This window comes from Agrobacterium sp. 6Ca8, assembly GCF_055382765.1.
The window spans coordinates 624,442-682,112 of sequence record NZ_AP026435.1 but is presented as its reverse complement, the minus strand read 5'-3'; the positions used below and the strand labels follow the sequence as shown (position 1 = coordinate 682,112).

General features: G+C 56.8%; 46 protein-coding genes and 1 pseudogene (2 of these 47 only partly in view). 30 read left to right on the top strand and 17 right to left on the bottom strand.

Annotation, left to right across the window (positions count from 1 at the left end):
* The 3 genes from ACZ5A6_RS26850 to ACZ5A6_RS26840 form a co-directional block, all read left to right on the top strand.
* Positions 1-1,222, top strand: the 3' portion of a protein-coding gene (locus ACZ5A6_RS26850) for an SfnB family sulfur acquisition oxidoreductase (protein ID WP_464111531.1). It extends 26 nt beyond the left edge of the window; 1,222 of the gene's 1,248 nt are visible here — the last part of the coding sequence; its start codon lies off the left edge, out of view; the stop codon is at positions 1,220-1,222.
* Positions 1,223-1,492: 270 nt separating this feature from the next.
* Positions 1,493-2,941 (top strand): FAD/NAD(P)-binding protein, encoded by a 1,449-nt coding sequence (locus ACZ5A6_RS26845; RefSeq protein WP_113090502.1) that lies wholly within the window; start codon positions 1,493-1,495, stop codon positions 2,939-2,941.
* 187 nt (positions 2,942-3,128) lie between these two features.
* The gene (locus ACZ5A6_RS26840) at positions 3,129-3,503 is read left to right on the top strand and encodes a VOC family protein (RefSeq protein WP_112291687.1); all 375 of its coding nucleotides are present in this window, start codon (positions 3,129-3,131) and stop codon (positions 3,501-3,503) included.
* A gap of 99 nt (positions 3,504-3,602) precedes the next feature.
* On the opposite strand, the gene ACZ5A6_RS26835 is transcribed toward ACZ5A6_RS26840, so the two are convergent.
* The gene (locus ACZ5A6_RS26835; RefSeq protein ID WP_464111530.1) at positions 3,603-4,658 is read right to left on the bottom strand and encodes an aldo/keto reductase; all 1,056 of its coding nucleotides are present in this window, start codon (positions 4,656-4,658) and stop codon (positions 3,603-3,605) included.
* Positions 4,659-4,779: 121 nt separating this feature from the next.
* Between ACZ5A6_RS26835 and ACZ5A6_RS26830 the strand changes: the two genes are divergently transcribed.
* The 9 genes from ACZ5A6_RS26830 to ACZ5A6_RS26790 all read left to right on the top strand — a co-directional run bounded on the left by ACZ5A6_RS26830 (position 4,780) and on the right by ACZ5A6_RS26790 (position 13,073).
* Positions 4,780-5,685 (top strand): LysR family transcriptional regulator, encoded by a 906-nt coding sequence (locus ACZ5A6_RS26830; protein ID WP_112752971.1) that lies wholly within the window; start codon positions 4,780-4,782, stop codon positions 5,683-5,685.
* Positions 5,686-6,209: 524 nt separating this feature from the next.
* Entirely contained in the window at positions 6,210-6,869 is a 660-nt protein-coding gene (locus ACZ5A6_RS26825; RefSeq protein ID WP_060641948.1) for a TetR/AcrR family transcriptional regulator, read from the top strand.
* A complete protein-coding gene (locus ACZ5A6_RS26820) occupies positions 6,866-7,630 on the top strand; it encodes an ABC transporter ATP-binding protein (RefSeq protein WP_025591729.1) in 765 nt (254 codons plus the stop codon). The genes ACZ5A6_RS26825 and ACZ5A6_RS26820 overlap by 4 nt, the downstream gene beginning before the upstream one ends.
* Positions 7,631-7,632: 2 nt before the next feature.
* Positions 7,633-8,334, top strand: a complete 702-nt coding sequence (locus tag ACZ5A6_RS26815; protein ID WP_003519309.1) for an ABC transporter ATP-binding protein — start codon at positions 7,633-7,635, stop codon at positions 8,332-8,334.
* Positions 8,335-8,379: 45 nt separating this feature from the next.
* A complete protein-coding gene (locus tag ACZ5A6_RS26810; RefSeq protein ID WP_112403050.1) occupies positions 8,380-9,585 on the top strand; it encodes an ABC transporter substrate-binding protein in 1,206 nt (401 codons plus the stop codon).
* 7 nt (positions 9,586-9,592) lie between these two features.
* Positions 9,593-10,456, top strand: coding sequence for a branched-chain amino acid ABC transporter permease (locus ACZ5A6_RS26805; protein ID WP_019567206.1), 864 nt, complete (start codon positions 9,593-9,595; stop codon positions 10,454-10,456).
* The gene (locus ACZ5A6_RS26800) at positions 10,456-11,367 is read left to right on the top strand and encodes a branched-chain amino acid ABC transporter permease (protein WP_003519306.1); all 912 of its coding nucleotides are present in this window, start codon (positions 10,456-10,458) and stop codon (positions 11,365-11,367) included. The genes ACZ5A6_RS26805 and ACZ5A6_RS26800 overlap by 1 nt, the downstream gene beginning before the upstream one ends.
* Positions 11,364-11,828 (top strand): GAF domain-containing protein, encoded by a 465-nt coding sequence (locus tag ACZ5A6_RS26795; protein ID WP_003519305.1) that lies wholly within the window; start codon positions 11,364-11,366, stop codon positions 11,826-11,828. The genes ACZ5A6_RS26800 and ACZ5A6_RS26795 overlap by 4 nt, the downstream gene beginning before the upstream one ends.
* 21 nt (positions 11,829-11,849) lie before the next feature.
* Complete coding sequence (locus ACZ5A6_RS26790) at positions 11,850-13,073, top strand: metal-dependent hydrolase family protein (protein ID WP_111783995.1); 1,224 nt, start codon at positions 11,850-11,852, stop codon at positions 13,071-13,073.
* Positions 13,074-13,360: 287 nt separating this feature from the next.
* Here ACZ5A6_RS26790 and ACZ5A6_RS26785 read toward each other — a convergent pair whose 3' ends face one another.
* Positions 13,361-14,203, bottom strand: a complete 843-nt coding sequence (locus tag ACZ5A6_RS26785; RefSeq protein ID WP_464111529.1) for an NADPH-dependent oxidoreductase — start codon at positions 14,201-14,203, stop codon at positions 13,361-13,363.
* Positions 14,204-14,602: 399 nt separating this feature from the next.
* Here ACZ5A6_RS26785 and ACZ5A6_RS26780 point away from each other — a divergent pair, with 399 nt between their 5' ends.
* The 7 genes from ACZ5A6_RS26780 (at position 14,603) to ACZ5A6_RS26750 (ending at position 24,006) form a co-directional block, all read left to right on the top strand.
* Positions 14,603-16,210, top strand: coding sequence for an ABC transporter substrate-binding protein (locus ACZ5A6_RS26780; RefSeq protein ID WP_464111528.1), 1,608 nt, complete (start codon positions 14,603-14,605; stop codon positions 16,208-16,210).
* Positions 16,211-16,251: 41 nt separating this feature from the next.
* A complete protein-coding gene (locus tag ACZ5A6_RS26775) occupies positions 16,252-17,343 on the top strand; it encodes a rhodanese-like domain-containing protein (RefSeq protein ID WP_464111527.1) in 1,092 nt (363 codons plus the stop codon).
* Positions 17,344-18,339: 996 nt separating this feature from the next.
* Positions 18,340-19,767, top strand: a complete 1,428-nt coding sequence (locus ACZ5A6_RS26770; protein WP_141194535.1) for an ISNCY family transposase — start codon at positions 18,340-18,342, stop codon at positions 19,765-19,767.
* Positions 19,768-19,830: 63 nt separating this feature from the next.
* Positions 19,831-20,118 (top strand): hypothetical protein, encoded by a 288-nt coding sequence (locus tag ACZ5A6_RS26765; RefSeq protein ID WP_111796279.1) that lies wholly within the window; start codon positions 19,831-19,833, stop codon positions 20,116-20,118.
* A gap of 291 nt (positions 20,119-20,409) precedes the next feature.
* The gene (locus ACZ5A6_RS26760) at positions 20,410-21,831 is read left to right on the top strand and encodes an ISNCY family transposase (RefSeq protein WP_464111526.1); all 1,422 of its coding nucleotides are present in this window, start codon (positions 20,410-20,412) and stop codon (positions 21,829-21,831) included.
* 575 nt (positions 21,832-22,406) lie between these two features.
* The gene (locus ACZ5A6_RS26755; RefSeq protein ID WP_464111525.1) at positions 22,407-22,910 is read left to right on the top strand and encodes a hypothetical protein; all 504 of its coding nucleotides are present in this window, start codon (positions 22,407-22,409) and stop codon (positions 22,908-22,910) included.
* 850 nt (positions 22,911-23,760) lie between these two features.
* Positions 23,761-24,006 (top strand): hypothetical protein, encoded by a 246-nt coding sequence (locus ACZ5A6_RS26750; protein WP_464111524.1) that lies wholly within the window; start codon positions 23,761-23,763, stop codon positions 24,004-24,006.
* Positions 24,007-24,309: 303 nt separating this feature from the next.
* Here ACZ5A6_RS26750 and ACZ5A6_RS26745 read toward each other — a convergent pair whose 3' ends face one another.
* Positions 24,310-26,247, bottom strand: coding sequence for a hybrid sensor histidine kinase/response regulator (locus tag ACZ5A6_RS26745; RefSeq protein ID WP_464111523.1), 1,938 nt, complete (start codon positions 26,245-26,247; stop codon positions 24,310-24,312).
* A gap of 24 nt (positions 26,248-26,271) precedes the next feature.
* Positions 26,272-27,027, bottom strand: a complete 756-nt coding sequence (locus ACZ5A6_RS26740; protein WP_051093869.1) for a helix-turn-helix domain-containing protein — start codon at positions 27,025-27,027, stop codon at positions 26,272-26,274.
* A gap of 111 nt (positions 27,028-27,138) precedes the next feature.
* On the opposite strand from ACZ5A6_RS26740, the gene ACZ5A6_RS26735 reads away from it, so the two are divergent.
* Positions 27,139-27,879 (top strand): response regulator, encoded by a 741-nt coding sequence (locus ACZ5A6_RS26735; protein ID WP_464111522.1) that lies wholly within the window; start codon positions 27,139-27,141, stop codon positions 27,877-27,879.
* Here the strand turns inward: ACZ5A6_RS26735 and ACZ5A6_RS26730 are convergent.
* A complete protein-coding gene (locus ACZ5A6_RS26730) occupies positions 27,822-28,265 on the bottom strand; it encodes a hypothetical protein (RefSeq protein WP_464111521.1) in 444 nt (147 codons plus the stop codon). The genes ACZ5A6_RS26735 and ACZ5A6_RS26730 overlap by 58 nt on opposite strands.
* 283 nt (positions 28,266-28,548) lie before the next feature.
* Here ACZ5A6_RS26730 and ACZ5A6_RS26725 point away from each other — a divergent pair, with 283 nt between their 5' ends.
* The 3 genes from ACZ5A6_RS26725 (at position 28,549) to ACZ5A6_RS26715 (ending at position 34,113) form a co-directional block, all read left to right on the top strand.
* The gene (locus ACZ5A6_RS26725) at positions 28,549-29,733 is read left to right on the top strand and encodes an acetate/propionate family kinase (protein WP_464111520.1); all 1,185 of its coding nucleotides are present in this window, start codon (positions 28,549-28,551) and stop codon (positions 29,731-29,733) included.
* 47 nt (positions 29,734-29,780) lie between these two features.
* Complete coding sequence (locus ACZ5A6_RS26720) at positions 29,781-32,168, top strand: phosphoketolase family protein (RefSeq protein WP_464111519.1); 2,388 nt, start codon at positions 29,781-29,783, stop codon at positions 32,166-32,168.
* Between the two features lie 172 nt (positions 32,169-32,340).
* Positions 32,341-34,113 (top strand): heavy metal translocating P-type ATPase, encoded by a 1,773-nt coding sequence (locus ACZ5A6_RS26715; protein WP_464111594.1) that lies wholly within the window; start codon positions 32,341-32,343, stop codon positions 34,111-34,113.
* Positions 34,114-34,153: 40 nt separating this feature from the next.
* Here the strand turns inward: ACZ5A6_RS26715 and ACZ5A6_RS26710 are convergent, their stop codons facing one another.
* Positions 34,154-34,990 (bottom strand): universal stress protein, encoded by an 837-nt coding sequence (locus ACZ5A6_RS26710; RefSeq protein ID WP_111796271.1) that lies wholly within the window; start codon positions 34,988-34,990, stop codon positions 34,154-34,156.
* A 296-nt stretch (positions 34,991-35,286) separates the two neighbouring features.
* On the opposite strand from ACZ5A6_RS26710, the gene ACZ5A6_RS26705 reads away from it, so the two are divergent.
* Positions 35,287-35,814, top strand: coding sequence for an Hsp20/alpha crystallin family protein (locus tag ACZ5A6_RS26705; RefSeq protein ID WP_065703957.1), 528 nt, complete (start codon positions 35,287-35,289; stop codon positions 35,812-35,814).
* A gap of 396 nt (positions 35,815-36,210) precedes the next feature.
* On the top strand, positions 36,211-37,827 hold the full coding sequence (locus ACZ5A6_RS26700; RefSeq protein ID WP_464111518.1) for an MBL fold metallo-hydrolase: 1,617 nt from the start codon (positions 36,211-36,213) through the stop codon (positions 37,825-37,827).
* Between the two features lie 130 nt (positions 37,828-37,957).
* Here ACZ5A6_RS26700 and ACZ5A6_RS26695 read toward each other — a convergent pair whose 3' ends face one another.
* The 6 genes and pseudogenes from ACZ5A6_RS26695 to ACZ5A6_RS26670 form a co-directional block, all read right to left on the bottom strand.
* Positions 37,958-38,356 (bottom strand): hypothetical protein, encoded by a 399-nt coding sequence (locus tag ACZ5A6_RS26695; protein ID WP_464111517.1) that lies wholly within the window; start codon positions 38,354-38,356, stop codon positions 37,958-37,960.
* Positions 38,357-38,499: 143 nt separating this feature from the next.
* Positions 38,500-39,446, bottom strand: a pseudogene (locus tag ACZ5A6_RS26690) (alcohol dehydrogenase catalytic domain-containing protein); the annotation flags it as partial.
* Positions 39,447-39,522: 76 nt separating this feature from the next.
* Positions 39,523-40,341: a universal stress protein gene (locus ACZ5A6_RS26685; RefSeq protein ID WP_464111516.1), complete on the bottom strand. Its 819-nt coding sequence runs from the start codon at positions 40,339-40,341 to the stop codon at positions 39,523-39,525.
* 670 nt (positions 40,342-41,011) lie between these two features.
* Entirely contained in the window at positions 41,012-41,329 is a 318-nt protein-coding gene (locus ACZ5A6_RS26680; protein ID WP_019565897.1) for an ATPase inhibitor subunit zeta, read from the bottom strand.
* Between the two features lie 166 nt (positions 41,330-41,495).
* Positions 41,496-41,954 carry a pyridoxamine 5'-phosphate oxidase family protein gene (locus ACZ5A6_RS26675; protein WP_272870263.1) on the bottom strand — a complete coding sequence of 153 codons (459 nt, stop codon included), beginning with the start codon at positions 41,952-41,954 and terminating at the stop codon, positions 41,496-41,498.
* Positions 41,955-42,505: 551 nt separating this feature from the next.
* Positions 42,506-44,359 (bottom strand): ABC transporter ATP-binding protein, encoded by a 1,854-nt coding sequence (locus tag ACZ5A6_RS26670; RefSeq protein ID WP_464111515.1) that lies wholly within the window; start codon positions 44,357-44,359, stop codon positions 42,506-42,508.
* Between the two features lie 570 nt (positions 44,360-44,929).
* On the opposite strand from ACZ5A6_RS26670, the gene ACZ5A6_RS26665 reads away from it, so the two are divergent.
* The 3 genes from ACZ5A6_RS26665 (at position 44,930) to ACZ5A6_RS26655 (ending at position 47,371) form a co-directional block, all read left to right on the top strand.
* Positions 44,930-45,823 carry a helix-turn-helix transcriptional regulator gene (locus ACZ5A6_RS26665; RefSeq protein ID WP_464111514.1) on the top strand — a complete coding sequence of 298 codons (894 nt, stop codon included), beginning with the start codon at positions 44,930-44,932 and terminating at the stop codon, positions 45,821-45,823.
* 88 nt (positions 45,824-45,911) lie between these two features.
* Positions 45,912-46,622 carry a YbhB/YbcL family Raf kinase inhibitor-like protein gene (locus tag ACZ5A6_RS26660; protein ID WP_464111513.1) on the top strand — a complete coding sequence of 237 codons (711 nt, stop codon included), beginning with the start codon at positions 45,912-45,914 and terminating at the stop codon, positions 46,620-46,622.
* 29 nt (positions 46,623-46,651) lie between these two features.
* Positions 46,652-47,371 carry a class I SAM-dependent methyltransferase gene (locus tag ACZ5A6_RS26655; protein WP_464111512.1) on the top strand — a complete coding sequence of 240 codons (720 nt, stop codon included), beginning with the start codon at positions 46,652-46,654 and terminating at the stop codon, positions 47,369-47,371.
* Between the two features lie 297 nt (positions 47,372-47,668).
* Here the strand turns inward: ACZ5A6_RS26655 and htpG are convergent, their stop codons facing one another.
* The 3 genes from htpG to rhtA form a co-directional block, all read right to left on the bottom strand.
* Positions 47,669-49,561, bottom strand: a complete 1,893-nt coding sequence (htpG, locus tag ACZ5A6_RS26650; RefSeq protein ID WP_464111511.1) for a molecular chaperone HtpG — start codon at positions 49,559-49,561, stop codon at positions 47,669-47,671.
* Positions 49,562-49,763: 202 nt separating this feature from the next.
* Positions 49,764-49,982: a DUF4172 domain-containing protein gene (locus ACZ5A6_RS26645; protein ID WP_464111510.1), complete on the bottom strand. Its 219-nt coding sequence runs from the start codon at positions 49,980-49,982 to the stop codon at positions 49,764-49,766.
* Positions 49,983-50,398: 416 nt separating this feature from the next.
* Positions 50,399-52,651, bottom strand: coding sequence for a TonB-dependent siderophore receptor RhtA (gene rhtA / locus ACZ5A6_RS26640; RefSeq protein ID WP_464111509.1), 2,253 nt, complete (start codon positions 52,649-52,651; stop codon positions 50,399-50,401).
* A 161-nt stretch (positions 52,652-52,812) separates the two neighbouring features.
* Here rhtA and rhrA point away from each other — a divergent pair, with 161 nt between their 5' ends.
* Complete coding sequence (gene rhrA / locus ACZ5A6_RS26635; RefSeq protein ID WP_173998653.1) at positions 52,813-53,772, top strand: rhizobactin biosynthesis transcriptional regulator RhrA; 960 nt, start codon at positions 52,813-52,815, stop codon at positions 53,770-53,772.
* Positions 53,773-53,826: 54 nt separating this feature from the next.
* On the opposite strand, the gene ACZ5A6_RS26630 is transcribed toward rhrA, so the two are convergent.
* Positions 53,827-55,086 carry a RhtX/FptX family siderophore transporter gene (locus ACZ5A6_RS26630; protein WP_410171820.1) on the bottom strand — a complete coding sequence of 420 codons (1,260 nt, stop codon included), beginning with the start codon at positions 55,084-55,086 and terminating at the stop codon, positions 53,827-53,829.
* Positions 55,087-55,446: 360 nt separating this feature from the next.
* Positions 55,447-56,385, bottom strand: a complete 939-nt coding sequence (locus tag ACZ5A6_RS26625; protein ID WP_013637579.1) for an AraC family transcriptional regulator — start codon at positions 56,383-56,385, stop codon at positions 55,447-55,449.
* 135 nt (positions 56,386-56,520) lie between these two features.
* Between ACZ5A6_RS26625 and ACZ5A6_RS26620 the strand changes: the two genes are divergently transcribed.
* Positions 56,521-57,671 carry the 5' portion of an ABC transporter substrate-binding protein gene (locus ACZ5A6_RS26620; protein WP_013637578.1) on the top strand. The gene runs 100 nt beyond the window's last position, so 1,151 of the gene's 1,251 nt are visible here — the first part of the coding sequence; it begins with the start codon at positions 56,521-56,523; its stop codon lies off the right edge, out of view.

Below are 57,671 nucleotides of genomic sequence, written 5' to 3'. Positions count from 1 at the left end.
AGATGCGGCTCAAGGCGTTCCCGCCGTGCCGCGGCCGAGTGAGCCGGCACACATCATCAAGAGCGATGCCGAAGCGATCGAAGTCGCGAAGAAACTCGCCGCCGAAATTGCCCCCGGAGCAGCCATTCGCGATCGCGATCGCATCTGGCCGGTAAAGGAACTCGATGCCTTCTCGCAAAGCGGGCTCTGGTCGATCAACGTGCCGAAGAAGTTCGGCGGTCCTGAAGTCTCCTATGCGACGCTCGCCAAGGTGATCGAGATCGTCTCCGCGGCCGATTCCTCGATTGGCCAGATCGCGCAGAACCATCTCGGCGTCGTTGCCGCGATCCGCACGGTTTCCGATGAGGCTCAGCAGACGCTGCTTTTCGCAGAAGTGCTGCGCGGCGCACGCTTCGGCAATGCCTTCTCCGAATTCGGTTCCAAGCGGGCGGCGGACTTCGAAACGAAGTTCGTCGATGCGGGCGACCATGTGATCGTCAACGGCCAGAAATTCTACTCCTCCGGCGCACTTCTCGCCCATCTCGTGCCCATCGTTGCGCTCGATGATGAAGGCCGCGCCTGGTATGCAATTGCCGAGCGAGACGCGCCCGGATTGACCGTCATCGACGACTGGTCATCCTTCGGACAGCGCACGACGCTCTCAGGCACTGTCATCCTCAATAACGTCAAGGTGCCGAAAACCCATCTGGTTCCCGGCTACAAGGGTTATGCGGAACCCACTGCGGATGGTGCGATTTTCCAGATTATCCAGGTCGCGGTGGATACGGGTATAGCGCAGGCGGCAATCGATGAAACCATCTCCTTCGTGCGCACCAAGAGCCGTGCATGGGTGGATAGCGGCGTAGATCATGCCTGGGATGACCCCTACACGATCCAGGCTGTCGGCGATCTGACGCTGCGACTGCATGCGGCCCAGGCGCTGCTTGAAAAAGCCGGTTATGCCATTGATCGCGCCATCCGGAACCCGAATGCTGACACGGTCGCCGAAGCACAGATCGTGACGGCCGAGGCGAAAATTCTCTCGACAGAGATAGCCATTACGGCGACCAACAAGCTGTTCGAACTTGCAGGCACCCGCTCCACGCTTGCAGAGCATCACCTCGATCGCCATTGGCGCAATGCCCGTACCCACACGCTGCACGATCCGGTCCGGTGGAAATATTCCATCCTAGGCAAGTACTTCCTCAATGGCGAGAAGCCGCCACTTCACGCCTGGAGCTGAGTAAACTCTGGAGCTCGGGGCGCGCAAGGCGCCCCGGTTGGCAATTGATCTTGCTACATCCGCCAGCAGTAATGAGATATAGTGACGTGATGAGACGGTGCCCCTCAAGCGCGTTTCCAATCAAGCGCCCCGTAACGAGGAGCTTTGCCGGAAACTTCGGGAACATAGAATAGTGGTGATGATGAGCCTTATGTGCAGGAAGCGGAAAACGCTTTTTAGGGCCTTCCAATCGTGCAGGGCACAGATCTCCTTGGGGAGAACGTAGAGGCAATGAATTCTCTTGTTCCCATAGCTTCTGCCCGCCTGACCGTGGCAGTTGTCGGCGGTGGCTTCACCGGCGCGGCAATGGCAATGCATCTGGTAGCGGGTAACGGATACCCGACTGATACATCCGTTGTCGTCATCGAACCTCGATCGGAGTTGGGCCGCGGCTTGGCCTATAGCGCAACCGATCCGGCGCATCGGGTCAACGTTCCCGCTGCAAGAATGACGTTGTTTCCGGATATTCCCGATGATTTCGAGCGTTATGTTGGCGGTATTCCGACCCGAGACGATGCCGAGCTCATAGGACACGATGGCTTGCCTTATCCCAAGCGGTCTGTCTTCGGCGAATACGTCTCGGCACGGATTCAACCGTTTTTGGATGACGGCCGTATCAGACACTGGCGGACCAAAGCGATCTCGGTGTCACAAAAAGGAAACCGCTATGAGATTGCGGGGGCTGACGGTACAGCGCTCATTGCGGATATAGTCGTGCTGGCCGTCAGCCATCCACCACCTTCTTTGCCTCGGGTGCTTCAGCCCTTCAAAGATGATCCCAAGCTGATTGCGGATGTCACCGTGACCGATGCGATCGACGCCGTCGAGACTGGAGATCGTGTTCTCATCGTCGGAAATGGCTTGACCTCCGCCGATGTGGTTGCCTCGCTCAAGAGACGGGGCCATGTCGGCCAGATAACGTCGTTCTCTCGCAGGGGCTTGCGGTCTCGCGGCCATGGCCCCGTCGGGCAGGAGCCTTTCGGCGATTTCCTGTCTGAACCGTTCACCTCTGCAAGCAAGTTGCTCCATAAGGTTCGCCAAACGCTGCGAGAAGCACATGAACAGGGCATGACGTGGCATAGCGTCGTGGATGCGCTGAGGGCGCAGGGGAGGGACATATGGGAAAATCTGCCTGTCATTGAGAGACGGCGCGTTGCCCGACACTTGCGGCCGGTCTGGGATGTGCATCGCTTTCGCATCGCGCCGCAAGTCGAGGCTGCTGTGGAGCAGGCGATCGCGAGCGGCCAAATGGATGTCCGGGCTGCCTCGCTTTCTTCCGTGACACGGATAGACGCCGGCTACAGGGTGACGTTGCGACCCCGGCGCGCCAAGTCTCTCGAAACGCTTGACGTCGATGCGATCGTCGTCACCACGGGCCCGGCGCATGGCGGCATTCTTCAAAGCCAAGCCATGCTTCGAGAACTTGAGCAGGTGGGCCTGTTGCAACCCTGCCCGACCGGGCTTGGCATCTTGGTTGATGCCAAGTCTAATCCCGTATCGGCTTCAGGCGAGAGCATGACTTCACTGTTTATTGCCGGGCCGCTTGCACGCGGCACTTTCGGAGAACTGATGGGGCTGCCGCAGGTTACCGAGCATGCAATCTTCGTCGCAGAGCGTGTTCGCGACCTGATCGATGAATGTAGGATTTCGCATCGCACGGGCCAGGCGGTGGAAGGCTGACGGCCCGCTGTTTCTTGAATACATTTCTTCCACTCTTTGAGAAAGCCTTGGGACGATAATTCCATCAAATTCGCCATGCTTTGCGAGGCCCTCAGGACGGTGTACGGTGAAAGCATACAAACGAGCTCCTGGCTCAGGGGGAGCTCGCCCCCTGCTGCCAGCGCGCTGCCTTACGGGAGATGAGACCATGTTCACGCACATCATGATCGGAAGTAATGATCTGGAGCGGTCAAGAAACTTCTACGACGCCACGTTCGCTGCATTGGGCGGCAGGCCCGGCGAGATGGATGCGAGAGGCAGACTGATTTACGTCCACGAAGGCGGACGACTGATGATCACGAAACCGATCGACGGCAAGGCGGCGACCGTTGCCAATGGCGGGACAATCGGAATCGCCGCCCTGAGCCGCGAGCATGTTCTGGCGTGGCACGACGCCGGTGTTATGCACGGCGGCACATCGATCGAGAGCCCGCCGAATGAGCGACCGAACGGGGCCTTCGTCGCTTATCTTCGTGATCCGGACGGACATAAACTGAGCGTACGGTCTCAGCCGGCAAAGTAACGCAGCGCCAATAGCGCTGGTATTCTCACAGCTGTTGTGGGTTGGTCTTTCTGCATAACTTTTGCAGCCGGATCCACCACATTAATCGCAACATTACGCTCAACATCCACGCATCTTGGAACCTACCATCGGCGGATTAAGACGGGCAAAGCCCTCCTGACGATGATAGGGGAAATGCGGATATGGCGGCGTCAAGACGCTCGCATTGTCCAGGAGAGCAACCTGATCATCGGTGAGATGCCAACCGACCGCTCCGAGGTTCTGCCGGAGCTGCTCTTCGTTTCGCGCTCCCATGATAATGGAAGACACCGCGGGCCGGCCTGTAAGCCAGTTGAGCGCCACCTGCGCAACTGTTTTGTCGACCTGTCTTGCGACGTCTTCAAGGGCATCAACGACGCGGTAGAGATGCTCCTCATCGACCGGAGGACCAAAGCTTGCGGTTTCGTGAAGACGACTGCTCTCCGGCAGGGGAGCGCCGCGCCTAATCTTTCCCGTAAGCCGCCCCCAGCCAAGCGGACTCCAGACGAGTGCTCCAAGGCCTTGATCCATACCCAGTGGCATCAGATCCCACTCGTAGTCTCGGCCGAGAAGGGAATAGTAAACCTGATTGGCAATGTAGCGAGGCCATCCGTACGCGTCGGCAACCGCCAGCGACTTCATGATTTCCCATCCCGAAAAGTTCGAAATGCCGACGTAGCGGACCTTTCCCGCCCGAACGAGCGTATCAAGGGTCGACAAGACTTCTTCGACGGGCGTCCGGGCGTCGTAGGCATGAAGTTGCAGGATGTCTATATAGTCCGTCCGAAGCCGGCGTAGTGCGTCTTCGACCGATCTGATCAAGCGAAACCTGGAGGAACCCGCATCGTTCGGCCCTTCTCCCATAGGCAGGCTGGTCTTCGTCGATATCAGCACGGTCTCGCGACGACCTTCCAGCGCTGCACCCAGCACCTCCTCCGATGCACCGTTCGAGTAGACATCTGCGGTATCGAACAGATTAACGCCTGCTTCAACGCAGATATCGATAAGTCGCCTTGCCTCGGTGACATCGGTCGTGCCCCACGCACTGAAAAGGGGACCTGCCCCTCCAAACGTGCCTGCTCCGAAGCTCAGGACCGAGACTTTGAGGCCTGATCGGCCAAGAGAACGGTATTCCATCTGGTATTCCTTTCTTGAGAAATGGAAGCGACTTGCGCCACCTGATGGGGAAGAGATAGGAGATCCGGCTTTCGTGATATAGATTGCGGGCGGGAACAACATTTGTGAAATCAGGGACCAGATGGCTCGAGCGGAAGTCAATCGATCCGGAGAAATGGAAGTCTTCGTGCAGGTTGTCGAGCGCGGTGGCTTCTCGTCAGCTGCTCGAAGCGTCGGAATGACACCGTCGGCGGTGAGCAAACTGGTCGCGAGACTGGAGGCGCGGTTGGGTACCCGTCTCATCAATCGCTCGACGCGCGTGTTCAAGTTGACTTCGGAAGGCTGCGTCTTTTTCGAGCGCGCTACGCGTATCCTGGCAGACATCGAAGATGCTGAGCGGATCGCCAGTGCGGGTGAGGTGCCCAGTGGCCGCCTCCGCCTGAGCACCAGCGCCTCCTATGCCACCCATGTCCTCTCCGGCATACTCCCGGAATTCCTGGAGCGATATCCTGAAATTACCGTCGATATCGTGCAAAGCGACCTTGTCGTCGATCTGCTTGAGGAGCGAATGGACGTTGCGGTTCGAGCAGGCCCGCTTAAAAGTTCGAGCCTCGTCGCCCGCAGGCTTGGCGATACTGCAATGACGATCGTCGCTGCTCCCTCCTATGTCGACCGGCATGGCCTTCCCCGGACTATCGAGGAACTTGAAAGGCATGACAGGCTGGGCCTTGGTTACACCCGCTCGATGGATGGCTGGCCGTTAATATCGGCAGGCGCGACGATTTTTGCCCCAGTCGTCGCCCGTGTCCAGGCCAATGACGGCGAGGCGCTGCGCCAGCTGGTACTCGCTGGAAATGGAATTGCCCGCCTCGCCAACTTCACGATACGCGATGATTTGAGGGCCGGCCGACTGGTGCCGGTGCTCGACGAGTATAATCCTGGGGACCGGGAGGAGTTTCATGCCATTCATATAGGGCAGGGTGGCCCGCTGCCTTCCAGAGTGCGCGCTCTTCTTGATTTCCTGGCCAAACAAGGCAAAGTTACATAGCAGAGAAACCCGCCTATCGGGGAGGATACCCTCGCCCGAACTCGAGTCGACGTCTCGCGTTAAGTTTCAAGCACCGGCATGTTTGTCCCGCGCAATTGGGCTAAAATGAACTTGATCTGCTCGTCGAGCGCAAAAAATCAGATCTAAAGCGCGTCAAATCCAAAGGAAAAATCCTGGCCGTCCCGCTCCCTTATGCGGCAAAAGCCGAAGGTCTTTTCATGTATACGCGCAGTCGTAACAAGAGATAACTCCTTGCGATCCTGCGTAAAATAGACCGCCTCGTCCCTGCCAACGAGGCAGTCTGTGTTGCGGCGTCAAAACGGACTGGCACTGACGCTACGCAGATTTCAGCCCCACCAGAACTCGACGATCTGTCGCCAATTCCCAATGCCTTCAAATAAGAAATTACGCACTTTAAAAACAGGCTTGATTGTTTGTAAGTTTAGTGCAGATTTGAGTTATGCCCGGAATGCGGCAGCAAAAACAAATGCACAAAAAGTAGTCGGAACGACACGAGGGAACTGATGGTAACTGGGAAGGAGCTGCAGCAGCCGGCTCGGCGTAAGCGCACGCAAAGTGAGCGGTCTGAGGATACGCGCAAGGCCATTTTCGATGCGACGATTAATCTCCTGTACAAAACGGGTTTCAACAAGACGTCCACTCCCGAAATTGCCCGCAGGGCGGGTGTGTCTCGCGGCGCGCTAACCCATCATTTTAGCAGCAAGGAAGACCTTGTCATCGGCGCTGTTGCCGATGACCTGACCAGCGTCAATCGGCGGCTGGCAGACTTTGCTGAGGCGTTCGGATCCGGTAGCGGCTCGACCGACGAGATCGTCGATTATCTCTGGAAGACGATGTTCGACCGACTGTTCTATGTCACGCTCGAATACCTTCCGGAAGCGCGCCACAATACCGGTTTTCGCAACGGACTTATTCCGGTCGTGCAGGAGTTCCATGACAGGCTGGACGATATCTGGACGGCGCTTGCGACTTATCGCAACGTCGATCCGGCCAGCGTGCGCATCGTCATGAACGCAACCATGTGCCTGATCCGCGGCATGATTGCCCAAACGGTCCTGCGACCGGCGGACCCGACCTATTACGAAAACCTTCTGACGTTCTGGAAACAACAGGTGAGGGCTTATTTTGCAACGCTTGCCGATGATGCGGAGCGCCAGCCATGAAGCCACTTCTTCAGGTAAAAAATCTCGAGCGCGCTTTTTACGGAGTGCGGGTTCTGAACGGCGTCGACATCGAGGTGATCGACGGGTCGATTACCGGGCTGATCGGGCCGAATGGTGCTGGGAAATCGACGTTTTTTAATTGCATTTCCGGTCTCTACATGCCTGACAGCGGCTCCGTGACCTTTGCGGGCGTCGACATAACCCGCCTCAGCCCGCAGGAAAGAGTGTCGACGGGCCTGGTGCGCACTTTTCAGCTTGCCCGTGGTTTTCCCAAACTCAGCGTTTTCCAGCACCTGATGCTTTATGGCCAAGACCATCCGGGCGAAGGCCTGTTTGCCAGCATCACCGGCAGCGCGGCCGGCAAGCGGCGCGAGGAGCAGCTTGCCGAGGAAGCCATCTCGATTGCCCGCCGGTTGCGCCTCACCCACGTTCTGGACAATCCAGTCACTGCCCTGTCGGGCGGGCAAAAAAAACTGGTGGAAATAGGCCGTGCGCTGATGGCGAAGCCCCGGCTCGTGCTGCTTGACGAGCCGATGGCGGGCGTCAACCCGACGTTGACGGCGGAGATTGCCGATCACTTGCGCAGCCTCAATGCCGAGGGTGTCACAATCTGCCTCATCGAACATGACATGAAGCTGATTGGCAGCCTTTGCGACCCGGTCATCGTCATGGCGGAAGGGCGCAAATTGACCGAGGGCAGTTTCGATACCGTCGTCGCCGACGAGCGGGTTCAGGAAGCATATCTGGGCGGAAGGCATTGACGATGTTGAAGGCAGAAGGCCTGGTGGCCGGTTACGGGGCCGCCGAGGAAATTCTCAAAGGCGCATCGGTCGAGGTGCATGCGGGCGAGATCGTTACAATCATCGGCCCCAACGGCGCGGGGAAATCAACCCTGCTAAAGGCGATCGCCGGGCTGGTTCCGCTGAAAGGCGGCAGCGTGGTGATGAATGGTGCGGATTTGACCAGAAAAGATGCGTTGGGCAGATCGAAAGCCGGCCTCGCCTTTGTGATGCAGGAAAAAAACGTTTTTGGTACCATGTCGGTAGCGGAAAATCTCGAGATCGCCAGCTTCGGTAATCCTTCCGGCATGTCGCAAAGGCGCGAGAGCGTCTATGGTCGTTATCCCATCCTTGCTGACAAGCGCAAAGCGCTTGCGCGTACACTGTCCGGTGGCCAGCGGCAATTGCTGGCAATGGGAATGGGCCTGATGACCGAGCCGAAGCTTTTGCTGCTGGACGAGCCGACGGCCGGGCTTTCCCCCAAGGCGGCTGAAGAGCTGTTTCAGGCTATCATCGAACTGAACCAGTCCGGGCTGCCCGTGCTGATGGTCGAGCAGCACGCTCTTGAGGCGCTCGAAATATCAACACGCGGCTACGTCATCGTCACCGGTCGCAACGCCGCCACCGGCGGCGGCCCGGAACTCGCCGCCGACCCCGAAATCCGTCGCCTGTTTCTGGGTGGCTGACATCGAATTGCCTGACATTCATTATTAAAAAAAAGGGAACAACGCATGAGCAGCTTTAAAATCAATCGTCGTGGTTTCATGGGCAGCGTCGCTGGTCTGGCCGCAACCGGCCTGTTGCCGCAGGGCGTTCTGGCGCAGACAGGCCCGATCCGGCTTGGCGCGCTAACGCCGTTGACCGGTTCCGGCGGTCCATACGGCCCGGTCATGGTCAAGGCCATCCAGGCTGTTGCCGCCGAGGTCAACAATGCAGGCGGTGTCCTCGGTCGTCAGATCGAAATCATTTCCGAAGACGACCAGACCAACCCCGAGGCGGGGGTGCGCGCCGCCCGCAAACTGGTGGATGTCGACAAGGTTTCGGCGATCCTCGGCACATGGGCATCCTCCGTCACCACAGCCGTTGCGCCGATCTGCTGGGAATCCGGTACATTGCTTGCCACCGTATCGGGTGCCGACGCCATCACCGCGCTGCCGCACCAGGGTTACATCATCCGCACCCAGCCGACGACCATTCTTCAGGGCCGCAAATTCGGCGAATTCGCCGTCGAACAGGGCGTGAAGAAGCTATTCTTCTTCTCGCCACAGACGCCGTTTGCCGAAAGCCAGTTTAACAACATAACCGCCGCCGTGACAGCTGCGGGCGGTGAAACCAAATCGATGATCTATGACGACAAGAAGCCCTCCTATCGCAGTGAGGTCGACGAGATGCTCGCCTATGAGCCTGACGTCATCGTGCTTGGCGGTTACGCAGCCGATACGACCGTTCTGCTGAAGGACATCTACCGCTCCGGCTACGAAGGCAAAAAAATCGCCTTCGCCTATTCGGTGAACCAGAAGCTGATCGACAGTGTCCCGGCGGAAATAGTGGAAGGCATCTACACAATTGCGCCTTCACCCGCGCAGTCGTCCACCGCTTACAAGCGGCTTGTGTCGCTGATCGGCGTCGAAAATCCCGATCCCTACACAACGCAGGTCTATGACCAGACCAATCTCATCATCATGGCGATGGCTAAGGCTGGTGCAGCGGACGGAAAATCCATTCGCGACGCCATCCGTTCGGTCTCCCAGGGCAAGGACGGCGAAATCGTGGATAACGCGCTCGATGGCCTAAAGCTGATCGCCGCCGGCAAGGCCGTCAATTACGAGGGCGCCTCCGGCCCCTGTGACTTTACCGACACCGGCGACATTTCCGACAGCCAGTTCCGCTACGAACAGGTGGAAGACGGCAAGCTCAAGCTGCTGAAAATCGCGTGAGGCATTGATGACAACCCTCGCTCAGGCGATACTCAACGGGATGATGACGGGAATGCTCATCGCTATTCCCGCCCTTGGCCTCACGGCGATCTTTGCCGTGCTGCGTTATGTCAACTTTGCCATAGGGGCCTATGCCACGGTTGGCGCTTTTGCAGCCTGGTATGTCAATACCAGGCTGGGGCTAGGTGTGTTCCCATCGGCGCTCGTCGCCTTCGTGGCGGGCGGGATCGTCGGTCTCGTGGCAGAGCAGACGGCGCTCGCAAGGCTTCGGCCATCGGGCGCACTGGCCGTGGCCATCGCCTCAATTGCCGTCAATCTCATTCTCGAAAATGTCATCCGCTTCATTTTCGGCAATGATCTTCAGGGCTTCGATCTGCCTGTCGCACGCGACTGGCGTTTTTCCGGCCTGCGCCTCGGCCCGCAGCAGCTGCAGACGGCGGCGATCGCCATTGCCATCATGGCGGCGGTGTTTCTCTTCCTGCGGTTCACACGCTTCGGCAAAGCCATGCGGGCAGTGGCAGATAATCCCGATCTCGGCAGATTGCTGGGCATGGATCCCTCGCGCATCGCCATGATCACCGTTGCTCTCGGTGCAGGGCTGGCGGGCGTTGGCGGTGTGCTGCTCGGCCTCGATACGGCCATCGATCCGATGACCGGCTCGCGCCTGCTCTTGTCCATCTTCGCCGCCGCCGTGCTGGGCGGGCTCGGCTCGATCCCCGGCGCCGTCGTCGGCGCGGTGATGATCGGCATCGGCGAGGAACTGGCCGTTCTCGTGCTGCCCGCCACCTATCGTTCCGCCGTCGGTTTCGCGACAATCCTGCTTATCCTGTCGCTGCGGCCTGCGGGAATACTGGGTGAAAGGAACACCTGATGCTGTCATATCTGCTTTTCACGCTCACGCTCGGCGGCATTTACGGTCTGCTGGCGCTCAGCCTCAATCTCATCTGGGGTGGCGTGGGCATGGTCAATCTGGGGCTTGCCGGCTTTTTCGCCGTGGGTGCCTATGTTTCGGCACTGGTGGCGATAGCGGGGGTTCCGCTACCGCTGGCAATGCTGCTCGCCTGCGTCATCGGCGCGCTGGCAGGCGTCATCGCCACCTTTGCAACCATTCGCCTGCGCGGCGACTACCTCGCCATCGTCACGCTCGGCTTTGCGGAAGTGGTGCGCATGGTCGCGCTGAACGAACGCTGGCTTACCCGCGGTTCCGACGGCATTTCCGGCATTCCGGCACCCTTCCGGGCCGAACTCGGCATAGACGGTTTCAACCTGTTCTATCTCGCGCTCGTCAGCGTCATCGTTCTCATCGTCTTCTTCGCCATGCGACGCATCGATGGATCGCCCTTCGGGCGTGTTCTCAAAGCTATTCGCGAGGACCAGGAACTGGCGACATTCGCGGGCAAATATGTGACCCGCTTCAAGATCCAGACCTTCGCGCTTTCCGCGGCGATCGCCGGACTTGCGGGCGCACTCTACGGACATTTCCAGACTTATATCTCGCCCGACCACTTCCAGCCGCTGATTACCATTTACATCTTTCTGGCTGTCACCGCAGGCGGTGTCGGCCGGCCGCTCGGCGCGCTGGCCGGCGCTTACCTCGTCGTATTCTTCCTTGAGGCGACACGCTTCCTTGGAGAAATCTTTCCCGGCCTCCAGCCTGGACAAGTCGCCGCCGTGCGCGAAATTCTCGTCGGACTGGCGCTTCTGGGCGTGCTGCATCTTCGCCCGCAGGGTCTTTTGCCCGAACGTATCGCCCCCGCACCCAAAACGGAGACATCATCTTGACCGACCTTCTCGCGGCTCTTTCAAGCCCCGGACAGCCGCAAACGCTGTATAGGGCGCTGGAAAAACACCTCTCGGAAACCATCGGCTTTGGCCTCTTCACTCTCCTCTACCGGGACGGTCAGGAGGTCGCCCGTGTTTATTCGACCAACGAAGAGGCTTACCCCGTCTTCGGCCGCAAACAGATGGGGCCAACGCCTTGGGGTGAAAAGGTAATAGATCGCCAGGAGGCATTTCTGGGTCCCGACAGAGAAGCCATCATCTGGGCCTTTTACGATCACGACCTGATTTTCAGCCTCGGACTTGGCGCGGTCATCAATATTCCCGTCGTTTACGATGGCGAGACAATCGGCACCATGAACCTGCTCGACAAAAGCGGCGCTTACACGCAGGAGCATCTGCGCCAGGCGCAGGCCGTGGCGCCGCTTCTCATCCCCGCCTATCTGGAAGCGCGTCGTCGCTGATACTTTCCCAGGAATGAACCTATGACTGCTATTATTTTCGAAAATGCCCGCATCGTCGATGGCACCGCCGACCGCCCGTCCGAACCCGTTCAGGTTCTGGTTGAGGGCGGTTCCATCCGCGAGGTGGAAAAGAACATTGCCTCTTCCTCGGCGCAGCGCATCGACCTTTCAGGCAAGACGCTGATGCCAGGCCTGATCGATGCTCACGTTCACGTCGTTGCCTCAACCGCCGATCTTGGCCAGAATGGCATGCTGCCAGATGCGCTGGTGACGGTGCGCGCCTTCAAAATCATGGGCGAGATGCTGGCGCGAGGGTTTACTACCGTTCGCGATGTTGGCGGTGCAACCTCCGGTCTCGTGGCCGCAACCCTTGAGGCCGCGTGGCCCACACCACGCCTGAACATTTCCGGCAAGGCGCTGGCCCAGACGGGCGGCCACTGTGATTATCGCGGTCCCTATAATGACGACCAGACGCGCACACGCGGCTTTGCGCTCGGTGCGTTGGGCCGCATCTGTGACGGCGTGCCGGACGTGCGAAAAGCGGCGCGCGAAGAACTGAAGAGCGGCGCGAACTTCATCAAGATCATGGCCAATGGCGGCGTATCTTCGCCCACGGATCCCATTCATTTCCTCGGTTTTTCCCGCGAAGAAATCCTTGCCGTCGTTGAGGAAGCTGAAAATGCCGGAACCTATGTTTCGGCCCATCTTTATACTGACCAGGCCATTCGCCGTGCGGTGGAGTGCGGTGTTCACTCGCTCGAACATTGCAACCTCATCGGCAGCGAAACGGCAAAATTCGCCGCCGAAAAAGGTGCTTTCGCCGTCCCGACGCTTGTTACCTATGACAAATTGTCCAGCGAAGGCGCCGCCATGGGGCTGCCTGCCGCCTCCATCGCAAAGGTAGATGACGTGCGTCTGGCAGGCATGGAATCGCTGACCATCATGCGTGAGGCCGGGCTTCAAATGGCCTATGGCAGCGATCTGCTTGGCGGCATGCATGTTTATCAGTCGGAAGAATTCGTTATTCGCGGGCGTGTCCTGCCAGCAGTAGAGGTTATCGCATCGGCAACGCATATCGCAGCCCGTCTGTTGCGCATGGAAGGCAAAATCGGCGCAGTTTCGCCGGGGGCTTATGCCGACCTGATTGTGGTCGACGGCAACCCTCTCGAGGATCTCACATTGCTGACCCATCAGGGCGCATATATGCCAATGATCATGAAGGCTGGTGTCTTCATCAAGCGCTGATTGCCTGTTGCCGACTTCAGCTGACATTCTGTACGCCCGACCAAGGCCGGGCGTCTAACAGTCCGGGGTCTTGCGCGCCCGATAAGCCGCGAGGGCTTCGCGTCATTCTGCCGGGCGCTTGCGAGCTCGGCTCGCGATTGCCGCTACGAAATGCGCACTGGCTTCGTCGTCCAGAACCATAACCGCACCTAAGACACGCGCAAAAATCGGCAGGCCGCGTCTTCGACCGCGACGGCTAACAAGGGATCGTGGGGGCGACACCCAGTCGGAAGCAATCTCGTCGGACATTATTTGATGCCGAACCCCAGGCGACGCAATGTCTGGCTCAGTTCCGCGCGACCCTTCAGGGCATCGGTGTCCTTGACGCGCTGTGCAATGGGCGCTGTCCAGCCGTTTTGTGGCAGGCCCTGTTTTTCCTGAAACGTCTTAAGCACCGCGTCATAGGAATCGAGATCATCCCGTGCGGCATCCGAATAGGTTTCATGAAACAGGATGGAAGATTGTGGCAGGCGCGGTTTGACGTCAGTCTTCACGTTCGGGTCGGGATAGCCCACGGTAAGGCCAAAGACAGCAACCGTCTCGGCGGGCAGGTTCAGTTCGCGGGATACGTCTTCCGGTCTGTTGCGAATACCGCCAACGTAGCAGGAACCAAGACCGAGTGAATCGATAGCGGCAACAGCGTTCTGCGCAGCCAATGCCGCATCGATGGCACCGATTAGGAAGCTTTCCAGATAATCCAGCCCTTCTGCGTTGTTGCCATGGTTTGAAGCGACCGTTCGCAGCCGCTTGAGGTCTATTAGCCAGACGAGGAAAACAGGTGCATCCTTAATATGGGCGTTGCCGCCCGTGAAACCTGCCAGTCGTGCCTTGCGCTCCTTGTCCTGCACCGCCACCACACTCCACGCCTGAAGATTGGATGATGTCGGGGCAGATTGCGCGGCTGCGACCAGAAGTTCCAGGCTGCCCTCCGGCAGAGCCTTCGGCAAATAGGCGCGAGCGGTACGGTGGTTCAGCAAGGCGTCGATCGTATCATTCCAGAAAGGCGGAGAAAAATCGGCCTGCGTTCCGTAACGGGCCTCGACGCGTTGCTGTGGGATTTCCGGTTTGGTAGTCGGTCTGGACAGGGTCATCGGGTGAAACTCCATAAAGTTGGGCGCGGGAGGATGGGCTTGAGGTGCGGATTAGAAGAGCTGCGAAATACCCGCCATTTGATATGCCTCGCCAAGGCATCTGCCGAGCAATGTCCTTCTCATTTGCAATTTTTCAATGAAACAACATTTCCACAGGAGGTCTGAAACGACCGTCGGCAAGATTTATTCGCATTTCACCATGGGTTCCAGAGACGCAACGAAGATGCAGATCAATGCCGTCATCCAGCGCAATTTTTGGTGCCCCGTTCCCTATGTATCGGAATAAAATTCCGCAAGTAACGATTTCTTTGGGCGACAGGAAGAATTTTCTTCTTAGTAATGCGCTGCTTTGCCCTGATGCTTTCCTCATCGAAACGACGTTTTCAAATGGGGATTTTCATGACGATAGGACGCCGCCAGTTCAACAAAATGCTTCTTCTGGCAACGGCAGGAACGGCCCTGCCGGGTTCGTTATTCGCCGCAAGTGGCGATGCGAGCCGGCCCGTCTCCGGCGGCACGCTCAAGCTGCTCTATCGTGTCGATCCCGGCAACGCACTTTTCGCCATCAACACATCGTCAGGCACGGGGCAGGCGATCGGCCCGAAGATCGTTGAAGGTCTCCTGACATTCGATTTCGACCTCAATGCACAGCCCTTGCTGGCAACGGAATGGTCCGTTTCCGACGATCATCTGCGCTATACGTTCAAACTCAGGCCCAACGTGAAATGGCATGACGGCAAAGATTTTACATCGGAAGACGTTGCCTTTTCGATTTTCCGCCTCAAGGAGGCGCATCCGCGAGGCCGCATCACGTACCAGAACGTTCAGGCGGTGGAGACGCCGGATCCCCTCACTGCCATTATCGTTCTGTCCAAACCGGCACCGTTTCTGATTGCTGCGCAATCGAGTTCGGAATCGCCTATCGTGCCGAAGCATATTTTCGAAAAGCTGAAGCCGGCCGATGGCCAGACGCTTCAGACCGCTGTCGGCACCGGCCCCTTCAAACTGACTGAATGGACGCCGGGGAGCCATCTGATCTTCGATCGAAATCCCGATTATTGGGATCCCGGCAAACCTTATCTCGACCGTATCATCCTTCGCATCATCACCGACCCGGCCGCACGGGCCGTGGCGCTGGAAACGGGTGAAGTCGATCTTGGCGACAACCCCGTGCCGCTGGCGGATCTCGAACGGCTGAAGCAGAACCCCGATCTCGTTCTGGATACGAACACCTATGCCTATGCGGGTCCGCAGCAACAGTTGTTCTTCAATTACGATAACGAAATCTTCCGCAAGAAAGATGTGCGTCTCGCCATTGCGAAGGCGATCAGCCTCGATGAAATCGTCAATGTGGCGCTCTTCGGTTATGCGCAGATATCACCCAGCCCCGTCAGCACGGCCCTTCCCAACTGGTATGATGCTTCGGTCAAGGCATATGCCTACGACCCGAAAGAAGCGGAAAAGTTACTCGATGCGGCGGGATATCCGCGCAAGAAGGACGGCAAGCGTTTTCCCGTGCGGTTGACCTACAATTCGTATCTGACGCCCGGCTTTGCCGATGTTCTTCGCAGCCAGCTCGAAAAGATCGGGATTGCCGTCGAAATCCGCAAATACGACCTGCCGACCTATCTGAAAACTGTCTACACGGACCGTGCCTTCGATCTGGTGGTGGAATCCCTCTCCAACACCTTCGACCCGTCGCTCGGCATACAGCGTGCGTATTGGAGCAAGAATTTCAAGATCGGACTGCCATTTTCCAATGCGGCAAACTACGCCAATCCGGAGGCGGATGCGCTTCTTGAGGCGGCCGCCATCGAACCGGATCCCAAGAACCGCTGGGTAACCTGGAGCAAGTTCCAGCATCTCATCCATGACGACGTCGCCTCCGTCGATCTCGTAGCGGCGGGAAGCCAGATCGTGGCGCACAAGCGGGTCAGGAACTACGTCACCGGCGCGCAAGGGCTGAACTGGAGTTTCGGCGACCTATGGCTCGATCCGACCGCTTGAAACCAGATGCAAAAAACTAGAATTTGTCAGGAGGATATGCAATGTCCGTACATGCTGTAACCAAAGACCGCCTCATCGAGTGGCTGAGAGATGGCAAGGAACTTGCCGTTCTCGACATTCGCTCCGCAGGGGAGGTGGGGTATGCTTCGCCGCTGTTTGCGACCAACCTTCCGGGTGAAAGCCTGGATACCGAAATCGACCGCTTCATTCCGCGCCCTGCCGTGCGGACGGTTCTTGTTGATGACGGGGAGGGCAGTGCCGAGCGGGCGGCGGAACGGCTTGCCGCCAAAGGATGGAGCGATATTCATTTTCTCCGTGGTGGAATCCCGGCGTGGAACGAGGGCGGCCTTGACGCCCTGCCGACATTCGATATTCCCGGCGTTCCTTTCGCCCAAAAGGTGAGAAGTGAAAAGAAAACGCCAGTGGTTTTCGCCCGTGAACTGAAGGCGTGGCAGGAAGCCGGCGAGGATGTTGTCGTCATCGACACCCGCACAATAGCGGAATATGAAAAGGCGCACGTGCCGGGCGCCATCGGCGTACCCGGTGCCGAACTTCTGCTGCGTTTTTCCGACCTCGTGCCATCACCCGACACAAGGGTTGTCGTTTCCTGCGCGGGCCTTCCGCGCGCAATTCTCGGCGCACAGACATTGATCGACGCCGGTGTCGAAAACGATGTCAGCTATTTGCACGATGGGACGCGCGGCTGGACAGATGACGGGTTTGAACTGGAAAAGGGGCGTTCACGGATCTATGCGCTTGCCAGTGACAACGCGAAAGATGCCGCAAGGGCGCGCCTGGAAACACTCTCCCACAATGACGAACTGCTGTTTATCGATCGGGCAACAGCCGAAACGTGGCGGCGTGACACGACCCGAACGACTTATTTTCTCGACGTTCGAACGCCGGAAGAGTTCGCGGCGTCCCATCTGCAAGGTTCGATTTCGTCGGAAGGCGGGCAGCTTCTTGGTGTTGCCTATCGCACAATTGCCGTGCGCGGAGCGCGGGTCATTCTCGTGGACGACCTGCTTGGTGCACGCGCCAGGGTCGTGGCGCATTGGCTGCAACGTCGCGGTTTCGAAATCGCTCTTCATCTGCACGACTTCGAACAGGGTGTCGAAGCGGCAGCCGCCTAGGCCGACTTGATTTTCGCCAACGTTTATTGAGACAGGAATTCGCCAGGCCGGAAAGATAGCCGGCACGCTGGTCATGGCAGACGAACAGCCTCGATAAAGCTGCCCAGTATTTCTGTCTCCAGACGGATCCAATCATGAAGCGCGATGTTGCAAGCATCCAGCAAACCACATCGCGCTAGGAGTAACGGATGAGCTTCCAACTCTTCGACCTTTCGGGGATGCGGTCGCCTCAGGAGATCGGTTAAGGATGTGATATTGGGTTGTTACTGCCGGGGATGGAAAGCTCCCTTGGCGTTCGCCGTGCAGTCTAGTAGAGCAAGTATCACGATATTGACGAGCCACACCGGGTCAAACATATACGCCAGAACTGGCTAATCGACCTCCAAACAAGTCGCTCTATATTTGGCTGCTGATACTAGCTGTCCCTGTGTCGGTTCTGATAGCAGCTCAAGTCGATACAAGTTCTACACCATCAATCGGCGGCGGAGGCTACGACCTGGGTCCATTTCTGTATTCTTGGTTGTTAGTAATTTTCACAGCACTCTGGTCTCTGTGCGCTTTTGTGGCAGCGCTGCTTAAGAAAGACCGAGCTTCCTCTTTTCGCGCTTTCGGCCTGGCAGGCTTTGGTGTTCTCGTCTTCACTGTAATGATGCTTTTTTACGGAGAGAACCTTTCATAACTGCTCTTCCTGAAAGCGCTTCGATGGTCTGGATCGGGAGAATGCCCCAGGGTGACGCCTTATATAACCAATCACCGTTTGCACCTGCGCGTATCGCTTAGGTCCAGTCAGGATTGAAAGAACATCGTCTTTTCGACAAATTGAGTTCCATAATATATGTTATGCGATTATCGTATGTAGCGGCTATTTAGTAATGCGACAGTTGGGCCAGTTAGAGATGCGACAGTCTCGCCTCTCGATGTTCTGGTCAATGCCAACGTTGGGAGCAAGGATGACGACCTTCAACCTGGTCGAGACCATGTGCGGTCGGAGTCGTCATGTCCTGTTTGATCACCATGTCGCAGAAAGAATTGCATCGCCTCGAAGTTATTCAGAAGATCCGTGATCAGCGCCTGTGCGTCGTCCAGGCCGCTGAACTGCTTGGCCTCAGCCGAAGTCAGGTGCACAGGCTGCTGCAGGCCTATGACCACTCTGGTGCGGCCGGTCTGGTTTCGAAGAAGCGAGCGCGGCCAAGCAATCGGCGCCACAGCGAGGAGTTTCGCAATGCGGCGCTGGATCTGATCCGCGAACGCTATCTGGATTTCGGCCCGACGCTGGCGCGGGAGAAGCTGATCGAATTGCACCGGATCTCTGTCGCCAAGGAGACGCTGCGGCAATGGATGACCGAGGCTGGCATCTGGGTCTCGCGTCGCGAACGCAAGAAACGGGTTTTCCAACCACGCGGCCGGCGCGATTGCTTTGGCGAACTGGTGCAGATCGATGGCTCGCATCACTGGTGGTTCGAGAACCGCGGCCCCAAATGCGCCCTGCTCGTCTACATCGATGACGCCACCGGCAAGCTCTTGCATCTTCGCTTTGCCGGATCGGAGAACACGTTCGACTATCTGCATGCGACGAAGGCTTATCTGCAGCAATGGGGCAAGCCGCTGGCTTTCTACAGCGACAAGCATGGCGTGTTTCGCTCTACGCACGCCTCGCAGAAAGATCGAACCGGTGGCCTGACACAGTTCGGACGCGCGCTTTATGAGCTGAACATCGATATCATCTGCGCCAATACCCCGCAGGCCAAGGGTCGAGTTGAACGTGCGAACCAGACCCTGCAGGATCGATTGGTCAAAGAATTAAGGCTTCGCGGTATCGACACGATAGAAGCTGCTAACCACTACGTTCCGGAATTCATTGCTGATTTCAACGCGCGTTTTGGCAAGCCACCACGAAATCAGAAAGACATGCATCGTCCCCTCGCCGCCCATGAGAACCTTGACGGCGCCATGTGCCGCAAGGAAGTGCGCACGCTGTCGCAGGCACTGACGTTGCGCTACGACAAGGTGTTATTTATCCTCGATCCAACAGAACAGGCCAATGCGCTGGCGGGAAAGAAGGTCGTCGTCTGCGACTATCCGGACGGTCGCCTCGATATCATGCACGAGAGCTTCACCCTACCCTACAGAACCTTTGATAAGTTGCGATCAGTGCACCGATCCGCAGTGGTCGAGAACAAGCGGCTGGACGACATGATGTTGATCGTGGCCGAGATGCAGGCCGGGCGGGAACAGCAGCGCAGCAAGAGCGGCCCTCGCCGCACCGGCCAGACGGATCATATGTTCGGCATTCGCGATGGCAGCCAGAGCAACGGTTATCAGAAGCGCGGCCGCAAGCCCGGCCGGCGGACGGACTTCATGAACGACCAGGAGGTGATTGCCAAAAGGCAGAAGGCGCTGGCGCGGATGGAAGCGGCGGAATGAACTGGCAACGTTGAATGCCAGCGGTCTATTGCAGACGTCAGCGGCGCATGCGAGTTTCGCGTTATGAAAGACGAACAACAAACTTCTTCCGATCATACACAAATCCACCTTGCTCCAGACGAAGCTCTGGTTCTTTTTGAGCTTCTTTCTCGTTGGTGCAAAGAGAGCAGCGCTCCCACGCCAAGCGCGTCCTGTTTCGAGAGCCCTGCCGAATGCGCTGTGCTGCACGGACTGCTTGCCGGTCTCGAAAAGCAGCTGGTTGCACCCTTCAGGGCGGACTACCTTGACTTTGTAAAAGAGGCCCGTCGCCGTTTGCAGTCATCGTGGGATTATCCTGCACTTAGGGTTTGATCTCATACCCGGAATGCCTGTTGATTGCCAAGGCAGATTATGCACCCTGCTGAGGAAGCTAAAGCCGAATAGGCATTCCCTCACCCGCCCCCGCTCCTCCCTTGCAACCCGGCCCAGCCGGTCGGATCGGGGGCTGACCGTCGGTGCCTGTGTCGCGTTTCTAAACAGCTGGCGAAGTCGCGCCTCTAACCAGCTTTGACATCGTATGTAGCCGCAAAGTTAAAGTGTCCTGTTTCTGCAAAGTTGGAATGTCACACTCCCCGGATCTGAATGATACCGGGGAGATTGCGGATGGGATTGATCACGATGAGCGAGCGCGATTTGCAGCGGATCGAGGTTTTGTCGAAAGTCGTTGATGGCCGCATGACCATCGTCGCAGCGGCGCATGTGCTGGCAATCAGCGCCCGGCATGTTCAGAGACTGATTGGTCGTATTGAGGCTACCGGCGCTGCCTCGATCAGACACAAGGCAATTGGTCGCCCGTCGAACAATAAAATCGCCACCGGCGTCCGCGATTACGTTTTGATTCTGGTGCGCGAACGCTACCTTGATTTCGGGCCAACGCTGGCGGCCGAGAAGCTTAAGGAAGAGCATGGCGTCACATTCTCGCGTGAGACGCTGCGTAAGTGGATGCAGGATGCTGGCATATGGCTTTCGAGAAACCAGCGGCGGGCGTTTCATCAGCCGCGGTTGCGGCGCGAGGCTTATGGTGAACTGGTGCAGATCGATGGATCGCATCACTGGTGGTTCGAGAACCGCGGACCAAAATGCGCCCTTCTCGTCTATATCGATGACGCTACCGGCAAGCTGCTACATCTGCGCTTTGCGGGATCCGAGAACACTTTCGATTATCTGCACGCGACAAAGGCCTATTTGCAGCAATGGGGTAAACCGCTGGCTTTTTATAGCGACAAGCACGGCGTGTTTCGCTCTACGCATGCTTCGGAGAAAGATCGAACCAGTGGACTGACGCAGTTTGGACGCGCACTCTATCAGCTGAACATCGACATCATCTGCGCCAACACTCCACAGGCCAAGGGCCGGGTTCAACGTGCCAATCAGACCCTGCAGGATCGATTGGTCAAGGAGCTGCGGCTCCGCGGTATCGATACGATAGACGCTGCCAACGATTACGCGCAGGAATTCATTATCGATTTCAACGCTCGTTTCGGTAAACCACCACGTAATCCCAAAGACATGCACCGTCCCCTCGCCGCCCATGAGAACCTCGGCAGTGCCATGTGCCGCAAGGAGGTCCGCACGCTCTCGCAATCCCTGACGTTGCGCTATGACAAGGTGATATTCATTCTCGATCCGACGGAACGGGCAACGGCGCTCGCGGGTCAAAAAGTCATCGTTTGCGATTATCCAGACGGCCGCCTGGAGATCATGCACGAGAGTTTCAACCTGTCCTACAGAACCTTCGACACGCTTCGCTCCGTTCACCGGTCGCCTGTGGTTGAGAACAAGAGACTGGATGACATGCTGTCACTCGTTGCTCAGATGCAGGAAGATCGCGATCTAAAGCGGAGCAAACATGGTCCGCGCCGAACCGGACAGGTCAACAGCATTTTTGATATCCCGGACGGCAGCCAGAGTAATGGATATCAAAAGCGGGGCCGCGAGCCAGGACGACGGACGGATTTCATGAACGATCCTGAAGTGATTGCGAGACGACAACAGGCACTTGCTCGAATGGAGGCGGCTGAGTGAAGGCCGCTTTAGGCCCTTAACGGACATGAGGTGCCAGTTTAAACAGATAATCGAGTTGTGTTTCTCCGTCCCAGTTTGGTGGCGTATCCGATGGTCGACCGGACCACACCGGCACGCCTTTCCAGAGACCTCGATAATTCCTTAACGCCTCCAGTACGCCTGAGCACGCCTTACCGCTTGCGGCAGGGTCGTCGTCGAACCCCGGCTCCCACAAGCAACACGCGCAAATGGTTGAGCCAATCAGACCACCGGACACATCGTACGTCGGTTCCGCCGCGTACTCCGGGAAGCCGCAGGCAGGGCACAGATAGTGTCCATCGAGATTTACAATGTTGAACTGTCTCGCGTCAGCCATCCACCAACGCTAGCTTACACTTGATATGCGTGCAAGATGACGGCTCTTGGCGGGAAGCGGGAGACCGCAGTCGGCCCTAAGCGGACCTGTGGCTTGTCTCGAACGTGGTTGTTGCTAGGTTTCTGTGGAAGGGGTGGACACAGCGGCTGCGCCATCGAAACAGGCACGGAACAACATGCGCTTAAAACGCCGTACTTTTTTGGCTCTAGGAGGGTGGACAATGGCGGCTTCAGCAGCCTCCGGCCAGAACGGACCCAAATCCCTGTTCAAAGGTGAGCTCTTAGCGGACTACTTCCAAATTTACATCAGAGACCAAAGCTATCCAGATCTGCCTTCCGATTATCGGGAAGAGGCAATTGCCAGCCGCTTGATGACGGGTCCTAACGCCGCCATTGTTCACACAGCTCGCAACATGACCGTGCCGATCATCGTGGAGTGGCATGATGTGCGGCCACAGCCGGAGATCGAGCGATACCAGCATGTAGTAGAAGCGAGCTTCGATTGCCCTTCTGGAGTTCTGGTCTTGGCAGGCATGACAGATTACGAGCCAACAGCTCAAAGGCTTTCCGTAAAAGCTGGACCACTTGGTATCCGCGCGAACATGTCGGGCTTAGATACGATCAGCGAAGACGGCCTTGATGGACGCGACCGGTACCTCATCCAGCTTTGGCCTGGCCAAGAGCTGTCAGGTCCTCTCGTTCTCAAGTCGTGGGCTGAACCGTAGATGCGGTGGGCTGTTCCATATCTAGTCATCATGGCGTCCATCGCGTTCGTCGCAAGCCTTTTCGCTTTCATAATCGCGCTCTTCCCTTGGAGCTTGATTATGCTGGGCATACCCATTCTCATCCTCGTCTGCAGATCGATCACTAGAGACCGTAACCGTTAGCTCGCCGGATGACTGCCGTTGGCGCAACGCAGTCGCCACAACTAAGGAAGCTAAAGCCGAAGAGGGAGTTTCATTACCCGCCCCCTCCCTACCCTTGCAGCCCGGCCCAGCCGGTCGGATCGGGGGCTGACCGTCGGTGCCTGTGTCGCGTTTCTAAACAGCTGGCGAAGTCGCGCCTCTAACCAGCTTTGACACCGTATGTCAAAGGGTACATTCTATTTCCAAGTGCGACATGCCAATGATTTCAATGGCTTCACTTTGGAGATTTTGGCATGTCCCGATGCTATACGCAGATTACCCTTGCCGATCGCCGCCGTCTTCATCATCTGGTGACGGCAAAGGTTCCGGTCAACGAGATGGCGTTAGCTTGGATATCAGATCAACCGCGCAAATGCCTTGGATGCAGGACGCCGGCCGAGGTGTTCATGGCTCATTTGCAAGAAGGAGGGTGATCCCCTGCCCTAAAGCGCAGGCATGGTGCCCTTAGGTTAGCTTTTCCAGGGTAGATGCCAAATAGCTGCGCGACATCCTCGATGCAGAAGAGGCGGAACCCAATGGGCGGACCCGGTTTGCGAATGAGAGCCATACCACATGCTCTTCTCTCATGTTAGCCATTGATCCGCATCAATGTGTTCCTTTGATCAATTTCACTATTTTAGAAACATCTTGAAAAATGGGATAGCTTTTTATGTCCAGAGCCTTCGACAAGCTCATCAAGAAGCTCGAAAAGCTAGAGGCACAAATGAGTATTGTGTGCGATCTGGAGATCCCTTCAGAAGCTCGACAGAAGATATTAAGCGACCTGCTCGAGCAGCACCGCTTGATTGGGAATGAGCTCATGGTAAATGGCTTTAGAGAAAAGCTGGACGGTAGCGAAGAACTTACTGCACGGATCTTTAGCAACGGTTCAGCCCTATCCAAGGGTGATCAGTGACCCTTACCGAAGCCACACCGCCGGTGCTCTGCGCATCCCCGCTGGTCGGAATGACGTCTACGGCCGTCAAGGTTGTGCACTCGATTTCGCTGCCATTACCGCCGATGTGCTTCGGCGCCTGGCTCTCGCTTGCAACTGGACCCGTCCGCTTCTGGGCTACCTTGCTCCTGGCCTCGGCTGGTACGAGCATATAGGGTGGTTTGCCAATCTTGCCGATTTCTTGCCTTGATCAGACCAATACGCGCCGCACCGTCCAACCTTGGAAACGAATGAAGCGGCTTAACGCTTCGGTCCCCCGCCTTTTCAGAACCGATCCTCATCCTGATCCAGGAGTTCGCGCAGGCTTACTGCCAGTTCGCGGGCAGTGTAGGGTTTTTTAAGCCAGCTTCCCTTCGCGGCCAAATGTCGCCCGGCAATGGCCGGCTCCGCATAACCCGACGTAAACAAGACCTTGATGTCCGGCCGCAAAGCACGGGCAAGTTCCGCAAGCTCGTCGCCCGCCATGCCACCTGGCATCACGATGTCGGAAAAAAGAAGTGCAATATCGGAATGATGCTCAAGCAGCTCGAGCGCCTCAACACCGTTGGCCGCTTCCACAACGCCGTAGCCCAGAGCGGCGAGCCTCATGACCGCGACGCGTCGGACGCGAGCATCGTCCTCCACAACGAGAATCCTCTCTCTGTCCCCGGATTCAATTGTGGCTGGGAAGTCCGTGATATCGTTCTCCGGCGGATTGGCGATATCCAGAGCTGCTGGAAGAAAGATCCGGACAGTCGTCCCCTGCCCCGCCTCGCTGTAAATCTGAACGTTGCCACCCGACTGTTTGGCGAAGCCATAAACCATGCTCAATCCCAAACCTGTGCCGGCTCCAACTTCCTTGGTGGTAAAAAAAGGTTCGAATGCCTTCTGTTTAACCTCCGGCGTCATACCCGCTCCCGTATCTGTGACGGATATCTGCACGTAGTTGCCAGGTTTTATACTTGGGTACATCTCTGCATAGTCTATATCAAGTTTGACGCGCGCAACCTCTATTATCAGCATTCCACCCTTTGGCATGGCATCGCGCGCATTGATAGCGAGGTTTAAAAGAGCGCTCTGCAGCTGCGAACTGTCCACCAGAGCCTCGGTCTCTGAACCCGCTATAATCGTTTTGAATTCGATCGCCTCACCAAGTGTTCTCCGCATCAAATCGGAAAACGCGCCTATGAGTTCGGCAATGTCAGACTGTCGCGGGTTGAGCGGCTGCCGACGGCCAAAGGCCAGAAGCTGGCTCGTCAGTCTTGCACCGTCTTCAGCAGCACCCTGCGCTTCCCGAAGGAAATGCCGGATAGTTTTGTCGGTGAGCCTGCTTTCAGCCATTTCGAGGTTACCGCTTATGACGGTGAGAAGGTTGTTAAAGTCATGTGCCAGGCCGCCCGTCAGTTGACCGACCGCTTCCATTTTTTGCGCCTGGCGCAATTCCTCCTCGATTTTCTGTCGGCTGGTCAGATCGCGTATAAAGCCCGTAAAAATACGATCGCCGTTGGCGATTGCCTCCCCCACTGAAAGCTCCATGGGAAAACGTGAGCCATCCTTTCTTTGTCCGGTCACTACACGTCCATAGCCGATGACGCGTCTTTCCCCGGTCGACAAATAGCGTGCGATATATCCGTCATGCGCTGCCCGGTCAGGGTCCGGCATGAGCATCCTGACATTGTGGCCGACAACCTCATTTGTATCATAGCCGAAGAGCCGCTCAGCCGCAGCGCTGAAGGACGAAATGATACCTCCTTCGTCGATGACAACCATCGCGTCGGGAACAGTTTCCAAAATGGAAAGAAGGTGCGCCTCGCGCCGGGCCAGTTCGTCCTGCATTCTTTTCAAATCCGTCACATCATTGTTGGTCTGCACAATGACCGGTGGCTGCTCGCCACCAAACTCTACGAATACCCATCTCGTCGCGATCAGGAGCTTGTGACCGTCCTTATGGTAATGAACGACTTCGCCACTCCATGATCCCTGGTGGGAAACGCGTTGCCGCAGTTCAGGCAGCGGCAAAGGGAACTGGGTGGAAAGAAGATCGTGGACGATCTTTCCAATCGCCTCCATTCTATTCCATCCGTAAAGATGCTCGCAGCCTGTGGTCCAGCCCGTGATCTTTCCGTCCATTCCATGAACTACGATGCTGGCACCATCCAGCAGGGTGATAACGGACTGAAGCTGCAGCTTTCCTCCCTCTTCCGGTCGCAAAATTTCAGGCATCGTTATCTCGTTGAGCGACGCTTGCTAGTGGCGGTGCCGTCCACCATGAACGACCAGTTTCTGCCGCACGTCGGAATAATCATCACCGTCACCGGCTAATTGTGCAAGGAGAAGCGGCTTGTCGATCATGATTGTTTGACGCGCGCCAGCATTTTCAATCCGAAGGACGCCCCTGTTGATAAGCTTCGTGAAGGTGCGTGAAACGGTTTCGATCGTAAGCCCGAGATAATCGGCAACATCCTGACGACACATGGGGAGTTCGATCGTTTTTTCCCACTCTCCCCGCCGCGCTTTACGTTCCAGAAACGTCATAAGAAACGTGCACAGTCTTTCTTCAGCACTTTTGCATGACAGCAGCACCATCTGTTGTTGGGCGACAGCCATTTCGTCTGAAACCAGCGCAAACATTTCCAGTCGCAGGATTTGATTGTTGCCGACGGCTTTTTCGAAATGCCTGCAGGTAACCCTGCGCAGCGTTGCAGAGGACACTGCTTCCGCGCTGTAGATGTAACGGTTTCGGATAGATATGCCGAGAATATTGCCGGCAAAGAGAAAACCGGTGATGATACGGCGACCATCTGCTATAATTTTGAATATTCGCAATACGCCGTCCGTGACTTCGAAGACATGTTCGGCTTCGTCCCCTTCAATGAATAGCGACCGTCCGGCCGCCAGATGCTCTACAGGCTGATTGCGAAAAATATCCCGCAGGCAATGCACCTCATCTGCTGGTGTCAAAATCTGACGGGTAAGAGTGCGATATTCGCCTGTACTGTACATGATGACCTCCATCTCTTTGCGATGGAGTTAAACCAAGTAAAATCACTGGTTGATGCCGCAAGGATGACAATCAGTGTTAATCTGTGACAAATTGTAACGCGAGATCAGAGGATGGCACAGAAGAACGGCCATTTGCTTGTTGTCGATGATGATGCGCGGGTGCGCCAACTGCTTACGCGTTTTTTCGACGGAGAAGGATATCACGTCAGCGCAGCGGCTGACGGTGTCCAGATGAGGGCACATCTGAAACACAATGAAATCGATGCTATCCTCCTTGACCTCAATCTCCCGGGTACTCAGGATGGTCTTGATCTCGCTCGAGAAGTCCGGCTGAATTCGGATGTGCCAATCATCATGCTCTCCGGCCGAGACGACGTGGTGGACCGCATCGTCGGTATTGAGATCGGCGCTGACGACTATATTGCCAAACCGTTCCATCTTCGCGAAGTGCATGCGAGGCTGAAGTCAATCCTGCGGCGCCGTCTGCCGCGCGGTTCGCCGCGCCGCAATGAAATTTTTTACTTCGATGGCTGGACGCTTGACGTGCCCTGCCGAAATCTCCTGTCGCGGGAAGGAACACAAATTGACCTGACGACAGGTGAATTTGACATGCTTGTCACCTTTGCCAAGAATCCTGGGCGTGTTCTGACCCGCGATTTTCTGTTGGAGGAGACGCGAGCACGCCGTCGGGAAGCATTCGACCGGTCCATCGACGCGCAGGTCGCGCGTCTGCGCCGGAAAATAGAAACAAACAGTAAGCATCCAAGCATCATCAAGTCCGTTCGCGGCGTCGGTTACGTCTTTTCCGCGTCGATGGAAGAGGCACCCTCATCGGCAGTACGAAGATCATAAATCAAGCCGTCACCCGAACCTGGTCGTTTGGATGGGTCGCTGACGAGCGACCAGCCTTTAGGTCCTGCAGGCCAGAAATGAATGCGCTGACATTTCAGCTCTCTGGCTTTTTCCTTGACCTCATCAAACAGCATCCGCGAAACACCTTGTTCGTCAAACAGGCTGAAGGAAGCAAAGACCGGAACCTCCATTTGTAGGGATTGCCGGCGATCGGTGACAAATACAAAGCAGACGCCGCGTATCACTCCCGCCCTGTCGGTTACAGTGAGCCAATTGCGCCGTTTCTGATCAGTGTCGGTTTCAGCCTGCCATTCCTGAAACGAAACCGACGAGAAGAGATGCTGGATAACGGCATAAGCGCGAGCGACGTTGGAAAGGGTGAGCAAACCGACCTCGTAGTCTCCTGACATTTCTGATCTCCCAAGTAATCGTTCCGATCTTCCGGTACCGGGGATTTTTCACATTGATGGTGATCAACAGCCTTCGACGCATGCATGCATTTACTGGAACAACCACTTGGCGAAACCACCGTGGATTGCGCTATGTCAAGGCAAAGTGTGTGCGATCACCGATAGATTGGAATGGCTGAAGGATAACCGAGGAAGGCGCCTCGCCATTTTGACAATGCAATGGCTGGCAGAGCTGGCGATATGCCCACGGAGAGTCCGCATGAATGACCCCCTCCTTCTTACCTTCAATACCGGCTCCTCAACAGTGAAGATCGGTATTTTCAAACTGGAGCAGCAAACACCGAAACGTATCGGCAAGGCAGTGGTTGATATTTCCGATCGACCATTGACGCTCGATCTGGCGAAAGGACCGGCGCGTCTTAATCTACCCTTGAAAACCGGCGCTGATGACGATCTTGCCGCGCTGATGAAGGAGGTGTTTTGCACGCTGGCAGCCCACTTCGATCTCGACAATGTGGTGGCCGCCGGTCACCGTATCGTGCACGGCGGCAACCTTTTCGACGGTCCGGCCCGGATCAACGATCAAACCATGGAACGGATGCGATCACTCGTGGACATGGCGCCGCTGCATCAGCCGCAGGCGTTGCGACTGGTTCGGGCAGTGACGCACCTGCGACCGAAACTCTTGCAGACGGCCTCCTTCGACACGACTTTTCATTCAACGCAGACCGACCTTGTCCGACGCTTCGCCATTCCCCGCGCCTTTCACGACCAGGGCATAAAGCGCTACGGCTTTCACGGGCTTTCCTTCCGTTACGTGGCGCGAGCTCTGACCGAAAGGGCGCCCGAGATCGCCGACGGAAAGGTAATAATCGCCCATCTCGGGAGCGGCGCAAGTCTTTGCGCCATCGAGCGCGGCAAAAGCTGTGATACGAGTATGGGCTTTTCCACCCTCGACGGCATTCCCATGGCGAAGCGTCCCGGTGCAATCGATCCAGGGGTGCTGCTTCATTTAATTGGGCCGCTGGGGAAAACGCGAGCAGAACTCGAAGATATACTTTACCACAGGTCCGGTCTTCTCGGCGTTTCGGGCCTTAGCGGCGACACCCGTGAGCTTCTCAAGGACAATAGTAGGCAAGCTCGCGAAGCGATCGAGCTTTTCATACTCAGGGTCGCCGGCGAGATCGGTCGTCTGACTTCAACACTTGGCGGGCTGAACGGGCTGGTCTTCACCGCCGGCATTGGCGAGAACCAGCCGGATATCCGCGCCGGGATCGCAAGCCGGCTGCTCTGGCTGGGCGCCGAGCTTGACGAGCACGCCAATCAGCGCAACGCGCTGGCGATCAGCACTCAGACAAGCCGCATTGCCATCCATGTCATCCCCACAGACGAAGAGCAGATGATTGCCGAGGAGTGCCTCTCCATTTTCTCACCGGGCGGATGACGTCCTCCGCACGTCGCAAACTGAACTGAATTTCAAGGAGCAGTACCATGCAGCCCGAAAATGTTTCGATGACAACGTGCGAGATCACCTCTCAGGAACTCTTGCTTGTGGATCGCTACTGGCGCGCCGCCAATTACCTCTCAATCGGCCAGATATACCTGCTCGACAATCCGCTTCTGCGCGAACCGCTGCGGGCAGAGCACATCAAGCCGCGCCTGCTCGGCCACTGGGGCACGACGCCTGGTCTAAATTTCATTTACACCCATCTCAACCGTGTCATCCGCAACCGCGATCTCGATATGATCTATGTCTGCGGTCCCGGTCATGGGGGCCCTGGCATGGTGGCAAGCACCTATCTCGAAGGAAGCTACAGCGAAATCTACCCGCAGATTTCCGAGGACGCTGCGGGCATGAGGAAACTTTTCAGGCAGTTCTCGTTTCCAGGCGGCATACCAAGCCATGCCGCTCCGGAAACACCCGGCTCAATTCACGAGGGCGGCGAGCTCGGTTATGCTCTGGTGCATGCCTATGGCGCGGCCTTTGACAATCCGGAGCTGATCGTCACCTGTGTTGTGGGTGATGGAGAGGCCGAGACCGGAGCGCTCGCGGCAAGCTGGCATTCCAGCAAATTCCTGAACCCCTCGCGCGACGGGGCGGTGCTGCCCATTCTGCATCTTAACGGCTACAAGATCGCCAGTCCAACCCTGCTCGCCCGCATGAGCGATACGGAACTCGACCATCTCTTCCGGGGTTACGGCTATGAGCCATTCTTTGTCGAAGGACATGAACCGGAAAAGATGCACCGGCAAATGGCGGCCGCTCTCGATCAGGCTATCGACTGCATCCGTGCCATTCAGGCTGATGCCCGTGGCGGGGGACTGGATGGCCTGCCGCGCTGGCCGATGATCTTATTGCGCAGTCCCAAGGGCTGGACAGGACCCAAGGAAGTAGACGGCAAGAAGGTCGAAGACTTCTGGCGTGCCCATCAGGTGCCGGTCGCCAATTGCCGCGAGAATGAAGGCCACCGCAGGATCCTCGAAGATTGGATGCGCAGTTACCATCCCGATGATCTTTTCGACGCGAACGGCCGGCTGAAAGAGGAGCTGCGCGCCCTTTCTCCGGTGGGCACACGGCGCATGGGTGCCAATCCGCATGCAAATGGTGGCATTTTGCGCAAGGAGCTTCGCGTACCGGATATCCGCGATTATGCGGTCCCGGTGGAAAAACGTGGCGCGCTTATGATCCAGACGACAGAAATCCTCGGCAGATATCTGCGCGATATTCTCAAACTTAACCGTACTGACGCCAACTTCCGCATCTTCGGACCGGATGAAACGGAATCGAACCGCCTCGGAGCGGTCTTCGACGCCACAAGCCGGGTCTGGATGCAGGAAATCAAGCCTTACGATGTCCACCTGTCACGCGACGGACGGGTGATGGAGGTGCTTTCCGAACATCTGTGCCAGGGCTGGCTGGAAGGTTATCTCCTCACCGGCCGGCATGGCTTCTTTTCCTGTTACGAAGCCTTTATCCACATTGTCGATTCAATGTTCAACCAGCATGCCAAGTGGCTGAAGGTCGCTCGTGAACTGCCTTGGCGCAAGCCGGTCTCCTCTCTAAACTATCTGCTCACCTCGCATGTCTGGCGGCAGGACCACAATGGCTTTTCCCATCAGGACCCTGGCTTCATCGACCTCGTCGCCAACAAGAAAGCCGATATCGTCCGCATCTATTTGCCGCCGGACGCCAACACCCTGCTCTGGGTCGGCGACCATTGTCTGAGGACATGGAACCGCATCAACGTCATCGTAGCCGGCAAGCAACCGGAACCACAATGGCTGACCATCGATGAGGCGGTGAAGCATTGCGAGGCCGGTATCGGCATATGGGACTGGGCTGGTAATGAGGATGGTGTCATAGCACCCGACGTCGTGATGGCCTGCGCCGGCGACGTGCCGACGATGGAAACGCTGGCCGCCGTGACCCTGCTACGACAGGCGATACCCGAACTGAAGATCCGCGTCGTCAATGTCGTTGACCTGATGACGCTTCAATCGCAGGAACAACACCCGCACGGGCTGTCGGATGAGGAATTTGACCGCCTTTTCACCACAGATCGGCCGGTCATCTTCGCCTATCACGGCTATCCATATCTGATCCATCGGCTCACGTACAAGCGTACCAACCACCAAAATATCCATGTCCGCGGTTTCATCGAAGAGGGGACAACCACGACGCCCTTCGATATGACGGTTCTGAACGAACTCGACCGGTTCCACCTCGCCCTTTCGGCAATCGATCGTGTGCCAGGCCTCAGGAATAAGGCTGCAGGCGTTGTGGGAATGCTCGAGGCAAAACTTGCGGAACATACACGTTACGTCCGGGAATATGGCGAAGACATGCCAGAAATCCGCAACTGGACCTGGCAAGGCTGAGGTTGCGGGCAAGACAACGCCGCCCGCGCGACAGTCGGTATCATAGACAATTCCGTGACATCCATCGTGGAGGGCCATAATGCGCAATCACTCCCTTGCCGATATATTGAAGCGACTACGTCCAGCGCTAGTCGTCACCTCGCTCGGGGGACTTGCAACTGCCCTCATCGGGATGCTTGGTGGTTTCAATGTTGTCTACGATACCGCGCTGACAGCTACGACCATTCTTGTGATCCTTGCGCTTATGGGACAGATTTTCGTCAGCCTTCGGCGAAAGGAATTCGGACTCGATACGATCGCGCTGTTATCAATGAGCTCGGCATTGATTTTCGGCGAACATCTGGCTGCCGCCGTCGTCGCTCTGATGTATTCCGGCGGCCAATATCTGGAAAGCGTTGCCGAAGGTCGTGCGCGGCGGGAGATGACTGCGCTTCTCCAGCGGGCACCGCGATTGGCAACACGGCGTCGGGGCGAAAATCTGGATGAAATCACCATCGAGGCGGTCGAAACCGGCGATCGGCTTGTGGTGCGACAGGGTGACATTGTGCCTGCTGACGGCACGCTTGCAGAAGATGCCGTCCTGGACGAGGCGGCTCTCACCGGCGAAGCATTACCCGTCAACAGAAAACGCGGACAGCCTGTCATGAGCGGGTCTGCCAATGCCGGCAACCTATTCGAAATGATTGTCACCAAACCGGCAAGCGAAAGCACCTACGCCGGAATCATCCGGCTGGTCGAGGCTGCTCACAACAGCAAGGCACATATGTCGCGTCTGGCTGACCGCTACGCCCTTGCCTTTCTCCTGACGACTCTTTCGATAGCGGGTCTTGCATGGCTGCTGACTGGTGATCCGGTTCGTGCGGTCGCCGTGCTGGTCGTGGCGACCCCATGCCCTCTCATCCTGGCCGTACCTATTGCCTGGACGGCAGGCATGTCGCGCTCAGCGAGTGTTGGGCTCATCGTAAAAGGGGCCGATATTCTTGAAAAGCTTGGGCAAGTGCGAACACTCATTCTTGACAAGACTGGAACTCTGACCGACGGTCGGCCGCATCTTGCAGTCATTAATGCATTAGCGGATGAAAACGATCTGCTCCGGCTGACTGCCTCTCTCGATCAGGGCTCCAACCATGCGGCGGCGCGCGCGGTGGTTGCGGTCGCCCTTGACCGCGGCCTTGCATTGACGCCGCCCACGCACGTGTCGGAAAAACCGGGCGAAGGGATTTCAGGTACGATTGGATGCACGCAGGTTTCCATAGGAGGGCTGAACTATATTGCTTCGAAGGTAGCCGATGTGCCAACTCTCGGTCAGGCCGAAGTGATGACCGCCGCGATTGCTGTCGATGGAAAATTTGCCGGCACACTGCTTTTTAGCGACGCGCTACGCGAGGGCGCTGGAGAAGCCCTGGTCGATCTTAAGCGGCTCGGGGTGAACCGAATGATTCTTGCGACTGGCGATCGTGCCGATGTGGCGCGCAGCGTAGCCAAGGATTTACCCCTCGATGAAATCCGGGCCGAACTTACGCCATTGCAAAAGATCGAACTGGTGCAAAAGGAAGTCCGCCAAGCGCCTACCATGATGGTTGGCGACGGGGTAAACGATGCGCCGGCTCTCGCTGCGGCGGATATCGGACTGGCAATGGGCCTGCATGGCTCGGCAGCAGCAGTGGAAGCAGCCGATGCGGTTCTGCTTGCCGAACGGCTGGAACCCATCGGTGACGGCGTAAGGATCGCCAGGGAATGCCGGCGCATAGCGATACAGAGCGTCGTGGCCGGAATCGGACTATCCGTAGTCGCCATGATCGTTGCATCGTTCGGGTATCTCAGACCAGTCGAGGGCGCGCTTGTTCAGGAAGCGATTGACGTTGCGGTCGTCCTTAATGCGTTGCGCGCCCTTCGAATAAAAAGCTGGTTAACCCGAGCAAGGGCGCCCGTAGTCGCTTTATAGTATTACCTGAAAGCGCAACTCTCCGGCAGATACGATAGTTCTATCGGGCGAAAAAGACCGGCAAGTGGCACTCTTCCAATATCGATGCCGTGACGCCCCCGAAAATCCGCTCCCGCAGTCGTGAATGGCCATATGCCCCCATGACGATGACGTCGCAACCGATCTCACGTGCGCGCTGCTGTATAACTGCTTCGGTACTTCTGTCAGCACTCGCCAGTTGTTCGATGACGGTCTTGACATTGTGGCGAGAAAGAAAGGTCGCGATATCTGCTCCCGGTTCTCCGCCATTGAAGAGATAGGATGCGTCCGGATCAACAAGAACGATATGAACCGCATCCGCACGCACCAGCATCGGCAAAGCCTCCTTGGCCGCGCGTGCTGCCTCGGGCCGGGAATTCCAGGCCAGGAGCACTCTTTTCGGCTTCAGGCTTGTTCTGCCTTGGGCTGCCAAAAACACTAGCGGGCTGCGAGCGGCGAATATCGTTGCCGCCATGACCGTTTTGCGAAGCTCGATATCTCTACGTATACCATTCCCGGCGATGACGATATCGGCACACATGGCCCGCATGCAGAGATTGCTTTCAAGGATAAAACGGTCTTCATAAAGTTGATTGACGTCGTAGGTGACACCATTTTTATTACAAAGATTCTCCGCTTCCTTCCTGATCTTCATCAGTTCGTCAATTTCGTTTTGCCGCTCCTCCAGCCAGACCGTTGTAACGGGATAGTCGGCGGTAACAGGCGAGAGCGCCGCGCCGAGGGCCAGAATGGAAAGATGGCTGTCTAGCTCGCGGGCAAGTTCGATCGCCTGACTGATATCTGCCGCGGCATCATGTGCACCGATGACAGAAAGTATTGTTTTGACGGACATGGACATGGCTCCTTCCCATTGATGATCAACTCAATGAGCAGAGTGTGTGTAAAGCATTGCAGACCCGCGATGATCTTCGTCAATCACGAGTGAGAAATTCCAAATCCCCTATCGATCTTCACAGCGTGCCTACCGTAACGATCTAGAGCCTGGAGAGGGTGAATAGTTCCGTTGATCCCTGTCAATGCGGATCTGATTGCAGTGCGGTTCAATCGAGATGCTCAATGAAGCGCCGCAAAATGTTGAAACGACGTCACGTCGCCGTTTCAACCGTCACTTTCTTCAACTTGAGGAGAAACATCATGGCTGTGGCCCAAACCAAACTTCCGGCGAAGACCGACGAAGCGCCGGTGAAACCGGCGGGAACTTTCTGGCCCCCGCTCGAAACGCTTCGCTCCGAGATCGATCGCCTTTTCGACGGTTTCGTACCCACATCAAGGCATGCGCCCGACCGCTCCTTATTCGGCGGGGTTTTTCCAAGCCTGAAAGGATGGAGCGCCTCGCCGGCGGTCGACCTCGTCGAAAAAGATGAGGCCTACGAGGTCATTGCCGAATGCCCCGGCCTCGATGCAAAGAACATTGAGGTCAAGCTTTCAAACGGACTGTTGACGATCCGTGGTGAAAAGCAGGAAGAAAAAGAAGACAAACAAAAAGAATATCATCTTTCAGAACGTCGCTACGGCTCCTTCCAGCGAAGCTTTTCCGTGCCGGTAAACGTCGATGTCGACAAGGTGGCGGCGACGTTTGAAAACGGCCTTCTCAAGATCAAGCTGCCGAAAAGTGCAGAAGTAAAGAAGAACGAAAAGACGATCGAGATCAAGGCTGCCTGATTTCGACAAGGACAGCAAGATGAGTAAAGGCGCGTACCGAGCGCGCCATTTTTCCAGTTCCGATTGTCCGTCACGACAAGAGGCTTTTCTCAATCTAGCTAATCGGGATTGAGGATATCTTTGTCGTGCGCGGCAGAGACGAGCTTTCTAAGCGTCTCCCGGCATCGCGCGCCGCCAAGGAACCGTTGGCTTCGATGCGGCGAGCAATTGCTACGTCGACCCGCTGCAGGAGGCATTGTCGATCCGACCAAGGTCGTGGAGGTCGCACTGGAAAGTGGGGTATAGGTCACCAGTATCCTTTTGCTGACCAATGCACAATGACGGAAACTCCCGAAGCGCTGGCGCCACAACTGCCCGCCCCGGTCGTTTAGGCGCGAGTGTTTGTAAGGTGGTTACATGTCATACAGTCCCCGAATTACCTTCCATGGCGCAGCTGGCACGGTAACAGGCTCCTGCTTTCTTCTTGAAAGCGGCGACGAACGTGTGCTGATCGATTGCGGGCTGTTTCAGGGATCCAAAACGGAAAAAGAACTCAACTACCGACCCTTCCCGTTCGCGCCTGTGGAATTAACGGCCGTCATTCTCACCCACGCCCACATAGACCATACAGGGCTCGTGCCGAAGCTCGTGAAGGAAGGGTACGGTGGTCCAATCTATAGTACCGCTGCGACACTTGATCTGTGTGCGGTTATGCTGCTGGATTCAGGCCATATCCAGGAAATGGAAGTCGATCAGCTCAATCGGCGGAACGAACGCCGTGGTCGAAAACCGGTTGAGCCGATCTATACAGCAACGGACGCGGCCGCTACCCTCATCCAGATGCGTGCACACCCAATGGAACAGTGGATGGTGCTTTCGCCAGGATGTCGGTTCCGTTTCTGGAAGGCCGGACATCTTCTCGGCTCCGCCTCTGTTGAAATCGAAGTCGGAGACGGGCAGGATCGTCAGCGCATCCTATTCTCCGGCGATATCGGGCCGCAGCACAAACTTTTCCATACCGCTCCAGAGGGTCCGTCAGGGCTGGACTATCTGGTGTGCGAGAGCACTTATGGCGATGTTGACAGACATGATCCCTCCATAGCGCAAAGGCGGATAATGCTGCGCGACGAAGTTTGCCTTGCCGCGCGTCATCACAATGGCGCACTTCTCATTCCTTCGTTTGCCGTCGAACGCACGCAGGAGCTCCTGGCAGATCTTGTCAGTCTGCTGGACAGGGGCGCTATCGCCAAATGCCCGATAATTATAGATTCACCACTGGCAACGCGCGCTACCGAAGTGTTTATTCGTCATGCCCGTGAGCTTGAAAATGGCGATCTTCTCGTGCGTGCGCTCAGCTCCCGGCAAATTCGCTTCACGGAAACCGCAGAGCAATCCAAATCCATAGACAACTTGAAAGGTTTCCACATCGTGATTGCTGCAAGCGGCATGTGCGAGGCAGGCCGCATTCGCCCTCGTCTGAAGAACTGGTTGTGGCGTGAGGAAGCGACGGTTCTGCTGGTCGGCTATCAGGCGTCAGGCACGTTGGGCCGGATTTTGGAGGAAAGGGCACCCAGGGTCCGTATCCAGGGTGAGGAGATCGTCGTGCGAGCGAGCATACGCAAACTCGACGTCTATAGCGGTCACGCTGACGGGCCGGAGCTGGCGGCTTGGGTGGCTGCCCGGTTGCCTGTGAAACAGGGCGTTTTCCTCGTCCACGGCGAGCGCCCTGCCATTGCCGGTCTCAATACGCGTCTCGCGACAATGGACCCGTCGCTCAAAATCATCGAACCCGAGCTGGACGCAACCTACCACCTCACATCCGATGGCACCCTTGCCACCTACACGCGGCAAGGATTGCCGCGGATTAAACCGGTACGGGTTGGATGCCGGGACTGGCGCAATGAGTTTCAATCTCTGATTCTGGACCTGCAGGACCAGCTGGAAAAGGCAGCCGACGAAAAACGAAGGGGCGTCATCCTCCGCAAGATAAGACGCACTCTTGATGAAGCTGGCCCGCAGAGTGCATCGGACTAAAAGGAAATCGTCCAGCGCGATCTATTCTGGTTTCTTACTTAATTCCAGAGGCACGCCACTCACCATTTTACCGGAAATGCGCCACAAAAAGGAGCTTCCCGATAGGTGCGTTACGTGAGATTCGTTTCGATCAAAACCAGCGTTGCATCTCCTTCAAAAGGTTTGGCCACAAACCCTGCTCCTGCTCAAGCCGAACAGCATCATGATGCTCGCGACGTTCGATTGACTGCAATGTGCGGACGCCTTTTGCTCTGGCCTCATCGGCAACATACGAAGCAACTCCGATGCAACGCCCCCTGTTCTTGTATTGCGCATTCACTGCAATGGCGACCTCCGCTTTCAACCCCGACGCATCACAGGCCATCATCGCCGACGCAATGAGGATATTTGTATCGCCAGCGAAAACCAGATAATTCTCTGTCGAACGATGGTCGAAGCGGGTCATCGCGACAAGACGTTCGTGACTTACTTTACCGATGCCGCCGAAAAAGCGGAAGCGCAAATCCTGCGGTGTTACAAGGGAGAACAATTCCCGCAGACGCTCCTCATCATTATGTGGCACAGAGCGATATGAAGGGACAGACCCGTCCGGGTGACCAGATCAACACCGCCCTCGACCAGGCCTTCTGCACTGGACTGGCCAGATCTGCGTACATTTTCCTCTTCCGTTTGCATCTCGATAATGACCTTGAGCGCGTGGGTGCTGGCCGCACGGCTGAACGTGTCATAGGCACCAAGAATATCGTCAAGCCTGAAATGATGAGTAATCAATTTCTTCGCGTCGACCTTGCCGGACGCCAAGGTCCACAGCAGCATTGGGGTGGCAACGGTAACGACCAGCCGCGTGGTGCGGTGATCTCCTGGCAAAACTCGAATGTGGCGGGCACGCCAACGGCCTCGATCACAGGATCGACGCCCTCGCCGTCGGTCAGGTCAAGAATACGTGCTGCTGCGTCGGGATCATCGGCACTGATGGTCCGGGTCGCACCGACTTGTCTGGCCGTCTCAAGCCGGTGATCGTCTAGATGAACATAACAATCTCGGCAGGTGTATAGAATTGTGCCGTCAAGAGCGCTGCCAATCCGATCGGCACAACGCCGACGATCGCCATCGTATTGTCGGGTTGAACCTTGCCGTTGAGGACACCGCATTTAAATTCCGTTGGAAGGATGTCACTTAACATGACAAGGGCGTCTTCATCTGCACCTGGTGAGTTGGGATAAAGACCGCTCTCGGCATGCGGAACACGGACGTATTCTGCGTGCGTGCCATCGATCGTATTGCCCAATATCCAGCCGCCGGTGGCACAATGCGAATACGTTCCCCGTCGGCAACAGTTCACACTTGCCACACTACGAAATGCAGGAAATAAGCGACCCGGTCGCACTTTTTGAATTGCGATACAGCAGAGCCCACATCCACGATGATACCGACACCCTCATGCCCAGGGATGTGGCCCAGTGCACACCTTGGAACGTCACCTTTGAGGATATGCAGGTCCGTGCCGCAATCGTCGTTGTAGTCATTCTCACCAGCGCATCGGTTGCGGCGCGAAGGGCGGGAATCGGCCTTTCGATGAGCGCCTTCTGACCTGGTCCTTGAAAAACGAGCGCTTTCATCTTCTTTTCCTCTTGATAAGAAGCTGCGCTGGTCGTCTGTCGGCCCCCGAATGCGCCAAGTCCCTTTTTTTAGGTATTATCGCGCCAGAAAGAGGGGCCGCCTGGTGTTTTCGATCATAGTGCGCGTGACGCCGCCGAAAATACGTTCGCGCAGCCGGGAGTGGCCGTATGCGCCCATGACGATGAGACTTGACTGCAAGCGCTCCGCATAAGTTTCGATCGTCTCGGCTATCGTCCGGCCTTCGCTCTTTATGCTTTCAATCGAAGCACTAATCTGCTGATGAGATAGATACGATCGCAATCCTGGCGCCAGCTCCCGATCGTCGTCAGGATCGACGACAATGATCTCGACAGACCGCGCCCTTTTCAAAAAGGGAACGCTCGCCCGAACGGCCGCAGCTGTTTCCGGCGCATCAGACCAGGCAATCAGAACGGAGTTCTTGTCCCAAGAAAGGCTGCGCAAGGGATCGACCAAAATCGGTACACCGGCGTGAAAAAGAGCTCCGTCAAGGATGGCATCACGCACGCCAGGATCGTTTAGAATATCCGGGCCGATCGCAACAGCGTCGGCGAATTGCGCTCGATACCCGACAACATTGTCCAGATTGAATATTTCGGTGTAGGCTTCCTCAATATCAAACGAAGAAATCTTGCCTTTCAGATAATTTTCGAGAGCAAATACTTGCCGTGCCAGCCTGTCTTGGTCGGCCTGCCGCTCGTCTAACCACGCTGCTGACACGCTCTCCATATGAGCACCGACGGGGGGTGGTGAAGCAATGCCGATCAACAGCACGGAAAGATGGCTTTCCATCGCATCGGCCAAATTGAAATCCATGTTTGGCTCGGGCGAGGCAGGCTCACCTGTCGTGATCTGCAATAGCGTAGCGAAGCTCATTTTGTTCCTCCTGAACTTTCAATTCAGGATGAAGCAGTTGCGGTGAGATAGCCTTGATCCTCGTCAATGGACCATTCGATGAAATTCCGGTGGGAAAGGGTAACCTGTGAGCGACACCGCTAGCCAGCACGCGAAAATTCTGCCGTGCCCGCAGTCCTGCGGTGCAGGTGTGGCCTAGTGCAAGTCACCCGTACATTTTGGAAACGGTGCGACATGGAAAAGAAGCGCCGAAGTGCGCACGGGTTAAAAAGTCACGCAATCATTCGCGACAAAATAAACGCCTGACGCCGCCAAAGCTGGACTTCCTGCAGCCTAAACCCTGTTCAGGCATCGACGTATCACTACAGCATTACCTGCCGATCGGATACACCACGCAAGGCTTGCACTCGATCGACAGCCGCTTCTTTTTGATCTTTCCATTTGATCTCATGCCTGAGATTATCCAGCCCTTCTCGACGTGGGCTTCCGCCGCATGTGAGAAATATCTGTGTTCCAGTTGATCGTGATGAACTTAAGCTTGGCGGGCTCATCATCAGCCGTCAGCTTCGCACTGACCCTCGTTTCGGCAAAGGCCGCTAAGCATCAGCGGTCGCTTTACGCATTCTGCTTCAACTACCCAACTCGATCCGGCACGTTGATGTTTGTCTCACGATGGAATGGTCTAGTTCGTCTATTGGTTCACTGAGCCTTCAACGTCCCTTACCGCATCGGCAAAGCATTTTTGCATTTTGTGCCGTATCAAATTACGTGTATCCGAAAGCCCGAGGATCGCCAGATCGCTTTCCAGTTTTTTCAAGACACCCTCGTCGCCCCGTGCAAAATCAGCTTCAATAATGTCCTCAAGACAACGCGCAATATCGCGACCGAGCAGCGTGGCCACCCAACTCGCCAGCATTTTGTCACGCCTGGCGCGAATTCTGAACGGTTTCTCAGCCATCAGGACATATTGCCTCTCTGCAGCTCTCTCGCGTTCATCGTAGATCGTCATGGTACGCTTCTCCCCAAATCGCGGCATTCGGGATCACCCGAATCTGGCCGATTGCGTAGAAAGTGCGGCAGAAATCTCGACCCGTCGGCGCCCAAAGCAACAAACGCCCCATGTACACGCCGACAAAACTGCTGCGGACAGGTCAGTGCACAAAATCCAGCGTCGCCTATTGCGACAAAACACGCTCCGGCTGGCCCTCTCTCGCCTCTCTACCACTCAAAGTCACGATATCCAGTGCGAAAAAGACGTGTGGAGAGGTCCCTCGACGAGGTTCAGATCGAGGTTTCAGGGCGCCGGGTTCCCACCAGTCAAAGTGTTCCGCAAGCAGCTCCCAAGCATGTAAGCGTTCCCGAACGGGAGGGTCTTCGTCTGGCAACTCCCGAAAAGAGGAGTCGATTATGACGCTCGCCCATTGATGCGCACCTTCCGGAGTGTCGATCTGCAAACAGGCACGCGGGTTTGACCGAAGGAATTCAAGTTTCTTTCCCGGCATTGTAAACGCGTAAAGGCTGTTTCCCGAATATGCGTAATATATTGGAACAACATAAGGGATATTATCCCTCGCGCACGCCATTCGCGCCAGCCTCTGGACTGCGATGACGGCGAGACACTCGTTGTGCGTCATTTCTCGGACCAGCATCGCTTACCTCCCGTACTCAGAAATGGAGCTTGCATCTGGAGATGTACAAACGTCGCTCCGCCACGCGGGAAATCCCGCGTCCGAAGTACTTTTTCCGTTTCTACATTTTCATCTCGGTGCAGCGTATCCATTAGTAAATAGAAATATCAGCCATCCGCCATTGACCTTTATCAATCGCAGAACCTTATGACGACGCAGAGCCCGTAAATCAGCACGGAACATTGACCCCTTTTTCTATCCGATTTTCGCCTCCTGTGGGCGATGAGGTTTGATCGCCGAGCGCTGGACGGGTTCCATAGTTGTGCCAGGTGCGTGCTGGCCACCCCAATCCAGCAGGATCAATTTGCGATATCGATTTGAGTTGTCCTTTGCCCACGATTGACCGGAGGAAGAACGCGCCACGCTCAGGTTAAACAGGGAGCCGAGTCTGCTGCCCTTTGGAGAAGCAACACTATTCACCGTGAAGCAGACCATCTGTTCAGCAAACAATTCCGAAATGCGTCGCGAATAACTGGGGTTTTATCGCAAACGCGGGTTCAGTTGATGTCGTCAGGAATAAATCCACCCGTCTGCCGCTGCCACAGCCGCGCGAAAAGACCATTGGTTTCAATTAACTCCCCCGGCGGGCCTTCCTCTATTATGCGGCCGTTTTCGAGCACGACGATGCGGTCCATGCTGGAGATGGTCGATAGGCGGTGGGCGATGGCGATAACCGTCTTGCCTTGCATCACAAGATCAAGTTTCTCCTGAATCGCGGCTTCGGATTCACTGTCGAGGGCCGAAGTTGCTTCATCGAGGATCAGGATCGGAGCGTTTTTCAGGAGAACGCGGGCGATCGCGACACGCTGGCGTTGGCCGCCGGACAGTTTGATGCCGCGGTCACCGACGTAGGCGTCGTAGCCCTTGCGGCCATCGCTATCGGAGAGTTCTGTTATGAAGGTGTCGGCAGCAGCCATTCTGGCGACATCTTCCACCTCCTGCGCGCTCGCCTCCGGTCGCCCATAGCGGATATTATCGCCGACCGAACGATGCAGCAGCGACACATCCTGGGCTATAACGCCAATCACGCGGCGCAGACTTGATTGGGTGACCGAGCGAATATCCTTGTCGTCGATCAGGATCGCGCCGTCCTGGATATCGTAGAAGCGCAGCAGGAGGTTGGCGAGTGTGGTCTTGCCAGCCCCCGATAGCCCGACGAGTCCAACCTTTTCACCGGGACGGATCGTCAGCGAGAGATCATCGATAACCGGCTTGCCAGTCTTGTAGGCGAAACGGACGTTCTCGAAACGGATTTCGCCATGGCGAATGGTAAGATCCGCTGCGTCTGGACGATCGGTGATGGTGGGCGGTGTCGTCATGACGGGCATGGCGTCCTTGATCGTACCGACTGCCTGGAAGATCTGTTGGCCCATCTGTAGGAACGTGAAGGTGTAAGCAGACAGCCGGCTGAGGACGTAAACGGCAGCCGTGAATTCGCCGATCGTGACGAAACCATCGACAAGCCCGGTAAATCCGATCGAGAGTATCGCCAGCCAGTGCATCATGTTGAGGACAACGACAATGACCTCCGAGGTGCGGTAGATCCGCTGTTCACTTTGTTGGGCACTGATGGCCTTGGCAATAAGGCCGCGGATAGCGCCCGCCTCGCTGTCTTCGGCGGCAAACTGCTTCACCATCTGCATATTGCCGTAGAGATCGGTGATCGCGCCAGAAATCAGGCTGCGCCGCTTGGCGGAACGGCGCGAGCGCTCGGTAAATACAGGTGCCAGCCTGATAGCGAGCAGAACGTTAAGCGTGATCCAGACGATGGTCGGCAAGGCGAGCTGCCAGGAGAGAGCGCTCAAGAGAATGACCGACCCAGCCATTTGCATCACGAAGCGCGGGATGGACTGGAAGGCCGATATGATCTGCTGCTGCACGGCAGAGGCCACCTGCTGCAGACGTGAGGCGACCTGACCAGCATAGAGATCATGGAAAAAGGCCAGATCCTGCCGCTCCACCGCCTTGTGGCCCTGCCACTGAATGGCGGCAGGCATACCAATGCCAAGCGTATGCGAGTTCAGCGTGTTGACGAGAAAGGAGCCAAGCGGGATTGCGGGAAAGAGCATCAGGCCAAGCAAGGTCAGAAGCAACCATTCATTGTGCAGGAAGGCGCTTGCGCCCTGTTTCGTCACGCCATCAACGATGACCGATAGTCCCCAAATAATCGTCAGATTCATGGCCTCGATTGCCATTGTGGAAAGGGCGAGCACGAGCAAGATGCCGCGGAACATCCGGATGAAGTGCAGGAGAACAGCCACCGGGCCTTTCGCGGGCAACGGCTGATAGGGGATGTCGAGGGGTTGGATCAGCGTCTCAAAGGGTCGATAGATCGTATCGGAAATCGACATCAGGGCTCGAACTCCAATTGAGGAAAGATCAGAGGGTCTCGGCATATTTTAGCATTTCTGCGACGGCATCAATTATGACCTCGTTCCCAAGCCGACGTCCGGCACGAGCCAACGCCACGAATCCAACACATCTCGGCCAGCAACTCCATCATACCGAAACATAAGTGACCGCTTTGGGATGCACCTCTGCCGGATCGAATGGGCGACCCGACGGTCCAAAACGGAAGTTATTTTCGCCTTGGGCCGGGACCGGACTGTCTGATTTATGGCGGCGAGAGTGAAATAGCTGCCGTCAAACGCGGTGAACACTTTGACTGCTTCTGAACGTAATTCCAACCGTTTAGGCGTCCAGCACTCTGCGTTCAGGCGCGCGATGAGAACCTCTACGACCAAGATAACGGCGCTTTGCCAGCTTGCAATATCCGACCATTTCAGACGTTGTAGCCCTCCAAAAGATCGCCAATGGCAGACAGTACCTTTCCGTTTTCAGCGCCCTTCGGCGGCGTATCGACAGCGACTTGATTTCAACATAGCAATGACGCCTGATCCAATTTCGAGATAGCTTGTTCAATGCGTGACAGCGACAAAATACTACGGCGGCGTCTCGTTGATGCCCTTCGCCCGCTGGCCGAGCGCGACACGCGCTTGATGCTCGAAAACGAAGATCCACCGTTCATCTCGGCCTTCGTCGCCCGTCACCGGGAAACCATTTCCGAGCTCAGCATGCCCGCAGCCGGCCTCGTCATTGTCATCGAAGGTCGCAAAGAAGTGCTGTGGGGCGCGGAACGCAATATCTACCACGCCGGCGACGCCTTCGTGCTGCCGGCCGGTGCGGAGGTTGATGTTGTCAATGAAACAGATGCCGATACTGGCGTCTATCGCGCCCTCTTCGTCCGCTTCTCTCGCACCCTGGTCATTGAGGCGGCACGCCTTTGGCCGCAACTCACCAAGCGCGACATACCCCTCGGCTCGCCCATCACGATCAGTCCGACGCTCTGCTCGGCAATCATCCATAGTGGCGAGGCGCTGGCGGGTGCGCTCGACCTTTCCCGGCGCGTCGTAGATCACCGTGTTCTCGAGGTTCTGCTTATCCTGGCCGAACAGGGTGCGCTGCCATTGATGCCCAAATATGTCGACCGCTCAGTCACAGAAGCAGTGCGCCTCCTGATCCGCCACCGGCTCGATCACGCGTGGTCAACCGCCGCGGTCGCCGCGTCCCTGTCGATGTCAGAGGCCACCCTGCGGCGGCGACTACGGGACGAAAACCACTCACTACGCGCGCTGCTGCTCACCGAAAGAATGCATGCCGCTTACCTCATACTCTCGGATCGGGATGCCGATGTCGCCGACGCAATAGCCGCTACCGGCTACGCATCGCGTTCACACTTCTCGCGGCACTTCCAGGATGCCTTCGGACAGGCTCCTTCGACCGTTCGCAAGGCACGTAAAAAACCATTAGCCTGACCGCTTCAGGCTCATTGCTGATCAGATCGGGCCCACCCGCACTGGCATCGTTCCCTATGCTCGACTGAAATCAAACAGGCGAGACGAGATGAACAGGAATAAAAGAAGCATATGCGCCGCCATTGTGGCCGCCGCATTTTCGGCGACAGCGCCCATGGCCGCGGACTCCACGCTGTCCGTAAAGATCGAAGGGCTTCACGGTTCTGGCCGGTTTTCAGATTCCGCCGCCTTCTGCCCGCCCGGAAAAGGGGCGAAGGACGTGAGCCCGGGGGTCTCATGGTCGGCAGGCCCAGAGGGCACCAGATCTTATGTGTTACTGATGACCGATCCGGACGTACCACTCGATTTTAGCCTCATCAATAAACCTGGTACCACGATTCCAGACGACGCGCCGCGGATCAACGTTTTCCACTGGGTTTTGGCCGATATTCCCGCCGGCATCATATCCATCGGCGAGGGTACGGAAAGCGAGGGTCTCGTGCTGGGCGGCAAGCCGGTCGGATTGACACCACACGGACTGCGCGGCGCCAATGTCTATACGAGTTTTCTGGCCAAAACTGATGGCATGGCAGGCACCTATGGCGGTTACGACGGCCCCTGCCCGCCCATAAACGATCAGCGCGTTCACCGCTACATCCTTGAAGTGGTCGCGCTCGACGTTGCGACACTGGGCCTTTCCGGGCCGTTCACTGGCGAAGACGTGGAAAAAGCCATGGCTGGCCACATCCTTGCAAGCGGCAAGGCGACAGCGACATATTCATTGAACCCGAGCCTGATCCCCGCCGCCACGGCGAAGTAGATTACAATCCCGAAAGGTTCAGACACACCATGGCACCGATAAATGTTTCGTCCTTACCCGTCTTCAATCGGGATGCATCCGGCTACGACGCCCTTCGGCGTGGCCTTATTCCCTGTTTCGATACGTTTTACGGGACAGCACTCGACTTGATCGACGACTGGCGGGACGCCGAGAAACTACGTGTACTCGATCTTGGCGCTGGCACTGGCCTTTTCACGGCAATGCTGCTGGCCCGCCACCCCGATGCCCAGATCCACCTCGTCGATGCCTCCGAAAAGATGCTCGAGCAGGCCCGGCAACGCTTCGACGGCAATCCGGCCATTACCTATGCCGTGGCCGACATGTCCGATACCGAACTCGGCGGTCCGTGGGATCTCATCATCTCAGCGCTGGCGATCCATCATCTGGAAGACGCCGCGAAAAAGCATCTCTTCGATGAAATTCGGAGCGCCTTGTCGGAGGGGGGCCTGTTCGTCAACGCCGAGCAGGTACTCGGCCATGATTGCGAGGTAGAGGCCCGTTACGCCCGTATCTGGCTGCAACAGGTCAGGAGGCTGGGCGTACCCGAAGAGGAAATCACCAAAGCGCTCGAGCGGATGTCCCACGATCGTTGCTCCCCTATCGAGAACCAGTTGCAATGGATGCACGATACGGGATTTTCCGAGGTGGACTGCAGCTTTAAAGCATGGCGTTTCGCGGTGCTCAGTGGTCGGCGTCAGGGCGAGCCGCAAGCCACTACGAACCTTTGAGATAGCAGCAAGACCTGGCATCAGCAGTTTATGAAATCTGCAGGGGTTCTATAACGGGCCCCTGGCAGTCTACAGTTCCAATGATGACTTATGGTGGGCTCTGCAGTGCAGTTGCATCTTCCAGAGGGTAAAGCGGCACTGAAGGGGCTCTGCCGAGCGCAATTGGCGCTGTCATGATGCATCATTTGAGACAACGCCGTCAGACTCATTGATAACCTGCGCAACATCGGCAACCACCAATCGTCCTCTTCGGCCGAGTGTTGGCAAGGCAGCCAAAGGCCGCCTTGCCGAGGCTTGTCACTTAACGGTTCTCATCGCAAGGGCAAATAACCTGGCCTGCCGATCGGCGAACGCGCGCGGGTTGGCTGGTTTGTCCCCGTCAAGGATGCGGGCTTCGTCAAGCAAAAGCCACGCAGCATCCTCGCGGAACGCCTGATCGCCCATTGAAGCAATGTTTTTCACAAGTTCGCTCTGCCCATTGATCTCCAGGATCGGCTTCGACGTTGTTTGCAACCGCCCGGCGCCTTTCAGGAGTTTTTCGAGTTGGCGGTCGGGGCCATAATCCGACGCCACAAGGCAGACCGCACTTTCAGTCAACCGATCAGAAATACGCACGTCAGCGACCTCCTCACCAAGGGCGCTTCGCGCGAAATCGATGAAGGCTCCAACCTCGGGAGAAGCTTGCCGACCAGCCTCATCAGCGCCTCCCTCCCCGGCAACAGTGTTCAGATCGGCAAGACCTTGGGTGACAGATTTAAATGGCTTGCCTTCAAAATCTGGCACATTGGTCGGCCAAAAGTTATCGACGCCATCTGTAAGCAGGAGGACTTCGATCCCTTTGGCCCGGAAACCCTCAAGGTGCGGCGACGATTTCAGCTGGTCCAAAGTGGAGCCGCTAATATAATAGATCGCCGATTGTCCTTCCCTCATCGTGGCCAAGTAGTCAGCCAGGCTTCGTGTCGCCTCGTCCGATACGGTGCTGCGGAAGCGTGCCAGCTTCAGCAACTGTGAGCGCCGTTCGAAGTCCTCGTAGATGCCTTCCTTGAGAATAGCCCCGAACATATCCCAGAACTTGGCAAAGGTCTCGCCGTCGTGCTCGGCCATCTTTTCCAGCGCAGAAAGGATCCGGCTCGTCACGCCCTTTTTGATGGCCGCGAGGACCGGACTTTCCTGGATCATCTCGCGGGAGATGTTGAGCGGCAGATCCGAAGTATCAACGATGCCACGGACGAAGCGCAGATAGCGCGGTAGCAGTTCTGCATCATCGGTTATGAAGACGCGCTTCACATAGAGCTTCATCCGACCATGTCGGTCCGGATCAAACACATCGAATGGCTGAGAACCGGGTATGAAGGCAAGAGTCGTATATTCGTGTCGGCCCTCAGCGCGGAAATGGACGTTACTCAGCGGCTCGTCGTACTGGCCTGAAACGCTCCGATAGAAATCGACATAATCCTGCTTGGATATTTCATTCTTCTGCTTGATCCATAGCGCTGCACCATCGGATACCTGTGAGGGCTCGGCACCCTCCTTCTCGACCAGACGGATAGGTACGGGGACGTGGCCGGACTGGTTTCGAATGATCTCCTCCACCGTCCATTTGCTCGTATATTTCTTTGCATCTTCCAAGAGACGTAACACGACGCGAGTACCGCGTGTCGGTGCTTGTCCCGGATCGACCGCAGCAATGTCATAGCTTCCTTTGCCGTCGGATGACCATTTCCAGGCCTCGTCCTTGCCGGCGCGGCGCGAGATTACTTCGACCCGGTGAGCGACCATGAACGATGAATAGAAGCCGACGCCGAACTGGCCGATCAGTTGCGCTTTCTCTCCAGCTTTGGCCGCCTCAAGCCGATCCATGAATGCTTTTGTCCCCGAGCGCGCGATCGTACCGAGCGCGTCGATCATCTCGTCGCGGTCCATGCCAATGCCGCTGTCTTCGACAACGAGTGTCTGCGCCTCTTCATTGAGCGTCACGAGAATTCCCGGCTGGATCCCATCGGCCGAGAGTTGCGGATTGGAAATCGACTCATACCGCAGCTTTTCGCAAGCATCCGCCGCGTTCGAGATCAATTCGCGCAGGAATACATCTTTGTCCGAGTAGACCGAATGCACCATCATGTGCAGAAGTCGGCTGACATCGGCTTCGAATACGTGTTGCTCGGGCTGGCGCTCTTGTACGGTCGTCATTGATACCTCCATTGCACATAAATCGCCGGTCAAATGGTTTTTCCAGAGTCATATTTCAAGCGCTATCTAGCGCTTGCGCCAGCGTTCCTGGATCGTCTTTCGACTAGATTGTTTCCGATTTTCAGTTTCCGTGAGCCTTTAAGATTGCGCCAACAACCTCCGCGCAAATAGTGCTGCGAAAAAGATGACATTCCGTAGCTTTTTACCGGTAAGTCAGCAGAGATATAATCGTTACCGACCGAAACTCCGGCGCAATGATGACGGGAGCCTCACGCGGTCCATAAATTCCCCCCTCAACTTCTGAAGTCTTGACCGCTTCATCGCCCAGCAACTCGATACAACGTTGTTTGCTGTTGTCCTCGTTGAAATGCCGAACAGCACCGATAACCTCGCCGTCCCGGAGAACGGGCGTCTGCCCCATCCTATCGGTCCACATTGCAGATGCGGTAAAGCTAGATATCAGCTGCGCGCAGAGCCGTTGGGCCGCAAATTCGTTTTCAAGCCCTGCCTGGCCATTGTCCGACAGCGTCAGAAATCGAAGCGCGGCAGATGTGGAAGACAGACATTCAAACAGGGCGGCTTCCAGACACTCGATGCCTGACGCATTGCCGACATGTCAGCAACCGCGATCTTTCCACCACTGCGAGCCTTAGAAATATCGAAATTGCCGCTTATCCTTCAGCGCCCGCGCCCAGAACGCGCGCCCTCCCGATAAGCCCGACTGTTTCGCAGCCATGGAGATTGAAGGCACCATAGCAGGTCAGACCGGTCATTGCGCTGACCTGGCGGCGCGTGGCGGGAGTAAAGATCCCCGCCACATGCCGCCCTGATGATCCATCAGAAAACTTTCGTCAATGAAACGGCGAATGTGCGTCCGCGTCCCTTGTAGTCAAACACGGCTTCATTGGCCAAAGCACCATAAAGCGCGTTGGCGCGCGCGCCCCATATGGTTGTGTAATCCTTGTCGAACAGGTTCATCACGCCGAAGCGAAGCGTTGTGTCCTGCGCTTCGAAGCGATAGGCACCCGTTAGATCGAACAGGGTGTAACCATCAATCTTCCGGCTGTCGTCGTCGCTGAGATTGAAGGCATGTTGCCCAGCCAGCTTGATGTTGAAGTTATCTTTCGTCCAGCCAATATAACTGCCGAGCTTGGAAACACTGGCGGTACCGATGCTTTCCTTCTCCCAGTTACCGTCAGACTTGATTTCCGACTTCACCCAGTGACCGGATGCGCCAACATCAAACCCGTAATCCAGTGTCGCGCTGGCGCTGGCCTCCAGACCATAGACACGTCGCTCACGATCAACGACATCAACAGCCAGGGTCGTGCGGTTCAACTCGATGGATCGGTTGGAGAGCGAGTAATATGCCGCGGTCTGGAAGCTGAAGCTATCGTCATTGAAACGATAACCGACTTCAAAAGAGTTGGTCTTGATCGCCTGGAGTGCGGAGTCGGCAACATTGACGCTGTCCAGGAGGACGTAACGGCCCCCGACAAGCCTATAGCTACCGATCCCGTAGTATTTTGCCGGGTCAGGAAGCTCGAAACCCTGGCCGAAATTGGCATAGATTTGCTGCGTATCGGTCAGCTCATAGGTCGCGCCGGCGTTAAACAGAGCCGCATCGTAGCTGACTTCCCCGCCGGGAATGGGATCCACAGAGGAGCCGACCCGGTTGAGAACGGCGACCTGCTGTGCCGCGCCGGCGAAGCTCGATACGTCGGTGGTGACATATTGATAACGCACACCACCGTTGACCGTCAGCCGGTCCGTCGCCTCATAAGATGCCTGGATGAAACCGGCCAGGGTCGAGACATCGATATCGGGATAAAGCCCGGTAATGCCGCGTGTCCTGAAGTCCATCGCACCGGTCGTCGCGACTGTCAGGAAATCGAAGACGTTCTGTTTGGAACTCAGCGAATCCCGGTCGGCGTCGATGCCATATGTCACCTTAAGCCCGTCCAGCGGCTCCGAGATCATCGCTGCCTTCAGGCTATAGTAATCGGTATCCTGCGAGCTGCCACCGAAATAGACGAAGGGCGAGAAAATCGCACTACCGGGAAACGGGTGGAACCGGATTTCTTCCCGCCGGAAACTGCCCTGCAGAAGCAGTGCCTGCCCCAGGAAATCATTGTCGGTGTAAGTCGCGTTTACCATGGTACGGCGCGTGCGGGGGTCGAAATCCGATCGGTATCCGTCCCGCGTTTCAACCAGGTTGGAATTGCGGATCCCGGCAAGGCCTGCGCCAAGATAAAGCCCGAACGGCGAATCCTGGGCGCTGTCATAAAACTGGCCGGACACCTCAAGGCGCCTGTCGTCATCGATCTGCAAACCGACAGTACCCATGAAATCGATGCGCTTGTTGAATGCTGTGGAAGTCTGGGTAATATCGGGGGTGAGCATCGTGCCGGAGCCGTCGTAAAAGGCTCCCGTCTGGTTGCCAGCGATGGAGAAACGCGCATCCCAGTTTTCGCTGTTATAGGTCACGGCACCTGCACCGTTGCGGTCAAGGTCACGGGTACGGCCAAAGCCACTGCCAAGGCCCGCCGTCACTTCACCGCGCAAACCGTCCGGCGCATCTTTCCCCTTCTTCGTGATGATGTTGATGACACCACCTGTTGCATTGCCGCCATAGATTGCCGTCGCGCCAGACAGAACCTCGACACGCTCGACATTGAAGGGATCGATTGCATCGAACTGGCGGCTCAGGGAGCGTGCCGAGTTCATCGAAACACCATCGATGAGAATGAGGGCCGTGCGTCCCCGCAGGTTCTGGCCATAGGCTGTGCGCGCACCTTCGCTGGCGGGATCGAAACTTGGAACTCTCTCAGCAAGAATCTGCTGAAGCGACTTGCCTGAACGGGCTTCGGCCTCGATGGCCTGTGCATCAACGACATAAATCGTTCGCGCCGTCCGCGAGATTTGCTGGGGTATACGGTTGCCACTTACAACGATCGGCTCCAGCACCGTAGAACCATTGTCTGACTGCGCGTTCTGAGACGTATCCTGCGCCTGAACGGCGTTGTTGCCGCTCCCGATTGCGACGACGATAGCCACAAGACTAACGCCGACATTCCATTTTCCGATCATGTCGCCCCCAATGCGCAAAAAATATCTTCCAAGTCGTGCCCCGGAAAATACAAGACTGTTTTGATCATGTTTTATGCGCTATGAAACCGCCGGGCTTGGATGGGAACGAACCCGATTTGGATAGATGCGAACATCAACAGCAAAGACAGGTTTGATTTTTCATGGAAGTTGTCCGCCCCCTGAAACTTGGAACCCTCTCGCTACCTGATCCAGAAAGCAGACTGGTCTGCCGCACAATCCTTCTGGACATGTTGGGAGAAGCAACAATCACCGTTGAAGACGGTGATCTGGCGGGCGTCACCGGCCTTGTCTGGAAACACGAAAACCTTTCTCTCGCAACCGTTTACCTGCCCAAAACACCCTTGCGGCTGACAGCTCATGGGATCGGCAGGCCCGATATCGCGATGTTGCGTGCAACTGACGGAACCTTGATTGTCCATCATCGCAAGCACACTTTCGAACTGGAACCCCGTGATGTCATCATCCTTCCTACGGATATGGCATCGGAAATTATTTTGCCGGAAGGCGGGCGCCTCGACTGCGCCCATCTTCCCCATGCCGCCCTCACCCTTGCTCGAAAGTCGATCGACCGGATCTTGTTGCGGCCCTTTTCAGCAGAATGCCTGCCATTGCAGTTGTTGACCCACTATGCAGGATATCTTCTTCAACAGGACCATCAGGACAAAGAGCATGCCACCATGATGGTGGCGCACTTCTACTCCCTGCTTCCCGTTCTCGCCCGATATGGGAACGAGGTTGCGCCTTCGGCAGTTCCGCAAAACCGCATTGAAGCGATCAAGGCGATGGTTGAGGAAAATCTTGCCGACGGTGCGTTTTCGATAGCTGATGTGGCACGCACCGAAGGCATCACACCGCGCGCGATCCAGAAGCTTTTCAGTCGGACAGGCACGACCTTTTCGCGCTACGTGCTGGAGCGGCGGCTGGTGCTCGCCAAGAGCCTGATTCTTGCCGAGAACACCGCAACTCCGATCAGCCAGATCGTCTACAGCGTCGGTTTCAACGACCTGTCATATTTCAATCGCACCTTCCGCAGTCGCTACGGAATACGCCCGACAGACCTGCGCCGCATGACGGCGCCTGACGAGGCAAAAAACCTGTGAGGAATTAAGGCGTCTCGTGACACCGCTGGAAAGCGTCACTCCGGCCGCTTGTCATCATCGCCGTAACGACGCGCCTGAACCGCGTCCGATCCTTCCAAGGAACCAGACGGAAAGTCCCATTCCGACAAGCGAAAGAACTGTTGCCGTCGAAAACAGCGCGGAATAACCCATCCGGTCGGCAACCAGGCCGGCTGCGGATGCACCAACCATGTAGACGACCAGTTCGGCACAGGTGAGAATGGTAAAATCCGTTCCTGGCTGATCGTCCGAAGAGTTCTTCATGAAGAATGAATAGATGGCTACCAGCTCCATGTAGCGGATCAGCGTCTGGAATGCCGAGGCCGACATCGCCACCCACATGCCGGGCCAGACGCCGGACGCATTCAGCGTGAAGGCGAGGAAGCACAAGCTTCTGAGGCCACCCAGCAGGATGAGCGTTGTCGTCAGGCCAACCTTGCGGATAATGGAGGCAGCGATACCCACGCCGATCAGGCCCGCAGTTGCCGCCGCTCCGCCAGAGAGGTAACCGATCCAGTCAGCCGGGACCTTGCTGTCAACCAGATAGGTGCCTTCCATCCCGCGCACGAGACCTTCGCTCGCCCGGTATGTCAGCGCAAATCCGAGGATCAGCCAGGCACTCGGACGGCGGAAGAAACCAGCAAGGCTTGCGCGCTTTTTTTCTTTGCCAACCGTGGGCGCTTCCGGCTGCATCGCCAGGGCTGCAAGAAGGGGCAGCAACGACAGCGCGGCTACCAGCAGTATCATCGTGCGCCATCCAGCGACATGAAACACCACCAGTGCCGCCGTCCCGCCAACGATTACGCCCAGCGCTACGGCACCCGCCTGCACGGCATTACCCAGCGAGCGCGTCTTGTCGGTCAGGCATCTTACGGCGTAGCCGTCGGTTGCAATATCCTGGATTGAGGAGACAAGCGTGATCGATATGCAGATTGCAAAAAGGACCGTGGCATCGCTCGGATCCACCAGCGTCATGGAAGCGATACCGGCGCTGACGAGAAGCTGGGTCGGCACAACCCAGCCGCGGCGATGGCCAAGCTTGGGTAACGGAGACCATCGATCCACCAACGGTGCGACCGCAAATTTCAGGATGAGCGGCAGCATCAGCAACGAAAACAGCCCGATAGACGTGCGCGATGCCCCACTCTCGCGCATGATCGGCGGCAGGGCCACCAAAAGCAGATACGTCGGTATCCCCTGAGCGAGGTAAAGACCGCCCAGCACATACATCAACCGCCGCTCGAACGTCGAAGTCGAAACGGTGTCGCCAGGAATCGCGTCGTCGATTTGGGCCATTGCAAGAACCGAATTCATGAGCCCGGAACACCACAGACCCAGGTAAGGTTTTCAGCGCTTCAAACGCCGGTCTGTCCCGGAGCGTAAACAGGAGTATTTTTTAATCGTCTTTATCTCACCGGCAAGCAAATGCTTGGATATGGGCGAACCCGAATAGGACAATTGCGAACAGCCGCCCGATGCGACAGAGCTGAAGCAACAAATGCAGCGGCCGACTGCCACCCCCCTCGCAAGACTGGTTCAGGGAAATGGAGATGCCAGTTTTGTTGTGAGCGAAGAGGCCGACATATCGAAGCGGCGGTGATACGATAAAAACCGATTGCAGCCCGAGGGATCGATGATATCTCGGCGCGACCACCATTAAATGGACTTAACCGGCACTCCTCCAATGACAGACTTGGCTCTTATGCGCGCGGCCTTTCGGTAGGCGCGGGGCGTGAGTCCCATCTCCATCCGGAAATAGCGATTGAAGTTCGACAGGTTGTTGAAGCCCGCCTCGAAACAGATATCGGTGATCGATATTTCGGTCTCCGCGAGAAGGGTTCTTGCTCGCCAGACGCGGACGGATCGGCTGTAGTCAGAAAAGTTCATGCCGGTTAGGCGCCGAAAGGCACGCGAGAAGGCGGACGGCTCGAAACCAACCATCGCAGCCACTTCATGCATCTGCGCACCAGGATCCGATTGCAGGATCTGGATTGCCTGGTCGATCCGGCGGTGCCTGCGGTCCGACACCTGGTTATAGACCGCTATGAAGTGTTCGCTGGCGAGCAACCTCTTTTCGGTGGCCGCTTCGATTGCCTCCAGTATCTCTAAAAACAGCCCGAGCCCACCACGGTGTCCCACCGCGTGAAGCTCGAGAATCTTCGCTCCAATCAAGAGCGCGTCGGCGCCCAGAACCTCGATCCCCCGTTGGGCCAGAGGCTTCAGCCTGTGGAGCACTTCAAACTCAGGGCATACTGCGCGAATACCGATCAGGGCATCCGCGTCGAATTGCAGGACCATGTCTCGGCCTGGCAAAGCCGGTGCACCGGGTGTGATCCAGTTGTGCGGCAGATTTGTCCCGGTGAGCACCAGATGCCCAGGCCGAAACGGGCCGATATAGTCCCCCACATAAGCAAATCCTGAAGCGTCAGGGATGAAGTGAATCTCCCATTCGGGATGATAGTTCCAGATGCAGATCGGATTGGGATAGTCGTCCCTCCGGATCAGATAGGAAGCGCCTCCGGGTAAGACGATCTGCTCGCGCGTGGCGGTGAAAGTCTCAGAGACCGTTTGAGGAAAGTCTGATGCAATAGGCATTCAATTGCTCATGTTACAGCGCACAAATGTCAATATAATACCAGTTCTGTGACGGAGGCAAACTAGTACGCGCCCGTTGCTTGCGTAAATGTGGGCTGGTCGATGGCAAGGGAGTTGCAATTCAGGGAGGACATCATGACACTCAACGCTCTCCGCGCCGGTTGCGCGGTTATCGCCATATTTGCAGCATCCAGCGCTTTTGCCGCCGCACAATGCACCAGCGACGTGCGTGTCCTGGCGCAGCCGCGCGACGGACTGACCCTTCTCGAAAAATATGTCGATGAGTTCGAAGAGCTCTCCGGCGCAGGCTTCGAGATCAGTTATCTCAACGAGAACGATCGCCGCGCGAAGTCGCAGGCCGACGCCTCGACGGTCGGAAGCTTCAACGTGTATTATGTTGATGAAGCCAATCTGGCGCTTTTTGCCTCGTCTGGCTGGATCGTCCCGCTTGATGGCTTTTATCCATCCGAATACGACTACAAAGACTTTGACGCCGGTATGCGCGCAGCTGCGACCTATGACGGCAAAGAGTGGTTTGCACCGGTGCAGGGTGGGGGCGACCTGATGGTCTACCGTACCGACCTCCTGGAAAAGGCAGGCATCGCGCCGCCGAAGACCTGGGACGAATATTTCGCAGCCGTGCAGAAGCTGCATGATCCGGCCAACGGCGTCTACGGCACTGCGCTTCGCGGACAGCGCGGTTCAGGCGCCAACGTCTGGCGCTGGATGCCGTTCTTCAAAGCAAACGGTGGCGAGTGGTTCAAGGACGGCAAGCCGGCCTTCAATTCGGATGCCGCGGTAAAGGCGACCGAAACCTATCTCGAGCTCTTCAAATATTCGGCGCCGGGCACTCAGACCGGCTCTTGGGACGAGTCCACCGGCGCCTTCCGCTCCGGCAAGGTGGCGATCATCATCGAATCCGCACCCCTTGGCGGCATGTCCGTCGACAAGGCACAGAGCCAGGTTGCAGACAAGGTTGCGTTCTCCGTTCCGCCGTCGCCGCTGCCGGGGGCCGGTTACGCCCATGGTTTTGCAATCGCGTCCAAGGCCAACAAGACAGATGAGGAAAAGGCCTGCGCCGGTCTCTTTGTTGCCTGGGCAACATCCAAGGAACAGGAAGCCCGCCGCCTCGCCGCCGGCCAGCCGGGCGAGTTGACGCGCACAAGCACCTATCAGAGCCCGGAATACGCCAAGACCTTTGGCCAGAACCTTGCCGACGCCATGGCGGCGACCGGTCAAAAGACCACAGTCACCTTCTGGCAGGATCCGCGCTGGCAGGAATTGGG

Excerpts from the sequence above, each read along its gene's own strand:
- ACZ5A6_RS26845 (WP_113090502.1), top strand. The coding sequence starts at position 1,493 with ATGAATTCTCTTGTTCCCATAGCTTCTGCCCGCCTGACCGTGGCAGTT.
- ACZ5A6_RS26840 (WP_112291687.1), top strand. The coding sequence starts at position 3,129 with ATGTTCACGCACATCATGATCGGAAGTAATGATCTGGAGCGGTCAAGA.
- ACZ5A6_RS26835 (WP_464111530.1), bottom strand. The coding sequence starts at position 4,658 with ATGGAATACCGTTCTCTTGGCCGATCAGGCCTCAAAGTCTCGGTCCTG.
- ACZ5A6_RS26830 (WP_112752971.1), top strand. The coding sequence starts at position 4,780 with ATGGCTCGAGCGGAAGTCAATCGATCCGGAGAAATGGAAGTCTTCGTG.
- ACZ5A6_RS26825 (WP_060641948.1), top strand. The coding sequence starts at position 6,210 with ATGGTAACTGGGAAGGAGCTGCAGCAGCCGGCTCGGCGTAAGCGCACG.
- ACZ5A6_RS26820 (WP_025591729.1), top strand. The coding sequence starts at position 6,866 with ATGAAGCCACTTCTTCAGGTAAAAAATCTCGAGCGCGCTTTTTACGGA.
- ACZ5A6_RS26815 (WP_003519309.1), top strand. The coding sequence starts at position 7,633 with ATGTTGAAGGCAGAAGGCCTGGTGGCCGGTTACGGGGCCGCCGAGGAA.
- ACZ5A6_RS26810 (WP_112403050.1), top strand. The coding sequence starts at position 8,380 with ATGAGCAGCTTTAAAATCAATCGTCGTGGTTTCATGGGCAGCGTCGCT.
- ACZ5A6_RS26805 (WP_019567206.1), top strand. The coding sequence starts at position 9,593 with ATGACAACCCTCGCTCAGGCGATACTCAACGGGATGATGACGGGAATG.
- ACZ5A6_RS26800 (WP_003519306.1), top strand. The coding sequence starts at position 10,456 with ATGCTGTCATATCTGCTTTTCACGCTCACGCTCGGCGGCATTTACGGT.
- ACZ5A6_RS26790 (WP_111783995.1), top strand. The coding sequence starts at position 11,850 with ATGACTGCTATTATTTTCGAAAATGCCCGCATCGTCGATGGCACCGCC.
- ACZ5A6_RS26785 (WP_464111529.1), bottom strand. The coding sequence starts at position 14,203 with ATGACCCTGTCCAGACCGACTACCAAACCGGAAATCCCACAGCAACGC.
- ACZ5A6_RS26780 (WP_464111528.1), top strand. The coding sequence starts at position 14,603 with ATGACGATAGGACGCCGCCAGTTCAACAAAATGCTTCTTCTGGCAACG.
- ACZ5A6_RS26775 (WP_464111527.1), top strand. The coding sequence starts at position 16,252 with ATGTCCGTACATGCTGTAACCAAAGACCGCCTCATCGAGTGGCTGAGA.
- ACZ5A6_RS26770 (WP_141194535.1), top strand. The coding sequence starts at position 18,340 with ATGTCCTGTTTGATCACCATGTCGCAGAAAGAATTGCATCGCCTCGAA.
- ACZ5A6_RS26765 (WP_111796279.1), top strand. The coding sequence starts at position 19,831 with ATGAAAGACGAACAACAAACTTCTTCCGATCATACACAAATCCACCTT.
- ACZ5A6_RS26760 (WP_464111526.1), top strand. The coding sequence starts at position 20,410 with ATGGGATTGATCACGATGAGCGAGCGCGATTTGCAGCGGATCGAGGTT.
- ACZ5A6_RS26755 (WP_464111525.1), top strand. The coding sequence starts at position 22,407 with ATGGCGGCTTCAGCAGCCTCCGGCCAGAACGGACCCAAATCCCTGTTC.
- ACZ5A6_RS26750 (WP_464111524.1), top strand. The coding sequence starts at position 23,761 with ATGTCCAGAGCCTTCGACAAGCTCATCAAGAAGCTCGAAAAGCTAGAG.
- ACZ5A6_RS26745 (WP_464111523.1), bottom strand. The coding sequence starts at position 26,247 with ATGCCTGAAATTTTGCGACCGGAAGAGGGAGGAAAGCTGCAGCTTCAG.
- ACZ5A6_RS26740 (WP_051093869.1), bottom strand. The coding sequence starts at position 27,027 with ATGTACAGTACAGGCGAATATCGCACTCTTACCCGTCAGATTTTGACA.
- ACZ5A6_RS26735 (WP_464111522.1), top strand. The coding sequence starts at position 27,139 with ATGGCACAGAAGAACGGCCATTTGCTTGTTGTCGATGATGATGCGCGG.
- ACZ5A6_RS26725 (WP_464111520.1), top strand. The coding sequence starts at position 28,549 with ATGAATGACCCCCTCCTTCTTACCTTCAATACCGGCTCCTCAACAGTG.
- ACZ5A6_RS26720 (WP_464111519.1), top strand. The coding sequence starts at position 29,781 with ATGCAGCCCGAAAATGTTTCGATGACAACGTGCGAGATCACCTCTCAG.
- ACZ5A6_RS26715 (WP_464111594.1), top strand. The coding sequence starts at position 32,341 with ATGCTTGGTGGTTTCAATGTTGTCTACGATACCGCGCTGACAGCTACG.
- ACZ5A6_RS26710 (WP_111796271.1), bottom strand. The coding sequence starts at position 34,990 with ATGTCCATGTCCGTCAAAACAATACTTTCTGTCATCGGTGCACATGAT.
- ACZ5A6_RS26705 (WP_065703957.1), top strand. The coding sequence starts at position 35,287 with ATGGCTGTGGCCCAAACCAAACTTCCGGCGAAGACCGACGAAGCGCCG.
- ACZ5A6_RS26700 (WP_464111518.1), top strand. The coding sequence starts at position 36,211 with ATGTCATACAGTCCCCGAATTACCTTCCATGGCGCAGCTGGCACGGTA.
- ACZ5A6_RS26685 (WP_464111516.1), bottom strand. The coding sequence starts at position 40,341 with ATGAGCTTCGCTACGCTATTGCAGATCACGACAGGTGAGCCTGCCTCG.
- ACZ5A6_RS26680 (WP_019565897.1), bottom strand. The coding sequence starts at position 41,329 with ATGACGATCTACGATGAACGCGAGAGAGCTGCAGAGAGGCAATATGTC.
- ACZ5A6_RS26675 (WP_272870263.1), bottom strand. The coding sequence starts at position 41,954 with ATGACGCACAACGAGTGTCTCGCCGTCATCGCAGTCCAGAGGCTGGCG.
- ACZ5A6_RS26670 (WP_464111515.1), bottom strand. The coding sequence starts at position 44,359 with ATGTCGATTTCCGATACGATCTATCGACCCTTTGAGACGCTGATCCAA.
- ACZ5A6_RS26665 (WP_464111514.1), top strand. The coding sequence starts at position 44,930 with ATGCGTGACAGCGACAAAATACTACGGCGGCGTCTCGTTGATGCCCTT.
- ACZ5A6_RS26660 (WP_464111513.1), top strand. The coding sequence starts at position 45,912 with ATGAACAGGAATAAAAGAAGCATATGCGCCGCCATTGTGGCCGCCGCA.
- ACZ5A6_RS26655 (WP_464111512.1), top strand. The coding sequence starts at position 46,652 with ATGGCACCGATAAATGTTTCGTCCTTACCCGTCTTCAATCGGGATGCA.
- htpG (WP_464111511.1), bottom strand. The coding sequence starts at position 49,561 with ATGACGACCGTACAAGAGCGCCAGCCCGAGCAACACGTATTCGAAGCC.
- ACZ5A6_RS26645 (WP_464111510.1), bottom strand. The coding sequence starts at position 49,982 with ATGGGGCAGACGCCCGTTCTCCGGGACGGCGAGGTTATCGGTGCTGTT.
- rhtA (WP_464111509.1), bottom strand. The coding sequence starts at position 52,651 with ATGATCGGAAAATGGAATGTCGGCGTTAGTCTTGTGGCTATCGTCGTC.
- rhrA (WP_173998653.1), top strand. The coding sequence starts at position 52,813 with ATGGAAGTTGTCCGCCCCCTGAAACTTGGAACCCTCTCGCTACCTGAT.
- ACZ5A6_RS26630 (WP_410171820.1), bottom strand. The coding sequence starts at position 55,086 with ATGGCCCAAATCGACGACGCGATTCCTGGCGACACCGTTTCGACTTCG.
- ACZ5A6_RS26625 (WP_013637579.1), bottom strand. The coding sequence starts at position 56,385 with ATGCCTATTGCATCAGACTTTCCTCAAACGGTCTCTGAGACTTTCACC.